The sequence below is a fragment of the Rhizobium sp. NFR03 genome (assembly GCF_900111275.1).
Classification (GTDB): Bacteria; Pseudomonadota; Alphaproteobacteria; order Rhizobiales; family Rhizobiaceae; genus Ferranicluibacter.
In genome coordinates this window covers 57,454-115,124 of record NZ_FOGR01000010.1, presented here as the reverse complement: position 1 = coordinate 115,124, position 57,671 = coordinate 57,454, and the positions used below count along the sequence as shown (strand labels likewise).

Genomic DNA, 57,671 nt, shown 5'->3' with positions numbered 1-57,671 from the left:
GCGTGGCCGTCGTCAATATCGTTGCATCGCCGGAGGTCATCGCCGCGCGGTTGATCGCTCGCGCCCGGGAGAGTGAAGCCGAGATCCGTCGGCGCCTTGACCGTCAAGTGCCGGATATCGATGGCGATCCGCATCTGACCATGATCGACAATAGTGGCCCGCTGGAAGAGGCCGGCGAGCGCTTCGCGGCCTTCGTCCTGTCGCTGGCGAAAGCCGAAGCCAGTTGAGAGGCACCTGTTGAAGGCATGAGGGCGACATTGGCGCCCTCATGCGGATACGCCTATTCGATGTCGAACGAGACGCCCTGAGCGAGCGGCAGCGCCTTCGAATAGTTCACGGTGTTGGTCGCGCGACGCATGTAAGCCTTCCACGCATCAGAACCGGATTCGCGACCACCGCCCGTTTCCTTCTCGCCGCCGAAGGCGCCGCCGATTTCCGCGCCCGACGTGCCGATATTGACGTTGGCGATCCCGCAATCCGAACCATCGGCCGACAGGAACCGCTCGGACTCCTGCAGGTCGCGGGTGAAGATCGACGAGGAGAGACCGGCCGCTACGGCATTGTGCGCAGCAATCGCCGCGTCGAAGTCGCTATACTTCATGACGTAGAGGATGGGCGCGAAGGTTTCCTCAAGCACGGGTCCTGCCTGCTCCGGCATTTCGACCAGCGCCGGCTTTACGTAGTAGGCCTCGGAATGGCCGAGATCGACCCGCTCGCCGCCCGTTACGCTGCCGCCGTGAGCCTTGGCCTCTTCGAGCGCCTTCTGCATGCCCTCATAGGCCGGGCGGTCGACCAGCGGGCCGACGAGAGCCGTGCTTTCGAGCGGATTGCCGACGGACACACTGCCATAGGCCTTCTTCAGCCGCGGCAGCAGCGCGTCATAGACGCTTTCGTGGACGAACAGGCGGCGCAGCGTCGTGCAGCGCTGGCCGGCCGTGCCCATGGCACCGAATGCGATGGCGCGCAACGCCATGTCGAGATCCGCCGACGGGCAGACGATACCGCCATTGTTACCGCCGAGCTCCAGAATGCCGCGCGCGAAGCGCTTGGCAAGCCGGGGGCCGACATCGCGGCCCATGCGTGTGGAGCCCGTTGCCGAGACGAGCGGCACCTTGGGATGATCGACCAGAACCTCGCCGATCCCGCGATCACCGATGAGGACGCAGGACAGACCGGACGGCGCATCCTCGCCGAAGCGCTTGATGGCCTTTTCGAGCACGGCCTGGCAGGCGAGCGCCGTCAGCGGCGTCTTTTCCGAAGGCTTCCAGACCACAGCATTGCCGCAGACGAAGGCAAGCGCGGCATTCCACGCCCAGACGGCGACCGGAAAGTTGAAGGCAGAGATGACACCGATGACGCCGAGCGGATGCCAGGTTTCCATCATCCGGTGGCCGGGACGCTCCGTGGCGATGGTCAGGCCGTAGAGCTGGCGGGAAAGGCCGACCGCGAAATCGCAGATGTCGATCATCTCCTGCACTTCGCCAAGACCTTCGGAGGGGATCTTGCCGGCTTCGAGCGAGACGAGGCGCCCAAGATCGGCCTTGTGCGCGCGCAACTCCTCGCCGAGCAGGCGGACGAGCTCGCCACGGCGCGGCGCTGGGATCAGCCGCCAGGCCTTGAAAGCTTCATGCGCGGCCTCGATGCGAGCGGCAGTCTCATCAGCCGAAACGGTCTTGAGACGTGCGATTTCCTCTCCGGTGACCGGCGAGAAGGACGCCATGTCTCCGCCGGTATAAAGGGACGGATCGACGCCAAGGAGGCCGAGCAGCCGGCCCGTCTCTGCGGCGACGTCGAGCGGCTTGTGGGCGATGTTCATAATTCTAGCTCCTGAAAAAAGGATCCGCCGAAGCGGACGGTGCCGAGCCCGCCGGGGGAGGTGAGGGTGAGAAGACCGCGGGCCATATCCTTGATCTTCTGCGGCGTATACAGATCGTAATAGTGCTGGTTCTTGCGGCCGATGGCGTGTTCGGCGCTGAAGCTGCCCGCGAAATCCTCGACCGTCACGGCATAGACCCAGTCGCGGAGCGCCGTTTCCAGCGAACCGTCGGCAAGCCCGTCGGCGTCGCGCGGGAAGACGATGTTGAGATGCACGCCGCCATCGCCGATATGGCCGAAATCGCAGATCCGCGCTTGTGGAAAGCGCTCCGGCATGTCGCGCTTCATCCGCTCGCAGAACGCCATGATATCGCCGCGACGGAACGCGACATCGAAGGCGATGAGCCGGCCGGACTGCTTCACGCCCTCCGACAGGGCATGCCGCAGAGCCCACATCTCGTGCGCCGGGCCGATGAAGGCATCGGCAAGCGGCGCCTCCTCCGTCTCGAAGATCTCGGCCAGCACGGACTCGAGCATGTCGCCGAGGGGCTCCTCGCTTTCGCGCGCCTGCCACGTCCGGCTCACCTCGGCGAGGATCACATAATCCGGGATCTCGCCGTTCTGGAACGGATTGCGGAGCGACGGCACATGATCGAGGGCCGCAGCAATGGCATTGCGCGACATGCCCTCGAAGGCGGAAAGCGTGGTGCCGAGCCGTTCTTCCATCAGCCGCAGCAGCGGCATGACGGCCTCGGGGCCCGCCGGTACCAGATAGGCGGTGGCGGTCTGCAACGGGAGGCGTTCCAGATTGAGCACGCAGCGCGTGACGACGCCGAACGCACCAGATGTGCCGATGAAAAGATGCTTCCAGTCCACACCGGTATTGTTCTTGCGAAGCGCCTGCCCGAATTTGAGGATCGTCCCCTCGGCATCGGCCAGCACAACCGTCAGCCCGAGCACGTTGCGCCGGACATCGCCATATTTCAAGAACCGGGACCCCCCGGTGTTGGTGGCGATCATGCCGCCAAGACGCGGATCGGCGCCAAGATCAATGGGAAAGAACAGACCGGAAGCCTCCAGCCGCCGATTGACATCCGACAGAAGCAGGCCGGCATCGGCCTCCAGCGAGCGATTATCGGAATCGAGCACGAAATGGCCAGTCATCCTGTCGAGACTGAGCACCACCTGACCGCCTGCCACATCCGGTGTCGAGCCGGACACAAGCCCGGTATTGCCCGACTGCGGAACGATGGGGAGACCGTGGCGAACACAGTAGGAAAGAACGGCGGAGACCTCCTGCGTGGTCTGCGGCCGCACGACGGCAAGCGCCCGGCCCGCATCGTAGCGCGCGCCCGTCTCGTAGGCCGCCATGTCGCCCGCATCGGACACGAACCCGCGATCGCCCACCAGCGCGGTCAACGCGCGTGCATGCTCTTCTCCGATCACAGCGCGGAGGGTCACTCTGCGGCCTCCGCGCGCGATGTCGCCTGCTTCGACGTGCCGGACATGCAGGCCGCGATCGAGGCCGCCTCGATCTGGGCATAATGGTCGAATTCGTTCAGCACAGCCTGTCCGAGATCGGCTTCGAACTGCTGCTGGCTGGAGCTTGCAGCAAAATCCTGCGCGGCGGCATCGCCAAGGTTCGACTGGAAGATTCCGGCTGCGCTGACGGGCAGGAAATCCTCGTAGACGACGGGGTCGAAGCGCACGAGACCATCGCGCACCAGCGTCTCGATATCGCCGGAGATCTCGGCGTCTCGACCGGCATCCGTCAGGCTGTAGGTGAAATAACCAAGTCCCTCCGCGCGGATACCGTCCCAGCTGTCCGGGAAGTCCTGGAAGGCATCCGCCAGCGCCTGCTCGTAAGCTGGGGCATTGGAGCCATCGGCGGCGGGGCGGACATGCTTGCGCGACCGGTCGAGCAGGGTATCGTAAAGGGCCCGCCCCTTCGGGGTCAGGGCAATGCCGCGCTGCTCGATCTCACCAAAGCGAGCCGTATGGGAGCCCGCAACCCAGGCACCGGCCGCGTCCTTGAAGGAAACCGGCTCGTCCAGCGCCTTGAACGACGTCTGGCGCAAGAGGATCGGGCAGGTCCGCGTCGGCGGACCTTCGATGACGGCCTTGGGTGCAATACCTTTTTCCGGCATGCGCGCCTGCACCGCATCGATATCGAGCGTGCGCGGCGTCAGGTGGTTGATATGCGGACCCTTGAAGGAAACGACATCGGCGATCAGGCGATGCGCGTCATGCAGCCGCTTGTAGAGACCGGCATCCACGATCGCCTTGTCGTGCCATCGGAATGTCTCCAGCACCGCCTCGACGAAGGCAGCGGCGTCCTCCGCATCAAGACCGCCCTCGGCCTCCGCCTTTTCGGTGAGCGCGACGGCGCGAGGCGTGAAAATCGCGCGTGTCGCCAGCACACGCTCGGCCTCCGCCCGCAGGTCCGCGTCGTCGATCAGGTCGAGGCGCAGCAGCGAGGTGAAAACGCGGAACGGGTTACGGCTGAGCGCCGTCGCACCGACCGGGCGAAACGCCGTTGAATGGACCGGAACGCCTGCCGTGCTGAGATCGTAATAGCCGACCGGAAACATGCCCATGACTGCGAAGACGCGGCGCATCATCGACAATTCCGCAGGCGTGCCGAGCCGGATCGCACCGTGACGCTCTTCCGAAATCCGCTCCAGCGCATCGGTATCGGCCAGCCGCTCGGCAAGAGCAGGCTGCGAGGCGAGCACATGCGCATTCACCTCGGCCACGAGATCCATCAACGTGCCATAGGCCGGCACTTCCGCCCGGTACATGGCCGACATGGCGGCGGAAAAGGCGGAACGGATATCATCGTTCTGAACGAAGGTCTTCTCGGTCATGGCGGCTTGCCTCGCGATATGGCGTCACGATAGGATGTGTCGCGCTGATCATTCTGGTTTCGTATGATACTACCCCGAAATGCGCTTTGATTGCGACTGTTTTGACTATGGTCATGCGGGGGTGGAATGAAGTTGAGCCGAAGACTGGTGCCCGACATTGCCACGCTGCAGGCGTTCGAATGCGCCGCGCGTCATGGCAGCTTCACCCAGGCCGCAGCGGAACTGAGCCTGACCCAGAGCGCCGTCAGCCGCCAGATCAAGGACCTCGAAGGCCAGCTCGGCGTGCTCCTGTTCGAGCGGATCCGCCAGCGTGTCATCCTGTCGGATGCAGGTCAAAAATTCCTGCCGGAAGTGCGTCGCCTGCTGCGCCAGTCGGAAGAGCTGATGGTGCGCGCCATGGGCGCCGCCCGCTCTGACAATGCCCTGTCGATCGCGACGCTGCCGACCTTTGGCAGCCGGTGGCTGACGCCTCGCCTTTCCGACTTCCTTCGCCTGCACCCCGATACCATCCTCAACATCGCCGCCCGCTCGCAGCCTTTCGATTTCGGCGAGGAAAATTTCGACGTCGCGATCCACTACGGCCAGCCGGTCTGGGCGCATGCGATCTGCGACTATCTTTGCAGCGAGGTCATCGTGCCCGTTGCCAGTGCCGCCCTTCTGGCACGCCACCCTGCCCTCGAACCGGCTGACCTCGACAGCGCGCCGCTGCTGCACCTTGCGACCCGCCCGAAAATGTGGGCCGAATGGTTCGAAGCAAACGGCGCGACAGCCGCAAGCGCCTATCGCGGCAGCCGCTTCGACCAGTTCGCCATGGTCATCGAGGCGGCCATCGCCGGCCTCGGCTTTGCTCTCCTGCCGCGCTATCTCATCGAGCACGAGCTGGCCATCGGACGTCTCGTCGTGGTGTTCGACAGGCCGATGAAGACCGAGAACAGCTACTATCTCGTCGTGCCGGAGGGGAAGATGGAGAACCGTGCGAGCCTTGCCTTCCGACACTGGATCATGGGGCAGGTGACGTGACCACGGCATGTGAGACCTTCAAATTCAAGATACACCTTACGGAACAAAAGGACGCAGGCTGCGTTTTCGCGAGGAGAGAACTGCCATACTTTCGCTTAAGAGCCCGGGAGGTGGCGGCCATCGAATATTATCCGAAGACACCTGCGACGACATCCCGCCTTCCCCTGCATCACAACCAGCGTCCGGCTCGGCCGATGCTGCGCTTTGCCTTGCAAGCGCCCCGGCATCCCGCTAGAAAACAAAGCCTTAAATTCAGATACCTGACGCCCGATCGGCAATCTCCCTTGTCGGCCACCGGGACGGCGCTATCCCTGCCCGTCTTGCGGACCCGCTGTGGCGATACCGTTGGCTTTCCCGAAGCCGGGGTTTCCGGCAGCGGTTCATTGTAAACGATGCCGGCGCCGTGAAAGCGCCCGATTGAGAGGCCACGCCTCACGCCGACCGACTGCGCCCCGTGCAGTCGCCTTATCTTAACTCAACGGTTGGATCCAGAACCCGCTCCATGGCCCTGCAAGAAACAAACACGACCTCGCCGCGCGAAGCCCAGCCCGCCCTTCTCGACACCAACGACTCGATCCGTTCGACCTATTTCACGAACGAGGAACTTCGGGCCGCAGGTGCCGCACTGGCACGAGATGGTGCGACGACCCTGCCGAGCTTCTTCCCGTTCGAGTTTCAACAGCGTCACCGCGAAAACGAAGGCGAGATCTTCCGGGTCTACAAGATAACGGCCGCCGACGTGGAAGCCGGCGCCACCATCACGCCGGCGGCGGAATGGCTGCTCGACAACCACTATGTCGTGGAAGAAGCGATCCAGGAGGTCCGGCGCGACTTTCCGCGCAAGTTCTACCGGCAGCTGCCAACGATCCCCGTCCCTGATACGGGTGCCGGCACCTCCATTCCGCGCACCATGGCGCTGGCCTGGCTGTACACCGCCCACACCCATTCCACCGTATCGCGCGAAAGCCTGACGGCCATGGTCGAGGGCTTCCATGAGCATGCCACGTTCAAGATCGGCGAGCTCTGGGCGCTTCCCTCCATCCTGCGCTTCATTCTGATCGAGAACCTGCGCCGCATCGCCATCCGCGTCGAGCGCTCACGCGCCATGCGCCACAAGGCCAACGACGTGGCCGACCAGATCGTCCGTCTCAGCGATCCGGAAAAAGCGGCCACGCTGCTCAAGGACTACGAAGGACTGGCGGCCGATAATTCCTTCGTCGCCCAGCTTCTCTACCGCCTGCGCGACGGCTCGCAGAGCGGCCGCGTTGTCATCGGCTGGCTTGAGGAGCAGCTGGAAAAGCGCGGCAGCGACGTCGAGGAGGCACTGGTCGCCGAGCAGAACCGCCTGTCATCCGGCAATGCGACGATGAGCAACATCATCCGCTCGCTGCGCGAGATCGACGACAATGACTGGGCCGTCTGGTTCGAAAGCGTCAGCAAGCTCGATGCCGAACTGCGCGACCACTCCGATTACATGGCGCTCGATTTCGGCTCCCGCAACAAGTACCGCACGACGATCGAGCGCCTTGCAAAGCGATCCGGCCTGACCGAGCTGGAAGTCACCCAGCGCGCCATCGCGCTGGCGGCCGAGGGAGCCCGGGGGGCAGCCGATGAGACGGCGGCGGAGGCCGACGCGGGAGCCCCTACCGATCTTACGGTCGACGAAGCCGTTCTCCACATGCCGGCCACCAATGTCGGCGATTTCCTGGTCGGCAATCGCACCGATGCCTTCGAGGAGGCGATCGGCTATCGGCCGACGCCCGTTCAGTCGGTGGTGCGCATGGCGCGCCGCATGGGTTGGCTCGCCATCGCTCTGCCCAATCTCCTCCTCACGATCCTCGCCATCGTCCTCGTCTATGATTTCATCAGCCCCATGGACATGCCGACGGGCGCCAAGCTGATCATCCTGCTTCTCTTCGCCCTGCCCGCCTCGGAAGGTGCTGCCGGCCTGTTCAACACGGTCGTGACCTTCTTTCTCACGCCGTCGCGGCTCGTCGGGTACGAATTCCTCTCCGGCGTGCCGGAAGATGCGCGCACGCTCGTCGTCGTCCCCTGCCTGATCTCCAAGCGCGACCACGTAGACGAACTCGTTCGCAACATCGAGGTCCACTATCTCGCAAACCCCAAGGGCGAGATCTACTTCGCGCTGGTCAGCGACTGGGCCGACAGCCAGACCGAGGAAACGGCCGCAGACCTCGATGTCCTGGAATATGCCAAGGGCGAGATCGCGACGCTTTCCAAGCGCTATGCCCATGATGGCCGCACACGCTTCTACCTCCTCCACCGCCGCCGCCTCTACAACGAGGGCGAAGGGGCATGGATGGGCTGGGAGCGTAAGCGTGGCAAGCTGCACGAACTGAACCTGCTGCTGCGCGGCGACCGCGATACCACCTTCATATCAGGCGCCGACAAGGTTCCCGAAAACGTCCAGTACGTCATGACGCTCGACAGTGACACGCGCCTGATGCGCGATGCCGTTACCAAGCTCGTCGGCAAGATGTATCACCCGATCAACCGTCCGGTCATCGACGTCAAGAACCAGAAGATCCTGTCAGGCTATTCGATCCTGCAGCCCCGCGTCACGCCGTCGCTGACGACGGGCAGCGAAGCATCGTCCTTCCAGCGCATCTTCTCGGCCAATCGCGGCATCGACCCCTACGTCTTCACGGTGTCCGACGTCTATCAGGACATCGTTTCGGAAGGCACGTTCACCGGCAAGGGCCTCTATCATGTCGATGCCTTCGAAGCGGCGATCAAGGGCCGCATCGAAGAGAACGCGGTTCTCAGCCACGACCTTCTCGAAGGATCCTTTGCACGCTGCGCACTGGTCACCGACGTCGAACTCGTCGAGGATTTCCCGATCCGCTACGAGGTCGAGACCTCGCGCCAGCATCGCTGGGCGCGTGGCGACTGGCAGCTCCTTCCCTACATCTTCAATCCGTCGAACGGGCTTTCCATGCTCGGCCGCTGGAAGATGTACGACAATCTGCGCCGTTCGCTGATCCCTGTCGCCTGGCTCATCGCCTCCGTGCTCGGCTGGTACTATATGGAGCCGACGCAGGCGCTGATCTGGCAGGTCGTCCTGATCTTCTCGCTCTTCGTGGCGCCCACTCTCTCGCTCATCTCCGGCCTGATGCCGCGCCGCAACGACATCGTCGCCCGCGCCCATTTCCACGCCGTCCTCTCGGAGATCAGCGCCGCCAATGCTCAGGTGGCGCTGCGCATCGTCTTCATCGCCCATTCCGCAGGCATGATGCTGGATGCGATCGTGCGGGCCGTCTACCGCACCTTCGTCAGCGGCAAGCTGATGCTCGAATGGCGCACGGCCGCCCAGGTCCAGAGCGGCGCCACCGGCACCGTGCTCGACTACTACCGCACCATGTGGATTGCCCCAGTTATCGCGGTGGTATCGCTCGGACTGGCCGCCGTCTCCGCCACCGGCCTTCCCTTCATCGGCATTCCCTTCGCCGTCCTCTGGGCACTGTCCCCGGCCATCGCCTGGCTCGTCAGCCAGTCCGCCGAGACCGAAGACCAGCTCGATGTTTCCGACGAGGTGAAAGCCGAGTTCCGCAAGATCGCGCGCCGGACATGGCGCTTCTACGAGGAATTCGTCACTGCCGAGCAGCACTTCCTGCCGCCGGACAATTTTCAGGAAATCCCGCATCCGATCCTCGCGGAGCGGACGTCGCCGACGAATATCGGTGTCTACCTGCTCTCGGTCATGTCGGCCCGCGACTTCGGCTGGATCGGTTTCGAGGAAACCATCCGCCGTCTCGAGGAAACCATCGCGACCGTCGACGCCATGCCGAAATATCGCGGCCACCTGTTCAACTGGTACACGACCAACCGCCTGGAGACGATGGAGCCGAAATATATCTCGGCCGTCGACAGCGGGAACTTGGCCGGCCACCTCATTGCCGTCTCCTCCATGTGCCGCGAATGGGCGGAAGCCCCCTCGGCGCATGTTCAGGGCAGCCTTGACGGCATCGGCGACGTCGTATCGATCCTCGCCGAAATGCTGGCCGCCCTTCCCGACGACCGCAAGACGGTCCGACCCCTGCGCCGCCGTATCGAGGAACGCCTGATCGGCTTCCAGAGCGCCTTGCAGTCGGTCAAGCGCGAGCACGAGTTCGCCTCGATCCGCGTCATCAACCTTTCGGTGCTCGCCCGCGACATCCAGAAGCTGTCGCTGAACCTCGATCACGAGGTAAAGAGCGGCGCCAGCGGCGAAGTCGTCAAATGGTCGGGCCTTCTGGTCCAGACCTGCGAGGCACACATCGCCGACAGCGTCTTCGACCTTGGCGCCATCGATGCCCTGCGCCAGCGTCTCATCGTGCTGCGTGACCGCAGCCGCGACATCGCCTTCTCGATGGACTTCACGTTCCTCTTCCGCAAGGAACGCCGCCTGCTCTCGATCGGCTACCGCGTCAACAGCGGCGAACTCGACGAGGCCTGCTACGACCTTCTCGCCTCGGAATGCCGCCTGACCAGCCTGTTTGCGATCGCCAAGGGCGACCTGCCGACGGAGCACTGGTACAAGCTCGGCCGCCCGGTCGTGCCGATCGGTGCGCGCGGCGCGCTGGTCTCGTGGTCCGGCTCGATGTTCGAATATCTGATGCCCCCGCTCGTCATGCAGGAGCGTCAGGGCGGCATTCTCAACCAGACGAACAACCTGATCGTGCGCGAGCAGATGAACCACGGCCGTCGCCTCGGCACGCCATGGGGTATCTCCGAAGCCGCGTTCAACGCGCGCGACCATGAACTGACCTACCAATACACCAACTTCGGCGTCCCCTCTCTCGGCCTCAAGCGCGGTCTCGGCCAGAATGCCGTCATCGCGCCCTACGCCTCGATCCTTGCCAGCATGTACGACCCGAAGGCGGCGCTTGCGAACTTGGAACGCCTGCGCGGCTTCGGAGCGCTCGGCATCTACGGCTTCTATGACTCCGTCGACTTCACACCGACCCGCGTCCCCGAAGGCAAGACCTGCGCGGTCGTGCGAAACTACTATGCGCACCACCATGGCATGTCGATCGCGGCGGTCGCCAACGTGGTCTTCAATGGCCGCCTGCGCGAGTGGTTCCATGCCGATCCGGTCATCGAGGCCGCTGAACTCCTGCTGCAGGAAAAGGCGCCGCGCGACATTCCGATCATCAACGCCAAGCGCGAACCCGAAGCGCTGGGCAAGGGCCAGGAAGACCTGCTCCGCCCCGAGGTCCGCGTCGTCAAGAACCCGCTCGCCAAGGACCGCGAGACCGTGTTCCTGTCGAACGGCCATTACGCGATCATGCTGACCGCCGTCGGCTCCGGTTACTCGCGCTGGAACGGTCAGACCGTCGTGCGCTGGAAGCCGGACCCGGTCGAAGACCGCACCGGCACCTTCATCTTCCTGCGCGACACCGCGAGCGGTGACTGGTGGTCGGCCACCGCAGAACCGCGCCGTGCGGAAGGCGAGAAGGCGACGACCCGCTTCGGTGACGACAAGGCCGAGTTCATCAAGATCGTCGGCGACCTCACCAGTGAGGTCGAAGTCATCGTCGCGACCGAACACGATGCCGAAGGCCGGCGCGTGACGCTCGTCAACACCGGCTCCGAGGACCGCTTCATCGAAGTGACCTCCTATGCCGAACCGGTCCTGACGACGGACGATACCGATAACGCGCATCCGCTTTTTGCCAAGATGTTCCTGAAGACGGAAATCGACGCCAAGGGCGACCTCATCCGCGTGATGCGCAACAAGCGCACGCCGGGCGAGCCCGACATGCAGGTCGCGCACCTGATCGTCGACAATGCCGGCACCGACCGCCCGACGGAGGTCGAGACCGACCGCCGCCGCTTCATCGGCGAAGGTAGAACGCTGGCGGAAGCCCGTGCCTTCGACGGCGATGTCAGCCTCTCCGGCACATCGGGCTTCACGCTCGATCCGGTCATGGCGCTCCGCCGCACCGTGCGCGTGCCGGCCGGCAAGAAGGTCAGCGTCATCTTCTGGACGATTGCGGCCCCCAACCGCGTGGATATTGATCGCGCCGTCGAGCGCTATCGCCACCCGGACAGCTTCAGCCATGAGATGATCCATGCCTGGACCCGCAGCCAGGTGCAGATGCGCCATGTCGGCGTGACCTCGCAGGAAGCTGCAAGCTTCCAGATCCTCGGCCGCTACCTCATCTATCCCGACATGCAGCTTCGGGCGGATACGGCGACGGTGCGTGCGGGCCTCGGACCGCAGTCGGCTCTCTGGCCGCTCGCGATCTCCGGCGATTTCCCGATCTTCACCGTTCGCATCAACGACGATGTCGATATGGGCATTGCCCGCGAAGCGCTCCGCGCGCAGGAATATATGCGTGCCCGTGGCGTCACCGCCGATCTGGTGATCATCAACGAGCGCGCCGCATCCTATGCGCAGGACATGCAGCACGCGATCGACAGCATGTGCGAGAACCTGCGCCTGCGCGGTCAATCCGACGGTGCGCGCCAGCACGTCTTCGCCGTCCGCCGCGATATCATGGAAGCCGAGACATGGGCGGCTCTGCTGTCTGCCTCCCGCGCCGTCTTCCATGCCCGCAACGGCAAGATCTCGGACCAGATGGCGCGCGCCGAAGCGCTCTATTCGACGCCGAGCATCAAGAAGGACAAGCCGGCCACCGGCTCCGTGCCGCTGCTGGCAGCTCCCACCGTGATCGAGGCCGAACCGGCCATGATCTCCGGTGACGGTCTCGATTTCTGGAACGGCTATGGCGGCTTCTCGGCCGACGGCCGCGAATACGTCACGCGTCTGCGCGGTGGCGAGGCGACGCCGCATCCGTGGATCAACGTCATCTCGAACGACATCTTCGGTTTCCACGTTTCGGCCGAAGGCTCGGCGTTCACCTGGAGCCGCAACTCGCGCGACTACCAGCTGACATCATGGACCAACGATCCGGTCGGCAACCGCCCCGGAGAGGCGATCTTCATCAAGGACATGACCAGCGGTTCGGTCGTCACACCCTATGGCGCGCTCTCGCGTCGCAAGGATGTGACCTTCGAAACCCGGCACGGCCTTGGCGTGTCCACCTTCTCGAGCGTCCAGGACGGCCTGACGGTGGAAGCCACGCAGACCGTGCATCGTGCGCTGCCCGTAAAATACACCCGCCTGCGCCTGACGAACGGCGCCGGTGAGGTCCGTCGCCTGCGTCTCTACGGCTACGTCGAATGGGTCCTCGGCAACAACCGCGCGAGAACCGCGCCCTTTGTCGTCAGCCATTATGACGAGGTTGCGGGAATGATGTCGGCGACCAACCCCTACAGCATCGACTACGCAGGGCGGACCGCTTACCTCGCCGTTAGCGAAACCCCGACGAGCTTTACCGCAAGTCGCCGGGAGTTCCTTGGCCGCACGGGTGGCATTCTCGCACCGCAGGCTGTGGTCGACGGCGATGTGCTCTCCGGCAGCTCCGATATCGATGGCGATGCCTGCGCGGCAGTCTCGTTCGACGTCACTCTGAAGCCGGGCGAAACCCGCGACATTGTCTTCTACATGGGTGACAGCGACAATCGCGCACAGGCGCTCGAACATCTGGAAGCCGCCAGGGCCGACATGTTCGATACGGTGCTCGAGGCATCGACCGCCTTCTGGGAAGCCTTCACCGGGGTTCTCGAAATCGAGACACCGGACAAGGCGTTCAACAACCTCGTCAACCGCTGGCTCCCCTACCAGAGCCTCGGCTGCCGCATCCTCGCCCGCTCGGCCTTCTACCAGGCAAGCGGTGCCTTCGGCTTCCGCGACCAGCTGCAGGATACGTTGGCCTTCATCGTGCACCGGCCGGACCTGGCGCGGACACAGATCCTCAATGCTGCCGCGCGGCAGTTTGCGGAAGGCGACGTACTGCATTGGTGGCTGCCGGGGTCCGGGGCCGGCGTGCGTACGCTGATCTCCGACGACGTCGTCTGGCTCGGCCATGCCACGCAGCATTATTGCGAAGTGACCGGCACGACGGACATTCTGGACGAGATCATCCCCTTTATCGAGGGGGCGGCACTCGAGCCCGGCCAGCACGATAGCTTCTTCCAGCCGAAGGTTTCGGAAACCACCGCAAGCCTCTATGAGCATTGCGCCCGGGCCCTCGACCTTGCCATCAAGCGGACCGGCGAAAACGGCCTGCCGCTGATCCTCGGCGGGGACTGGAACGACGGCATGAACCGCGTCGGTATCGAGGGCCGCGGCACCAGCGTCTGGCTGGGATGGTTCCTCGCATCCACCTTGCGCGACTTCACGGGCATCGCGGAATCACGTGGCGATCACGCCCGCGCCACCGCCTGGACCGCACATCTCGAACGCCTCAAGCAGGCGCTGGAAACGGCAGGCTGGGACGGCACGCACTACCGCCGCGGCTATTATGACGACGGCACGCCGCTCGGCTCGGCAACGTCGGACGAATGCCGCATCGACTCGATTGCACAGTCCTGGAGCGTGCTTTCGGGCGAGGGCGATCCGGCCCGCGCCACGCAGGCCATGGATGCGGTGCTTGCGGAGCTTGCCGATGACGAGCACCGCCTGATCCGCCTGTTCACCCCGCCGCTTTCCGGCACCGAGCAGGACCCGGGCTACATCAAGGCCTACCCGCCCGGCGTGCGGGAAAACGGCGGGCAATACACCCACGCGGCCACCTGGGTCGTGCTGGCGCTGACGCGCCTGAAGCGCGGCGACGATGCCTGGAAAGCCTTCCAGATGTTGAACCCTGTAACGCATGCACTGAACCGCGAAGACGCCAATGTCTATCGGGTCGAGCCCTATGTCGTCGCAGCCGACGTCTACGGGCATGGCGACCTGACCGGCCGCGGCGGCTGGACATGGTACACCGGCTCGGCCGCATGGCTCTACCGCGTGGCCGTGGAAGGCATCCTCGGCCTGCGAAAGGAAGGCGATCGTCTGATCGTCGATCCTGCACTTCCTTCGGAGTGGCAGGGCTTCAAAGCCCGGCTGACCATCGACGGCAAGGTGCACGAGATCGCCGTGGCCAGAAACGGCCATGACGACAGCGGTGCCAACGGCGACGAGAATAATGCGTTTGAAGTTACGGTTGATACGACTGTCACAAAAAACGCGCATGATGGCGTTTTGCTCTAGCCACCAATGGCAGACCGGCCCGATTCGACCGGGCCGGTCTGCAAGGAGCCTGAACGATATCGGCGAGGTTGAGGGGCTGGGGCGCCAAGATCCGCATGAGACCTCGAATGCTTCAAGAAACACCTCCGGTGCTGCGCACCGCGTCTCCGGCCCTGCTGCCGCCCTTGCTGCAGCCGGTGTCCGCGCCAGCGCCGACACCGGCTTTAACGCGTGTCGCCGTTCCGGGCGAACGCGATACGCGTCTGGATACCTACCGGGCCATCTGCCTGTTGATGATCTTCATCAACCACGTGCCGGGCCAGTATCTCGAATATCTGACGACGAAGAACTTCGGCTTCTCCGATTCGGCGGAAGCCTTCGTGCTGATCTCCGGCCTCTCGGCGGGCCTTGCCTATGGGCGCAAGTTCCTGCCCGGCAATCGGCTGGCGCTCAGCCTGCGCATCTGGCGCCGTGCCTTCACGCTCTACATCGCCCACATCATGTCGAGCATCATCACGCTCGCGATCTTCGCCGGTGGCGCCCTCTACTTCAACCGTCAGGACCTGATCGGCGAGATCAACATCCGCCCCATGGTCGACAACACGGAGCAGGGCGTGGTCGCCATGGTCCTGCTCGGTCACCAGTTCGGCTATAACAATATCCTGTCCATGTATGCGGTTGTGTTCCTGATGCTCCCCGGAATGCTGCTCCTGCAAAAGATCAGCCCCACCCTCCTCATCGGCATCTCGGCACTGGTCTGGCTCCTCGCTGGCATTTTCCACATCGTGCCGATCAACTTCCTCGATCATAACTACTGGTTCCTGAACCCCTTTTCCTGGCAGTTCCTGTTTGCCATCGGCCTCGTCGCCATGATGCGCAGCCGCACCGGCCTTTCTCTGCCGCGCCACCCGGCTCTCGTTTCGGTCGCGGCCCTTTACGTCGGCGTCTCCTTCGCCTGGGTGCTGTTCTCCTGGTGGTCCATCGATTTCTCTCATGGCCTGCCAGCGGTCCTGACCGGCTTCGACAAGACCTTCCTGTCGTTGACCCGCCTTCTTCATGTTCTCGCGCTCGGTTACCTCCTTGCCATCACCCCGGTGTTCAATCGTCTGTCGCGTCTGCGTCTCGACAATCCGCTGGTCATGATCGGCCGCCACTCCCTGCCCGTCTTCATCTTCGGAACGATCCTGGCTATGATCGGCCAGGTCCTGCTGTTCGTCACCGGCAAGGATCCGGTGGTCGGGACCCTGTTCGTGCTCGTCGGCATCGCTCTCCATTTAGCCTATGCCCGCTATCTCGACTGGCTGGGCGGTCTCTCTGCCGTCGCTCTCGCCAAATCCTGACACGACAGGTCTTATTCTTGGCGAGGCGGCATTTTCCTGCCGCACGACATGCGCTAAAGAACCGGCACATCGCGGGATATCCGCAATCCGTTCGGTCAAAGCTATTGGGAGGCCTCCTTGTCCACGCGCACACTTTTTCTTCTGCCGGGTGACGGCATCGGTCCGGAGGCCATGGCCGAGGTCGTCAAGATCATCGAGCACATGAACACCGAGGCCGGTGCAGGCTTCGTCACCGAGACGGGTCTCGTCGGCGGTTCGGCCTATGATGCCCATGGTGCCGCCATCTCGGACGCCGACATGGCCAAGGCCATGGCAGCCGATGCCGTGCTCTTCGGCGCCGTCGGTGGCCCCAAGTGGGACGACGTGCCCTACGAAGCGCGCCCGGAAGCCGGCCTCCTGCGCCTGCGCAAGGACATGCAGCTGTTTGCCAACCTGCGACCCGCCATCTGCTATCCCGCGCTTTCGGCGGCGTCGTCGCTGAAGCCCGAGCTGGTTGAAGGCCTCGACATCCTCATCGTGCGCGAGCTGACGGGCGGCGTCTATTTCGGCGAACCGAAGGAGATCATCGACCTCGGCAACGGCCAGAAGCGCGGCATCGACACGCAGGTCTACGACACCTATGAGATCGAGCGCATCGCCGGCGTCGCCTTCGAGCTCGCCCGCACCCGCTCGAACCGCGTTTGCTCGATGGAAAAGCGCAACGTCATGAAGTCCGGCGTGCTCTGGAACCAGGTCGTCACCGCGACGCACAAGGAGAAATATTCCGACGTGCAGCTGGATCATATGCTGGCCGATGCCGGTGGCATGCAGCTCGTGCGCCAGCCCAAGCAGTTCGACGTCATCGTCACCGACAATCTGTTCGGCGACATGCTTTCGGACGTCGCCTCCATGCTCACCGGCTCGCTGGGCATGCTGCCTTCCGCCTCGCTCGGTGCGCCTGACGAGACCACGGGCAAGCGTAAGGCGATGTATGAGCCCGTTCATGGGTCGGCCCCCGACATCGCCGGCCGCGGCATTGCCAACCCGATCGCGATGATCGCGTCCTTTGCCATGTGCCTGCGCTACTCGTTCAACATGATCCCCGAAGCAGATCGTCTGGAAAAGGCGATCGCCAACGTGCTCGATCAGGGCATCCGCACCGGCGACATCATGGCGCCCGGCGCGCGGCAGGTCGGCACCACCGAAATGGGCGACGCGATCCTGGCCGAATTCAAGGCACTTTCAGCCTGAAATTCCTGAATAACACGCCAAATGCCCCGGCTCCCCTCGGAGACCGGGGCATTTTCATGTCTGACGGTTGACTTCAGCAAACGCGAAAACACTTTCCGCAAGATCGTTCAGACGGAGACAGACAAGGAACATCATGAAAAGGCCGATCTCCTCTTCCGTCTGGCTGCTGCTCAGCGCCGTCGCCCTCGTCGTCGCACTGGTTCCGTTCGATCCGCGCCTGTCGCAATCGGCGCAGGCGCTACCGGAACCCTTCGTCGCCTTCAACGCGCGCATCACGGATTTCGGCACCTTCGCCTGGATGATCTACGGCTCCGCGACGCTGGTCATCATTGCCTATATCCTTGCACGCGTCGTCAGCAGCCACGGCTTTGCCGAGAAGGCGAGGGCGGCGCGACGTCTGTCGCTTTATTTCCTCGTAACGATCGGCACCGCGAGCGCCGTGGTGCACATTCTCAAATTCTTCATCGGCCGCGCCCGGCCGGAGGCCTTCTCCGACCTTGGCGCCTATAGCCTGACGCCCTTCGCCTCGGAATGGCTGTTCCAGAGCTTCCCCTCCGGCCACTCCGCAGCCGTCGGCTCCTTCTTCGGGGCTTTTGCCATGCTGGCCCCGCGTTTGCGGATCCTCTTTGCGCTGGGCGCGCTCACCATCGGCGTCACCCGTGTGGTCGTCGGGGCGCATTATCCGAGCGACGTGGCCGCCGGCCTGCTCGTCGGTCTCTGGAGCGCCCTGATGATCGCCTTCCTCTTCGCCCGTCAGAACTGTGTCTTCCGGCTCGACGACAAGGGCTGGCCAAGGCCGAAGACGCAGTTCGCGAACCAGGAAAACGTCTGACGAAGAAACCCGGCGAGTGGGCTCGCCGGGTTCATGTCTTGCCGATGAGGGTCTCGCTCAATCCATGGCGTGGATGTCGCGGTCCTTCGTTTCCGGCAGAAACAGAAGGCCGATGACCAGCGTGATGCCTGCAAAGATGATCGGGTACCAGAGGCCGTAATAGATGTCGCCCTTGGCTGCGCTCATTGCAAAGGCCATGGCCGGAAGCAGGCCGCCGAACCAGCCATTGCCGATGTGGTAGGGCAGGGACATGCCGGAGTACCGGATGCGGGTCGGGAACAGTTCGACCAGCAGGGCGGCGATCGGACCGTAGACCATGGTCACGTAGATGACGAGAACGGTCAGGATGGCGATGGTGCCGATCCAGTTAACCTGCTGCGGATCGGCGACCATCGAATAGGTCCCGCCATTCGCCACCGTGTAGACCGGCATGGAGGTAACGCCGGCGGCTTCATCGGCCGTCAGCAGCTTGGCGGCCACCAGTTCGTCGGCCGTCATCGTGGCAGGCGCCGAGGCGCGCACCGTTGCCGGATCGAGCGACAGTTCCGGGTTGGCTGCGACGAAGCCGTCGAGCTTGCTGTCCGGCACCTTTGCCGCCCCCCGCTGAAGCGGGTAGCCCGCATCGTGCAGCGCCATATTGATGCCCTTCTCGAACGCTGAAGCCTTCGCCTTGGCATCCGCACCGGCAGCCACCGTATCGTAGCTCGGCACTGTCGCGTCACCGATCTTGACGGCGGCAGGCTGGCCCGCCGGGCCGGAAACGATATCGTAAGGCACGGAGTTGCGCGTCAGAAAGGCAGTGGCCACGTCGCAGGACGTCGTGAATTTCGCCGTGCCCGTCGGATTGAACTGGAAGGTGCAATCTGCCGGATCGGCCGTTACCGTCGCGCGGACAGTCGCCTGCGCTTCTGCCAGCGCCGGGTTTGCGGTCCAGGTCATGGCTTTGAACAGCGGGAAATATGTCAGCATGGCAAGCAGCAGCCCCGCCATGATGATCGGCTTGCGGCCGATCCTGTCGGAGAGCAGGCCGAAGATGACGAAGAAGCTCGTGCCGACGAGAAGCGATATGGCCACCATGATGTTGGCGGACTGTCCGTCCACCTTCAGGATATTCTGCAGGAAGAACAGCGCGTAGAATTGTCCGCAATACCACACGACGGCCTGACCCATGGTGGCGCCGAACAGCGCGAGAATGCCGATCTTGGCGTTCTTCCACGTGCCGAACGCTTCCTTCAGCGGCGCCTTCGACGTCTTGCCCTCCGCCTTCATCTTCTTGAAAGCCGGCGATTCGTTCATCTTCACGCGAATCCACACGGAGACACCGAGAAGAACGACAGAGACGAGGAACGGGATGCGCCAGCCCCAGGCCGCAAAGGCTTCCTTGCCCACCGCAAACTGGACGCCGAGGATGACCAGAAGCGACAGGAACAGGCCAAGGGTCGCGGTGGTCTGGATCCAGGACGTGAAATAGCCGCGCCGACCATGTGGCGCATGTTCGGCCACATAGGTCGCAGCACCCCCGTATTCGCCACCGAGCGCCAGACCCTGCAGCATGCGCAGGATGATCAGGATGATCGGCGCAGCAATGCCGATGGAGGCAGCCCCCGGCAGGATGCCGACGAGGAATGTCGAAAGGCCCATGATGAGAATGGTGACGAGGAAGGTATATTTGCGCCCGACGAGATCGCCCAACCGCCCGAAGACGAGAGCGCCGAAGGGCCGCACGAGAAAGCCGGCGGCGAAGGCGAGCAGCGCGAAGATGTTGCGCGTCGTCTCCGGGTACTGGCTGAAGAAGGTCGCGCCGATATAGACGGCGAGCGAGCCGTAGAGATAGAAGTCATACCACTCGAACACGGTGCCGAGCGAGGATGCGAAGATGACCTTACGCTCCTCCCCGGTCATCGGTGCGGCCTTCGTCCGGCCCACGGATGTCACATTTGCCATTCTCTTCGTCCTCCCAAAATCAACGCATGCATCCCACCGATCCTCCTCGATCGGCTTGCGGGATACACCGATGGGCAAGAATGCCAGATTGCTTGCGGAACGGGCAGGGATGCTTTGGGATTATGACTTTCGTCTAAGGACAGACTTACGGGAGCCGACTTTTCGGGCCCGTTGCCAACACCCGTGAAAAACCTTGACTTTACCGCTGGAATGAATATGAGCAGCAGCGGAAAGGGAAGGGTTCATGCTTCGTCGAATGTCCATCATCGGCTGCGCAAACGGTCTTGCTTCGGCGAGAGCGCCAGAACCCATGTCCGCACTTTTCACAAACACGGCCAAAACGACGACGAAAACCGTCTGACGTCTCTGGCCCACCGCTCTCTCCCCGGCACGGCCGGGGACGCGAAGCCCGCGCCGCAGGCGATCCGGGTTTCTCCCCCAGCTTCCGCGGAGAGAAGAGAAAGAGAGCAAGACAATGGGTTTCAAGATCGCCGTAGCAGGCGCCACCGGCAATGTCGGGCGCGAAATGCTCAACATTCTTTCCGAACGAGGCTTCCCCGTCGATGAGGTCGTGGCGCTCGCCTCTGCCCGTTCGCACGGCACCGAAGTGTCCTTTGGCGACAAGACGCTGAAGGTGAAGAACCTCGAAAACTACGACTTCTCCGACACCGACATTTGCCTGATGTCGGCCGGCGGCGCGGTCTCGCTCAAGTATTCTCCGAAGATCGCCGCGCAAGGCTGCGTGGTCATCGATAATTCCTCGGCATGGCGCTATGATGCCGACGTGCCGCTGATCGTGCCGGAAGTGAACCCCGATGCAATCACCCAGTTCACCAAGCGCAACATCATTGCCAACCCGAATTGCTCCACGGCGCAGCTCGTCGTCGCACTGAAGCCGCTGCACGACTTCGCAAAGATCAAGCGCGTCGTCGTTTCGACCTACCAGTCGGTTTCCGGTGCGGGCAAGGACGGCATGGACGAGCTCTTCAACCAGACACGCGCCGTCTTCGTCGCCGATCCGGTCGAGAGCAAGAAGTTCACCAAGCGCATCGCCTTCAACGTCATTCCGCACATCGATAGCTTCATGGAAGACGGCTACACGAAGGAAGAGTGGAAGGTTCTGGCCGAGACCAAGAAGATGCTCGACCCGAAGATCAAGGTCACCTGCACGGCCGTGCGCGTTCCTGTCTTCATCGGCCACTCGGAGTCGGTCAACATTGAATTCGAGAACGAGATCACCGCCGATCAGGCCCGCGACATTCTGCGCGAAGCTCCCGGTTGCCTTGTCATCGACAAGCACGAAAATGGAGGGTACATCACGCCTTACGAAAGCGCTGGTGAAGACGCGACCTATATTTCACGCATTCGTGAAGATGCGACGGTCGAAAACGGCCTGAACATCTGGGTTGTGTCCGATAACTTACGCAAGGGCGCGGCTCTCAATGCGATCCAGATCGCGGAACTGCTGGTCGCCCGCGGGCTGATCACGGCCAAGAAGCAGGCTGCCTGATAGACGGCAGAGAGACGAGGTAATCCGCCGCCGGGACAGGAATGGCGGGTTACCGAAAATTTGAAGACGGACGCTCACGGACGGATTCACGTGAAACATCAAGGCGCTGCCTCTGCCAGACGGCAAGGTTGTCGACCATCAGAAGCAGGGCTACGGGGTTTTTTATGCTGAAGAAGACGTTCGCACTGGCAGGCCTTGCGCTAGCCGCCCTCGCACCGCAGGCGGCATTTGCTGCCAGCTGTGGCAACACGTCTGCCGGCTTCGACGCCTGGGTTCAGGACTTCAAGCAGGAGGCCTCCGGCCGCATCAGCCCCGCCGTCCTCGACCGCGCCTTCGCCAACGTAAAGTACAACGCGGCCACCATTCGCGCCGATCGCGGTCAGAAAAGCTTCAAGCTCTCGCTGAACGAGTTCATGAAAAAACGCGGTGGCGCTGCCATCATATCGCGTGGCAAGAAAATGAAGGCCCAGAACGCGGCTCTCTTTTCCTCTATCGAACAGCGCTACGGCGTGCCGGCCGGCCCGCTGATCGCGATCTGGGGCATGGAAACCGGATTCGGCGGCTTCTTGGGCAAGGAGCACACGCTCTCGGCCGTATCGACACTCGCTTATGACTGCCGTCGTTCGGACTATTTCACCGATCAGCTTTATGCGGCCCTGACGCTCGTCCAGCGCGGCGATCTGTCCACGGATGCCCGTGGCGCCGCCCATGGCGAAATCGGGCAGACGCAGTTTCTTCCTGCAAACGTCGTGAAGTACGGCGTCGATGGCGATGGCAACGGCCATGTCGACATGGTTCGCTCCAAGGCCGATGCGCTGGCCTCCACGGCAAACTTCCTGCGCGGCCACGGCTGGCGGGCAGGTGGCGGCTATCAGCCAGGCCAGGCCAATTTCGGCGCCATTCAGGGTTGGAACGCAGCCAGCGTCTACCAGCAGGCCATCGCCCAGATCGCTGCCGACATCGACGGCTGACATTATCGGATTTTTCTGACGGACGAGCCCCGGCGCCGATGCGTTCCGGGGCTTTTTCGTATGCGGCTCACGCAGAAGCATGAAAAAGGCTGCGATGGTCAACCATGCAGCCTTTTATCGTGTCGATCCAGAATGCGTGATCAGGTTCCAGGCCTAGCGAAATCACCCGACTTCGGATCCATCACCCACAGTTCACCGGTCGAAATATCGAACCAGGCACCGTGCAGCTGCAGCTTGCCGCGCTGCTCGAGGATCTGGACGCAGGGGAACGTGCGCAGGTTGACGATGGAATTGCGGATCGACACATGCTCCATCGCGCGCTGACGCTCTGCCGCCGTCATGATGTCATTGCCTGCGATCTGCTCGGCCGCGGGCTTCAGCAAGTTCATCCATTTGCCGATGAAGTCGCCAGGCGACAAAGGCTCGGCGCTGCTGTCGAGCACCGCCTTGATACCGCCGCAGCGGCCGTGACCCATAACCACGATGTCCTTGACGCGCAGCGACTGGACCGCGAATTCCAGCGCCGCCGAGGTCGAATGATACTGGCCATCGGGCTCGTAAGGCGGAACCATGTTGGCGACGTTGCGCACCACGAAAAGTTCGCCCGGCCCGCTGTCGAAGATGGTTTCCGGCGCGGCGCGGGAGTCGCAACAGGCGACAATCAGCGTTTTCGGCTGCTGTCCGGCTTCAGCCAGCGTCTTGTAACGCGCCTGCTGCTCGGAAAACCGGCCGCTCATGAACTTCTGATAACCGCCGAGAAGGTGCTCTGGAAATTGATACATGTGCCTGTGCCCTTTTTGCTGTCCCGTGTTTAAGCGCCGTTTGCCCGAAGAGGCAAGAGTAACGCGGCGAGCTGGGTTAATTCGCGCCGCCACGGGCACGAAGACCACGTGCGCAGGTTGAGCATCAGCGCTTTCGTGTCTGCGCGGGATGCATCAGTCGCCGCATCTGCACCAGGGACATCGGTCCGGTCAGGCAATGCGCGTCCTGCTGCAGCGTCAGCTCGTCCGCGCCGCGTCGCGCCGAGCGGGCGACCATCTCGAACACGCTGGCAGTCGCCAGTTGCAACGCCTTCTCCTCGCTCTGGCCTTCCAGCAGCCTCCCCAGAAAGAGCGCGGCCATCAGGTCGCCCGTCCCGTTTGGCGGATTATCGACCAGGCGATGCTCGGCAAGCAGGGCATGATGACCGGAGAGGTAAAGATTGCCGGTGCTGCCGTTCATCATCGCGACCGCCGACGTGACCAGCATGCGCGATGGCCCGAGCGCGAGCGCCGCATCCAGAATGGCCGCATTGCTGTCGAGCGCAGCATTGGAGAGCCACGACAGCTCGAACCGGTTGGGTGTGGCGAGCCCCGCCAGCGGCAGCAGCCTGTCCCGGATACCCGTGGCCACCGCTTCCGGCACGTAGAGATCGCCGCGATCGCCAATGACGGGGTCGCAGGCATAGATAAGGTGCGGGTTGCGCTCCTTGAGCGCCTCGACCAGCCGGGCCACCGCCTCGACCTGCTGCGCATTGCCGAGATAGCCGGACAATACGGCGCGGACCTCTCCCACCCAGGGAGATGCAGCGAGATCGCGAAGCATCGCATCGAACGTATCCGGATCGATCGCCATCCGTGTCGAGCGTCCATGACCGGGATGCCAGGGCATAATGACGGTCGGTACGGCCCATACCGTAAATCCCAGCGTCTCCAGCGCGAAAACGGCTGCCCGATTGCCAACGGATCCCCGCATGACATGGCTGGAGATGACAATGACGGCACCGGCGGCGGTCTCGGACATGCAGCAGGTCTTTCTCTCGAAGGCTCTGTCGCCAGATCGCCCGACGGTCATGCTGCTGTCAACTGCACATGGAAGGAGAGCATGTACGTTTGATCCCGGCGACCCCGGTATCCGATCCGTACGACAGGACGCCATCGGCGCTTTGACAGAAACAGGCAGGCTTAGCGGTCGCAAAAGCGATTTGTTCTGCTAGGTTCAGGCCAAACAACGGCTGGAGGACGAAGCATCATGGGCACACGACATCATCCGAAGAAAACGCGGCTGATCGGTGAGATCGAGCAGGCGGCGGAACGCCTTGGCCAACCCTTCCTGTCGCCGGCCATCCTCTTTGGACGCGCGAGTCCCGACGATATCGCCGCCTATGACGCCAGCATGCTTGCCGCCGCCGCCGCCCATGCCTACAGGGAAGTGACCGCTCGCAAGAGGGACACATCCCGCGTGACCGTGACGGATCTGGAGAGCGTGAAGCCCGGCGGCGCGCCGGTTTCCGTCCTTTGCGTGACCGACCGCAACATGCCCTTCCTCTATGACTCCATCATGGGCGAGGTCACGAGCCGCCACCGCGACCTTTCGCTCGCCGTCCACCCGATCCTCGTGGTTTCGAAGGGTGCCGAGCCCGTGCTCTTCGATCCCGAGGAGGAGAGCGATCCGGCCGATCGTGTCAGCCATATCCAGATCCACCTCAGTCATCTCGTACCCGAAGAAGCAAAAGCGCTGGTTGCCGGGATCGAGACCGTCCTTGCTCAGGTTCACCAGGCCGTCGGCGACTGGGAGCCGATGAAGGCGCTCCTTGGCGAAGCCATGAGCGAACTGGAAGAACAGACGGCAAGCGACCGCGACGCCGACCGGAAGGAGGCGCTCGCCTTCCTGAAATGGCTGCGCGACGACAACTTCACCTTCCTCGGCATGCGCGAATACAGCTATTCCGGCGATGGCGAGAAAGCGACGCTCGATCGCGGCACCGGTCATGGCCTCGGCATCCTCTCCGATCCGAATGTCCGCGTCCTGCGGCAGGGTCATGACGCCGTGGTCACCACGCCTGAAATTCTCGCCTTCCTGCAGGGTCCCGATTTCCTGATCGTCACCAAGGCGAACACGAAAGCCGTCGTCCACCGCCGCGCCTATATGGATTACATCGGCATCAAGCGCTTCGATGCAGAGGGCAAGGTGATCGGCGAGCTGCGGGTGGTCGGTCTTTTCACCTCCACGGCCTATACACGCTCGGCCTCCGACATCCCGTTGCTGCGACTGAAAGTGCGGCGTGTCATCGAGCACTTCGGCTTCGATCCGCACGGCCACTCGGGCAAGATGCTGATCAACACGCTCGAATCCTACCCCCGCGACGACCTGTTTCAGATCGACGTCGAGGAGTTACAGACATTCTGCGAGCAAATCAACGAGCTCGCCGATCGTCCGCGCGTCCGCGTTCTGCCGCGCATCGACCGCTTCGATCGCTTCGTCTCGATCATCGTCTATGTGCCGCGCGAACAGTATGACTCCCGCGTGCGCGAGCGCATCGGCAATGTCTTCAAAGATGTGTATGAAGGACGGGTTTCTGCCTATTATCCGGCCTTTCCGGCCGGCGGGCTCGCCCGCGTTCACTTCATCATAGGCCGTTCCGGCGGCACGACGCCTCAGGTCGCCCAGAGCACGCTGGAAGATGCCGTGCGCGAGATCGTCACGCGCTGGTCCGATCGTTTCCATCTGCTGGCCCGCCGCGACGGCGTATCGCTAAGCGTGAACGAAGGCTATCAGGCAGCCTTCACCCCTGCGGAGGCCTATGCCGACCTGCCCGATATCGCTGCCGTGCGAACGGACGACCCGATCCGCATCGCCTTCTACGAGCGCCATAGGCCGCATTTGGCACCGGATGCGCCATCCGAAACGGCCGGGGAGGACACGTCGAACGCGGATCGTCTCGAGCTGAAGATCTTCCATGCCGATCACGCGGTCTCGCTGTCCCAGCGCGTGCCTCTGCTCGAAAATCTCGGCTTCCGGGTCATCAGCGAGCAGACCCACGACCTCGACGTTTCCGATGCGAGAGGCGAGCGGCTTGTGGTTCTCCACGACATGGAGCTGATCCACCGCGATGGAAAGACGCTCGACATCTCGTCCATGGGCCCGCTGCTTGAAGAAGCCTTCCTCTCCGCCTGGACCGGCAAGATCGAGGACGACGCCTTCAACCGGCTGATCCTGCTTGCCGGCCTCAATGCGCGTGACGTCACGGTCCTGCGCGCCTATGCGCGCTATCTCCGTCAGGCCGGAATTCCCTATTCTCAGGGGCTGATTGCGGAAACGCTGAACAAATATCCCGCGATCTCTGCCGACATCTTCCGGCTCTTCGTGGCGCGCATGGATCCGACGACAGAGGAAAAGGCGCGAACAGGCGCGGTGTCCAGCCTTCAGACGAGCCTCGAAGAGGCGCTGAACGCCGTTCCCAGCCTCGACGAGGACCGTATTCTCCGACGCATGATGAACGCCGTTCTCTCGACGTTGCGCACCAATTATTTCCAGCGCGACGAAGCGGGCGAACCGCGTATCATGCTCGCGTTCAAGTTCGATCCGAAGCTCCTCGACGGCCTGCCGGAACCGCGGCCCTTCCGCGAGATCTTCGTCTATGGCGTCGAGGTCGAGGGTGTCCATCTGCGCTTCGGCAAGGTGGCCCGTGGCGGCCTGCGCTGGTCGGACCGGGCACAGGACTATCGCACCGAAGTGCTCGGGCTGGTGAAGGCGCAGCAGGTCAAGAATGCCGTGATCGTGCCCGTCGGCGCCAAGGGCGGCTTCTTTCCGAAGCTTCTGCCGACCGGCGGCACGCGCGACGAGATCTTCCGCGTCGGCACCGAGGCCTACAAGACCTATATCCGCACGATGCTGTCGATTACCGACAACATCGTCGATCAGGAGATCGTACCCCCGGCGAATACATTGCGGCTGGATGGTGACGATCCGTATTTCGTCGTCGCCGCCGACAAGGGCACGGCCACCTTCTCCGACACCGCCAACGGGCTTGCGCAGGACGCCGGCTTCTGGCTCGACGATGCCTTCGCCTCCGGCGGCTCCGCCGGCTACGACCACAAGAAAATGGGCATCACGGCGCGCGGCGCCTGGGAAACGGTCAAGCGCCACTTCCGCGAGATGAACATCGATATCCAGACGACGCCGTTCAGCGTCGTGGGCGTCGGCGACATGTCCGGCGACGTGTTCGGCAACGGCATGCTGCTGTCGCGCCAGATCCGCCTCATCGGCGCCTTCGACCACCGCGACATCATCATCGATCCCGACCCCGACATTGCGGCATCCTTTGCCGAGCGCGAGCGGCTGTTCGCGCTGCCACGCTCGAGCTGGCAGGATTATGACCGCTCCGTCCTGTCGAAGGGTGGCATGATCATTCCGCGGACCGAGAAATCGGTGAAGCTGACCCCGGAAGCGGCAGCCGCCATCGGGCTTGAGAAAACACAGGCGACGCCGTTCGAGATCCTGACGGCCATCCTGAAGGCGCGTGTCGACCTGCTCTGGTTCGGCGGCATCGGCACCTATGTGCGTGGCCCGACCGAGAACGACGCCGATGTCGGCGACCGCGCGAACGACCCGATCCGCATCACGGCGGACGAGGTCGGCGCGCGCGTCATCGGGGAGGGCGCCAATCTCGGCGTCACGCAACGCGGCCGCATCGCCTTCGGTCTTGCCGGCGGCCGCTGCAATTCCGACGCCATCGACAATTCGGCCGGCGTCAACTCGTCCGACGTCGAGGTCAATATCAAGATCGCGCTGGCGTCCGCCATGCGCGACGGCCGCCTGACACGCGACAAGCGCAACACGCTGCTGGCCTCGATGACGGACGAGGTCGCGTCTCTGGTTCTCAATAACAACTACCAGCAATCGCTCGCCATCTCGCTGACCGAGATGCAGGGTGCTGCCAACCGCACGTCGCTCGCTCGCCTCATGACGCGGCTTGAGGCGGAAGGACTGCTGAACCGCAAGGTAGAGGTTCTGCCCAACGACAGCGCGCTCAGCGAGCGCTACCAGTCCGGCAAGGCGCTGACCCGGGCCGAGATCGGCGTGCTGCTCTCCTATGCCAAGATCGTGCTCTTTGACGAGATCGTCGATAGCGATCTCCCGGACGATCCCTATTTCCATGAAACGCTGATCGGCTACTTCCCGGGCAAGATGCAGAAGGCGCATCAGGGAGATATCGAGACCCACCGCCTCCGGCGCGAGATCATCGCCACACTGCTCTGCAACGACGTGATCAACCGCGGCGGTCCGGCTTTCGTTTCGACCATGATCGACCAGACGGGCTTTCTGCCGGCCGATGTGGTCAAGGCCGCCGTGCTGACGCGCGACGGCTATGACCTGCCGCGCCTTTACCGTGCGATCGATGCTCTCGACAATGTGGTGCCCGGCTCTGTCCAGAACGAGCTCTATCAGGATGTCGGCCGCATCTTCGCGATCGTCACCGAGCGCACGCTTCGGACCCGAGCCAGCACCGGCCCTCTCGGGCAGGCGATCGACAAGCTGCGCAAGGCGCTGGAGAAGTTGACCACGGCCGCACACGGCGCCGTGCCGGACGAGGCGGTCGCAGAGATCGAGGCCCGCGCCGCAGCCCTTGTCGAAAAGGGTGTTCCGGAAGCGCTCGCGCAGGACATCGCGCGGCTGTTTCTCATCACGCTCGTGCCGGAGATCATGCAGATCTCGTCGGTTGCGGGAACATCGCTTGCCCGTACGGCACAGAGCTATTTCGCGGTGACGCAGAGCCTCAAGGTCGGCCGGCTTCTGGCCTCGGCCGAGCGTATCATCACCACCGACCCCTATGAGGCGATGGCGCTCGCCCGCAGCGTCAGCGATATCGCCGACGCCCGCCGCGCCATCACCATCGCCGCCCTGACCCAGCGCAAGGGCGAGAAGGAACCGGTCATCGCCTGGCAGGAAGGAGACGCCGACCGCTTCAACCGCGTCGTGACGCAGCTGGCCCAGATGACCGAGAAGGGAGAGACGACGCTTGCGAAGATCACCGTGGCGGCGGGCCTGCTGAGCGATCTCGCCGAAGACCGGGCCGGCTGATGGCCGGAACGGTGGAGGGAGAACGCGCAAGCCGGGACCTGGCAGGCGGGGGCAAGGTTGCCCGCGCCGGCCTCTGGGGCTGGATGCTGTTCGATCTGGCGGCGCAGCCCTTCTTCACCGTCGTCATCACCTTCATCTTCGGCCCCTACTTCGTCTCCCGCCTGACGGACAATCCGGCAGCGGGACAGGCAATGTGGGGCTATACGCTCACCGTTTCCGGCATCGTCATCGCCGTGATGTCGCCGATCCTCGGCTCCCTGGCAGACGCAACGGGCGCACGAAAGCCCTGGATTGCCGGCTTCGCGATCATCAAGATTTCGGCCCTGTCGGCCCTCTGGTTCGCGGTGCCGGGCTCGCCGCTGGTCCTGCCCTTCATCTGCATCGTGCTCGCATCGATCGCAGCCGAGTTTTCCATCGTCTTCAACGACAGCATGATGCCGCGGCTGGTGCCGCCGGAAGACACTGGCCGTATCTCCAACATCGCCTGGGGCATCGGCTATCTCGGGGGCATGATCGTGCTGATCGCGGTCGTTGCTCTCTTAGCCGGCAGTCCGGAGACGGGACTGACGGCGCTCGGCATTGCCCCGCTCTTCGGCCTCGATCCAGCAACCGGCGCTGATGCCCGCATCACCGGACCATTGGCGGCCCTTTGGTATGCGCTGTTCATCCTCCCGATGTTCCTGTTCACACCGGACGCACCGAAAACGACGACACCGGCAAGGCGTGCGATTGCAGAGGGACTTGCCGACCTGAAAAGCACGGTCCTCGGCCTGCGGCAACGGCGCGGCATCCTGACGTTTCTGATCGCCCGGATGATCTTTCAGGACGGCGTCAACGGCCTTCTGGCTTTGGGTGGGACGTTTGCGGCGGGCATGTTCGCATGGCGGACGCTTGAGCTTGGGCTCTACGGCATCATTCTCAACGTCGTGGCGATTGGCGGGTGCCTGTTTGCCAGCAAGCTCGATACGGCGCTTGGCTCAAAGACCATCGTCGTTCTCAGCCTGCTGAGCCTGATCGTCGCCACCATCGGCATCGTCTCGACAGGGCCCGGCTTTACGCTGTTCGGGCTCGTGCAACTCTCAACCGCCGATAGCAACTGTCTGTTCGGCACGGCGGCGGAGAAAGCCTATATCCTTTTCGGCCTGCTTGTCGGCATCGCATTCGGCCCGGTGCAAGCCTCCGCCCGCTCGTACCTTGCCCGCAGTGTGGAACCGGAAGAGGCCGGCCGCTATTTCGGCCTCTACGCTCTGTCGGGTCGGGCAACCTCGTTTCTGGCGCCGGCCAGCGTTGCGACCCTGACGCTCGCCACGGGTTCCGCGCGCATCGGGATGATGGCGCTGATCGCGTTCCTCGTCATCGGGCTCCTGATCCTCCTGACGACCCCCTATCCGGCCGACAAGGGCGACCGGACAGGGTAGCTTTTTCGTATCTACTGCTAGTGGCGGAAGTGGCGCATGCCCGTGAAGACCATTGCCACACCCGCCTCGTCAGCCGCGGCGATCACTTCCTCATCCCGCATGGAGCCACCCGGCTGGATGACGGCGGTTGCGCCGGCTGCAACGGCGGACAAAAGACCATCGGCAAATGGCAGAAAGGCCTCCGAAGCGACGGCCGACCCGATCGTCAGCGGCTTTTCCAGCCCGAGCGCACGCGCGGCCTCTTCAGCCTTGATTGCGGCGATACGGACGGAATCGACGCGGCTCATCTGCCCGGCACCGATACCGACCGTCTGGCCATCCTTGGCATAAACGACGGCGTTCGACTTCACGTGCTTTGCGACCTTGAAGGCGAACTTCATGTCGATGAGTTCCTGCGCCGTCGGAGCGCGACGGGTGACGACCTTGAGGTCGAGATCCTCGACCATGCCGTTGTCACGCGTCTGCACCAGAAGTCCCCCGGCGACGGTCTTCGCGGACAGGCCGGGAAGACGCGGGTCGGGCAGGGCGCCGGTAACGAGCAGGCGCAGATTAGCCTTGCGCGCGATGATCGCTCTCGCCTCGTCGCTGACCGCAGGCGCGATGATGACCTCGGTGAAGAGCTTCACGATCTCTTCCGCCGTTGCGCCATCCAGTTCCTGGTTCAGCGCGATGATGCCGCCGAAGGCCGACGTGCTGTCGCAGGCGAGCGCACGCCGATAGGCATCCACGAGCGTCGTTGCCGTCGCCACACCGCAGGGGTTGGCATGCTTGATGATGGCACAGGCAGGCGCCGTTTCGGGCGGAAACTCGGCCACCAGTTCGAAGGCTGCATCGGTGTCGTTGATGTTGTTGTAGGAGAGCTGCTTGCCCTGCAACAGGGTCGCTGTGGCAACGCCGGGGCGGTTCTCGCCGGTAACGTAGAAAGCCGCCTTCTGGTGCGGATTCTCGCCGTAACGCATCTCTTCCTTCAGCACGCCGCCGATCGCACGATGCCGCGGCATCGGCGTGTCCAGCACTTCGGCAAACCATCCCGAAATTGCCGTGTCGTAAGCGGCCGTCCGCGCATAGGCCTTGGCGGCCGTCTGGCGCCGGAAGGCGAATGTCGTTGCTGCATCGTCGCCAAGCTGGGCGATCAGCGTCTCGTAGTCGGCGGGATCGGTGATGACGGTGACATAAGCGTGGTTCTTCGCGGCCGCGCGGATCATGGCCGGACCGCCGATATCGATGTTCTCGACTGTCGTTGCGTAGTCCCCGCCTTTGGCACGGACGTCCTCGAACGGATAGAGATTGATAACAGCGAGATCGATCGCAGCGATCCCATGGGTCTCCATGGCCCCAACGTGTTCGGCATCGTCACGAATTGCCAGCAGACCGCCATGCACGCCGGGATGCAATGTCTTTACGCGGCCGTCCATGACTTCGGGAAACCCGGTCAGCTCGGACACGTCGCGCACCGGCAGGCCGGCCTCCGACAGCGTCTTGTGCGTGCCGCCGGTCGAAACGAGCGCCACACCCTTTTCGTGCAGCGCACGGGCAAACTCGACGATGCCGCTCTTGTCGGACACCGAGAGAAGGGCTGTGCGCAGGGCAACGCGATCGGGGGCGGGAATGTTCTTGGAGGCAACGGCCATGGGAGGCTCCTGGCAGGGAAGGGGCAAGGAAGAGGGCGAGCAGGAAGCCGGTGGGGCATTCGAAAGCCCGGCCGGCCGGATGCCGCTGCCGTTAGCACAGCTGACGCCGGGAAGGAACAGTACGAGCCAGTCGCCAACGGTCATTTCGCCCGAATATGGGAGCGTCGCTTGCTTTCTCGGAAAGGCATCACGTCCGGCGGGAAAAAATCCACTGGATTTCGGGCTGCTGTCCGGCAGAGAAACCGATCGTCAGCATCTGCGTTTTCCGCAGCCCGGACGGGTCGGCGAAGAAAATATCCTCTTCCACCGCGATCTCGCCATCGCGGCAGGTCAGCACCCAGCTGTCACCGTCCGGCGCGACCAGCCTGACCTCGTGCGGATCCCCCTGGCGCAGACTGATGGCGGGATGGATGTGAAAACGTGCAACCGCCATCGCGGTATGGGACGGGTCGGGATCGACACCGTCCTCCGTCACCAGCCGGTCACGGCCGCGCAAGGTCGTGCCCGCGGCATTGAGGCTCAGATCCCTCTCATGCATCAGGTTGAAGGCGCCGGCATAACCGTTATGGCGCGCGACCACGCTGTCGCCGCCTTCCCCGGGCGAATGCGTCACGGAAACCTCCGTCACGCCGCCGGTGATGATCGGCCCGAGAAAGCGCGACGTCGAAAGCCGGGCCGATGAGCGATCCTCGATGGTGACAGTGGAGTGCGCTGCCGTGACCCGGGCCATCTGGCGAAACCGGTCGCCTGCAAAACGCGGTGCGCCGGAGTTGATGATAAACCGATGACGACCGGAAGAAAGCTCGAAGGAGAGGCAGCCGGCATGCGCCTCTCGCGAAAGGGGAGCCGATAGAGGACAGCCGGTATCCATGATCACAACGACGTCCTTCGCCGCCAGCCGCTCGTATTGGCTGTCCGGCAGCCCCTTGAACGGCTGACCGGCCGTTTCGTCGTAGCGCAGAACAGACATCAGCTCGTTCGCTTGCGCCGACGTCGCTCCATTGAAAAGCGCGAGCTCTCCGCCCTGGTGACGAAAGAAGCGCAGGGCCGGAAACATGCGGTCGATGGACGGGATCAGCTTGACCGGAACGTCGTGACCGAGATTGACATAGGTCTGGCGCAGCGGAAGCAGGTCGAGAAGAAGATCGAGCGCGACGCGCGGATTGCGCGAGGCATGACCGCCATCGGGAAGGATCTGGCGATCGAGTTCGTCGTCGAGATGGCCGGCCGCCCGACGAATGGCCGAACCCGAAGCAGGCATGGACACCGTGGCGAAAGCGATCGCAACCCGAACCCGCAGCCGTCCCTCTCCATCCGGCACCGCATTGGCAACATGCCTGAGGTAGCGCACATGCATGGCGAGGCTCTTCAGGAAGCGGCGATAGAAGACGTGATCCGCCTGTTTCAGGATCACAGGCGAATGCGACAGCCAGGCAATCAATCGCTGCGCTGCGACATCCGGCTCCCAGGCGATGCCCTTGATGCCGCGCCCGTGGGTGGCCAACCAACGGCTGACGAGCTGGCGCACGCGGGAAAGATCATCTTCCTCCGTCAGCGCCCGGATATGCCGCGCCCAGCTGAACGTGTGCAGCCGGACGGCGAACTCACGAGAGGGAAGATCGACCTCGAATGGTGATTCGCCGTCCGTTTCAAGGATACGACCGGCAAGCGGAAACCGGCCTGCAACGATTTCGCTGGCGACATGCGGGTCGATAACCCGGAGGTCCGTTGGCGCGACGATCAGCCTGTCGGGCGTCGTGCCGGAGAAGCGGATGAACGACATGCGACCGAGCACGAGGCGGCGCGACAGGCGCCACCACGCTTCCCGTGTGTAGAGAGTGATCAGCCGTCGACTGTCCGACATCCGCATGAATGAAATGAAGCCCTACCCCATTCCGGCGGCACGCCGGAATGTTCATGATCGAAGACACGATGTTGTGTTTCGCGGTCAGCATCAGGGGATGACCGAGGGAACACAAGCGGTCAAGGTATGGAAACTCTTTCCTTACAACGATCTACGCAGGACTGTGGCATAAAAGCCGTCCAGCCCTCCGGCAAATCCCGGCCGGGCGGCGAGCATGGCGGGCGTGGTTCGCAATTCTCCGAGAGGCGTTATTGCGTCTTCGAGACCGGGAAAAGCCGCGGGATCGACCGGAACACGCTCGCATGCCGCATTCGCAACGACGCGCGCCACCATGGCTTCGCCTTCTGCCGGATCCAGCGAGCAGTTGGAGAAGACCACGAGGCCACCGGGCTTGACCACAGTGAGAGCATGCCGCAGCAGCCGTTCCTGCAATCCCGCCAGCTTGGTGATGTCCTCCGGACCCTTGGTATAGGGAACATCCGGGTGGCGGCGGATCGTGCCCGTCGAGGAGCAAGGCGCATCGAGCAGGGCTGCATCGAAGAGCGTCTCCGGCCGGAAGTCCGCCATGTTGCACTCGACCGTCTCGGCCTCAAGGCCAAGACGTTCGAGATTGGCGTTCAGCCGCTTCAGCCGGCTGGCAGACTGGTCGAGCGCTGTGACTTGGGCACCTGCGCGGATCAGCTGCGCCGTCTTGCCGCCAGGGGCCGCACAGAGATCCACGACGCGCTTGCCGCTGATATCGCCGAAGAGTCGCGCCGGCAGCGAGGCTGCAGCATCCTGCACCCACCATTCGCCATCGTCGAACCCTTCAAGTGCCGAGACGGCGCCCTGAAACGATGCGAGCCGAACACTACCGGTCGGAAGCACAATTCCGCCAAGCCGTTGCGCCCACGCGTCCGGATCGGACTTTACCGTGATGTCGATGGCAGCCGGCTCAAGAAGCGCGTCTGCAATGCGCTTGGCATGCTCCTGTCCATAGGTCGAGACGAGCCGCGCCATGTACCAGTCCGGAAGGGACGGGGTCGTTTCGGCAGCGATTCGAAGAAGATCCTCCTTCTCTCGCGACAAACGACGCAGCACGGCATTTGTCAGGCTGGCAAAACGGCGATTGCGCGGATCGGCATTCGCCTGCTCCACGGCAAGGTCTACGGCGGAATGATCGGGAATATCGAGATAGACGATCTGTGTCGCTGCAACGACGAGTTGATGATGCAGAGCGCGTGCACCATCCGGCAGAGGCGTCTTCAGGAGCCGGTCAAGCATGGCTTCGATACGCGGAAGATGTCGCAATGCTGTGTGCAGGATGGCTTTGACAAGTGTGCGATCAATATCGGAGAGCTGGCGGTAAGCCGGATTCCCGCCAACGGGATCCAGCATGCCGTCCAGCGAGATCTTCTTCTCGATGACAGCACCCAGCAGTTTTGCCGCGGCTTGCCGTGCAAGAAGGCCCGGCTTCTGAGGCCCGGCATCCGGTTTTGAAGATCGTTGCGTCGGCGAATCGTTCTTTGTCTTCGTCATCAAGACCACGGGCCCTTTGGAGGTTCGGAGCGATCACGCCCCCAACCTGTGCTCGGCACGGAACGCGTCTTTCGTGTCGCCGTAGCAGGGGAAGCCGCGCGCGTCGAGGGTCGGGAAAAGCTGGCAGCCATGTCTTCAAGAGCGGCGATGCGGTTTTCTGTTGCTGGATGCGTCGAGAACAGGTTGTCCATACGCTCGCCCGAAAGAGGATTGATGATGAACATATGGGCTGTTGCCGGATTGCGCTCCGCCGCAATGTTGGGAACAGCGTGAGCGGCACCCGCGATCTTGCGCAGGGCGGAGGCAAGGGCGAGCGGCTGTCCGCAAATCTCAGCCCCGCGACGGTCGGCCGAGTATTCTCTTGTCCGGCTCACCGCCATCTGGACCATCATCGCAGCAAAAGGCGCAATGATCATTGCGGCCAGCGTTCCGATGAAACCCAGGGGGTTGTTGTTCTCGCGATTGCCACCGAAGAAGAAGGCGAAATTCCCGAGCATGGAGATGGCACCGGCGAGGGTTGCCGTCAGTGTCATCGTCAGCGTGTCCCTGTTCTGCACATGCGCCAGCTCATGTGCCATGACACCCGCAACTTCATCATAGGTCAGCGCCTGCAATAGACCGGTCGAGGCCGCCACGGCTGCATTTTGTGGATTGCGCCCCGTCGCAAAAGCGTTCGGCTGAGGATTGTTGATGACATAGACGCGCGGCATCGGGAGCCCGGCATTCGCCGCGAGGTCCCTTACGATACCGTAATATTCCGGAGCACTGCGTTCATCGACTTCCTGCGCGTCGTACATGCGCAGCACGAGCCTGTCCGAGTTCCAGTAGGAAAAGAAATTCATCGCGATCGCGATAAGGAGAGCGATCATCATGCCGCCGCGGCCGCCGATCAGAAGACCGATACCCATGAAGAGCGCCGTCATGAAGGCCAGTAGCATGGCTGTACGAATGAGGTTCATGCGCGTCTCCGAAAGCGAAAGGTGCATTTTCGGCGGCGTTTCACGTGAATCATCGTGGGATTGCCGCGTTTCCCCCTATATGATGGGGCGCATGTGCCACGGATTCAACGGCGTAGTGAGGTCACACAATGCTGAACGACAATGACAACAATCTGGAAACACCGGGCAAGGTTCTCTCGCCAGCAGCCCGTCGTGCCCTTGAGGAAGCAGCGGCTCGACGTGAAGCGAACGCTGCACTGGAACTGCCGGCCGAAATCGGCGGTCGCGGTGGCGCGGAGCCGGTGCGCTTCGGTGACTGGGAAATCAACGGTCGCGCGATCGACTTCTGATCCCGATACCCTTTGCGAAAACCGGCAGGCATGGTTGCCTGCCGGTTTTCCGAATTACTTCTTGTTCTGGCGGTTGGAGACGAGATCGTCCACGACACCCGGGTCTGCCAGCGTGGAGATATCGCCGAGTGCGCCGTAATCATCCTCGGCGATCTTGCGGAGAATGCGCCGCATGATCTTGCCGGAGCGGGTCTTCGGCAAGCCCGGCGCGAACTGGATCTTGTCGGGAGAGGCGATCGGTCCGATCTCGTTGCGCACATGAGCAATCAGCGCTTTGCGCAGATCATCCGACCCCTCCCGGCCGGACATAAGTGTGACGTAGCAGTAGATGCCCTGGCCCTTGATGTCATGCGGGTAGCCGACGACGGCTGCTTCCGATACCGCATCATGACTGACAAGTGCCGACTCGACCTCGGCCGTGCCCATGCGATGTCCGGAAACATTGAGGACGTCATCGACGCGGCCCGTGATCCAGTAATAGCCATCCGCATCACGCTTGCAGCCGTCACCGGTGAAGTATTTTCCCTTATAGGTTGAGAAATACGTCTGTATGAAGCGTTCATGGTCGCCGTAGACCGTCCGCATCTGGCCGGGCCAACTATCGGCGATGCAAAGATTGCCATCTGCGGCACCCTCCAGCACGTTGCCTTCGGCATCGACGAGCTCCGGCCGGATGCCGAAAAAGGGCAGGGTGGCCGATCCCGGCTTCAGCGGCGTTGCCCCCGGAAGCGGCGTGATCATGTGGCCGCCCGTTTCCGTCTGCCACCATGTATCGACAACGGGGCAACGGCCGTCGCCGACGACGTCGTGATACCATTGCCAGGCTTCCGGGTTGATCGGCTCACCTACGGTGCCGAGGATTCGCAGGCTCTTGCGGGAGGATCGCGTCACGAAGGCATCGCCCGCTCCCATCAGCGAGCGGATCGCCGTCGGCGCCGTGTAGAAGATATTCACCTGGTGCTTGTCGATGATTTCCCAGAACCGTCCCTGATCGGGATGGTTGGGCACGCCTTCGAACATGAGCGTCGTCGCCCCGTTCGCAAGGGGTCCGTAAACGATGTAGGAATGGCCCGTCACCCAGCCGACATCGGCCGTACACCAGTAGATATCGCCCGGGTGATAGTCGAACACATATTCATGGCTCATCGCGACATAGACGAGATAACCGCCCGTCGTGTGCAGCACGCCCTTCGGCTTGCCGGTAGAACCGGAGGTGTAGAGGATGAACAGCGGATCTTCCGCATTCATCGCCACGGGTTCACACAGCGTCTCCGCCGCCTGTGTTGCCGTGTGATACCAGATATCGCGACCGTCGGCCCAGGTGATCTTGCCGCCCGTCCGGCGCACGACGAGCACCGTCTTCACGTCGATACCGTTTTTCGCCGCGATCTCCACCGCCTTGTCGGTATTGTCCTTGAGCGGGATCGGCTTGCCGCCGCGCATGCCCTCGTCACAGGTGATAACGAAGGTGGAGGCGCAATCGACCAGCCGCCCCGCAAGCGCATCCGGCGAGAAGCCTCCGAACACGACAGAATGGACGGCGCCGATGCGGGCGCAGGCCAGCATCGCATAGGCGGCTTCAGGGATCATCGGCATGTAGATCGTCACGCGATCGCCCTTGCCGACGCCTTGCGCCTTCATGACGTTCGCCAGCCGGCAGACATGCTCGTGAAGCTCGCGATAAGTGATCTTCTTGTCGATATAGGGGTTGTCGCCTTCGAAGATGATCGCGACCTGATCGCCACGGGTCTCCAGATGCCGGTCGATACAGTTGTAGGACGCATTGGTCTGGCCATCCTCGAACCATTTGATCGAGACATCACCGGTGAAAGAGGTGTTCTTGACCTTGGTATAGGGCTTCGACCACGCGATCCGCTTGCCATGCTCGCCCCAGAAGGCATCCGGGTTATCAACGCTTTCGCGATACCACGTGTCGTAGGTCGCTTTATCGACGAGGGCGCGTGCCTGGGTTTCCTTCGAGACGGGGTAGGTCTTCTCGGACATGGTCTTCTCTCTCCCTGCTGTCGTGCCCGCGCATCCTCACGGCGCGTTTCAGGGGATACATATCAGGTGCGGAGCCGGCGGCAATGAGACGAAAGTCAGGACGTCGAGAAGAATTGCAATTCTGCGACAAGAGGGGTATAGAAGCGCCCTATTCCCGGAAATCAGTGGTATTCCACGGCCCGCGACACCGGCGCGGCGGACAGAAGGACTATATCTATGGCTCAACAATTGCTGATGCCGAAAGCCACGGCGGTCTGGCTTGTCGATAATACCGCCCTGTCGTTCGAGCAGATCGCCACGTTCTGCAAGCTGCACCCGCTGGAAGTCAAGGCGATCGCCGACGGCGAATCAGCCCAGGGCATCAAGGGTCTTGATCCCATCGCAACCGGGCAGCTGTCGCGCGACGAAATCGTCCGCGCCGAAGGCAATCCGAACCACAAGCTGAAGATTTCCGATCCGAAGGTTCGCGTTCCCGAATCCAAGCGCAAGGGCCCGCGCTATACGCCGGTCTCCAAGCGCCAGGACCGCCCGAATGCCATTCTCTGGCTGGTTCGCAACCATCCCGAACTCAAGGACGCCCAGATCTCGCGTCTCGTCGGCACCACCAAGTCGACGATCGAGCAGATCCGCGAGCGGACGCACTGGAACTCGGCCAACCTGACGGCGAGCGATCCCGTCACCCTCGGCCTTTGCAGCCAGATCGATCTCGACCTTGAAGTCGAACGCGCTTCCAAGGGCCGCCCGCTGCCGACAGCCGCCGATCTCGGCGCCACGCTGGAGCCGGCGCAGGAAACCGAACGCTATGGCTACGAGCGCGAGGAAGAGAAGGAAATGGACGCAGACGCCGTCTTCGCAAAGCTGAAGTCGCTGAAGTCCTCGACCCCGGACGAAGAAGAAGAGAAGTACTGATACGCCGAAGCTTCATTGCGGCATTCATTAAAACCCGGCTTCAGGCCGGGTTTTTTTATGAGATCATCAAACCGGCTGGGCAGCGACATCCCGCAGACCGAAAATGGCCGATCCCACGCGGACACTGGTAGCGCCAAAGGCGATGGCCGTCTCGAAATCGCCCGACATGCCCATCGACAGCTTTTCAACGCCGTTTTCTGCGGCCAACTTTGCCAGCAGCGCGAAATGCGGCCCCGGATTTTCCTCAGCCGGCGGAATGCACATCAGCCCTTCCACGGAAAGCCCAAGCGCATCGCGGCACATGGCCACGAAAGCTGCCGTTTCCTCAGGCGCAATGCCGGCCTTCTGTGGCTCGAGCCCGGTATTGACCTGCACATAGATCCGAACCGGCTTCTCCTGCCGCTTGATCTCCGCCGCCACAGCCCGCGCGATCTTCTCACGATCGATGGTCTCGATCACATCGAACAGCGCAACGGCATCGGCCGCCTTGTTGGACTGGAGCGGGCCGATGAGATGCAGTTCGATACCGGGCGTCTCGGCCTTCAGCTCGGGCCACTTGCCTTGCGATTCCTGCACCCGGTTTTCACCGAACACGCGCTGCCCGGCCGCGATCACGGGCCGAATGGCCTCTGCATCGAAGGTCTTTGACACGGCCACCAGCGCCACGGAGCCGTGAGCGCGCCTGCCATCATCTTCGGCCGCATGGATGCGCGACAGCACCTCGTTCCACTGGTCCACTCGGGTCATCGGCAAGGTCTCCCTGGCAGTCATGTGGCTTGAAGCGCCACGGGTAAGCGCAATTGCTGGCCGCATATAGACAATCCGTCACGAGCCGCCAAGCGAGCATGCGGACAATGATGCGGAGGCCTGTCCAGGGCCTGCAAAACTTGACGCTACCGTTGTTTCATGATGAAGGTCACGCCACATAAGACCGAGCGGCAGCGCCCCGCCACAATTTCCGGAACGACGAAACACATGGCCACAGAACGCTATAACCCGCGCGATGCAGAACCTCGCTGGCAGCGCGAATGGGACGAGAAATCCGTCTACAAGACGGACAATAACGACCCACGGGAAAAATACTACGTCCTGGAGATGTTTCCCTACCCCTCCGGCCGCATCCACATGGGCCACGTGCGCAACTACGCGATGGGTGATGTCGTCGCCCGCTTCAAGCGTGCGCGCGGCTATAACGTGCTGCATCCCATGGGCTGGGACGCCTTCGGCATGCCGGCCGAAAACGCCGCCATGGAGCGCGGCGTTCATCCCGCCGAGTGGACCTACCAGAACATCGCCTCCATGCGTGCGCAGCTGAAGGTCATGGGCCTCTCGCTCGACTGGAGCCGCGAATTCGCCACCTGCGACGTTGCCTATTACCAACAGCAGCAGCATCTTTTTCTCGATTTCATGGAAAAGGGCCTGGTCTACCGCAAGCAGTCGAAGGTGAACTGGGACCCGGTCGATCACACCGTGCTGGCCAACGAGCAGGTGATCGACGGCCGTGGCTGGCGCTCCAACGCACTGGTCGAACAGCGCGAGTTGACGCAGTGGTTCTTCCGCATCACGGACTTCAGCCAGGACCTGCTGGACTCGCTCGATACGCTGGAGCACTGGCCGGAAAAGGTCCGGCTGATGCAGAAGAACTGGATTGGCCGTTCCGAAGGTCTCTCCATTCGCTGGGAACTCGTGCCCGACGGGCGCGCATCCGGTGAAACGGAGGTCGAAGTCTACACGACCCGCCCCGACACGCTGTTCGGCGCCTCCTTCCTCGCGATTGCGGCGGATCATCCGCTGGCGCGCAAGGTCGCTGCCGGCAATGCCGAGCTCGAAGCCTTCTGCGACGAATGCCGTCGCGCGGGGACGTCGCTCGCTGCGCTGGAAACGGCGGAGAAACGTGGCATTAACACCGGGCTGCGCGTTCGCCATCCGCTCGATCCCTCTTGGGAACTGCCCGTCTACGTGGCCAATTTCGTGCTGATGGATTACGGCACGGGCGCTATCTTCGGCTGCCCGTCGGGAGATCAGCGCGACCTTGACTTTGCGCGCCGCTATGGCTTGCCGGTCACGCCCGTGGTCATGCCGGCCGATGGCGATGCTGCAACCTTCAGCGTTGGCACGGAAGCCTATACGGGCGACGGCGTGATGATCAATTCGCGCTTCCTTGATGGCCTTGCCACAGATGCGGCGTTCGAACACGTGTCGGGCTTGCTCGAAAACCAGGAACTCGGCGGTCGCCCTCAGGCCGAACGAAAGGTCAACTTCAGATTGCGCGACTGGGGAATTTCCCGTCAGCGCTACTGGGGATGCCCCATCCCGGTCATCCATTGCGAAATCTGCGGCGTCGTTCCGGTGCCGAAGAAGGACCTGCCGGTTCGCCTGCCCGACGACGTCACTTTCGACAAGCCGGGCAACCCGCTCGATCGCCACCCGACCTGGCGCCATGTCGGCTGCCCGCAATGCGGCGCCGCGGCACGTCGTGAAACCGACACGATGGACACGTTCGTCGACTCTTCCTGGTACTTCATGCGCTTCACCGCGCCGTGGGAGGAACAGCCGACCAACCGTGCGGTCGTTGATCGGTGGATGCCGGTCGACCAGTATATCGGGGGTATCGAGCATGCGATCCTGCATCTCCTCTATTCCCGCTTCTTCACCCGCGCCATGAAGGCGGCGGGCCATGCAGGGCTGTCTGAGCCCTTCAAGGGCCTCTTCACCCAGGGCATGGTTGTGCACGAGACCTACAGCCGCGGGGAAGGCGCTCAACGTGAGTGGATCAACCCATCGGCCATCACCATCGAGGATCTCGGCAATGGTCGCAGGGCCACGCTGAACGAGACGGGCGAAGAGATCGCCATCGGCTCCATCGAGAAGATGTCGAAGTCGAAGAAGAACGTGGTCGATCCCGATGACATTATCGCGTCCTATGGTGCCGATACCGCCCGTTTCTTCGTGCTGTCGGATTCGCCGCCGGATCGCGACGTCATCTGGTCCGAAGCAGGTGTGGAGGGTGCGCACCGCTTCGTCCAGCGCGTCTGGCGTCTGATTTCGGAGGCAGCACCGGCTCTCGCCGCCGTTGATCCCACGCCCGCGACGGAAGGGCCTGCGCTCGCCATATCCCAGGTCGCCCACAGAACGCTAAAGGCGGTCGAAGCCGACTATGACAAGCTCGCCTTCAACAAGGCCGTGGCGCGTCTCTACGAGATGGTCAACGCTCTTGCAGCACCGCTGGCGGATGTCGCGACCGGCATGGACGCTGCAACCACGAGCGCGATGCGCGACGCGGTGGAAATCCTGATCCATCTGATGGCGCCGATCACACCGCATCTCGCGGAGGAATGCTGGAGCGTCATCGGCGGCCAAGGCCTAATCGCGCAGGCCGACTGGCCGCGCTTCAACGAGGCGCTCGTCACAGTGTCCGAGATCGTTTTGCCGGTCCAGATCAACGGTAAGAAGCGCGCGGATTTGACAATCGCACGCGATGCGGATCAGACTGCCGTCGAGGCCGCAGTTATGGGTCTCGATGCCGTGCGGATCGCGCTGGAAGGCCGGACGCCGAAGAAGATTATTGTCGTGCCGCAGAGGATCGTGAATGTCGTCGTCTAAGTTCGATCCCCGCCGTCGCATCGCCGTCGGCTTCGCCGGCTTCTCCCTGTTGCTGTTGGCAGGCTGCCAGGTGCGCCCGCTCTATTCGGACGGCCCAAATGGTGCCCCGGCAACAGCCTTGGCTTCCATCGGAATATCGGAAGCCAAGGACCGCGTGGAGCAGCGCGTGCGCAACGCCCTGATCTTCCTGACGTCGGGTGGCAAAGGCGAGCCTGTGGCACCGCAATACCAGCTGGCATTGAGCGTCAGCCATCAGACCACGGGCGTGCTCTTTAATGAACGCAACGACAACGACACCGCTTCGGCCGGTCGTCTTGTCGTGGAAGCGGACTATAACCTGACACGCGTCGACACCGGCAAAACCGTGAAATCCGGACATCGTAAGGCTATCGCTCTGGTCGACTTTCCCATTCAGGAGTTTGCAAAGCTTCGGGCGATCCGCGATGCAGAGAATCGTGCGGCTCAAGAATTGGCCGAGGTCATCCGTGCGGATCTTGCAGCAGCGCTTGGCAACTGATCCGGCGCCGGCATGAGCGAAATCAAATCCCACGAGTTCGACGGTTTCGTGGAAAGGCCGCTGCCCAGCCAGCGGCTTTACCTTTTCTATGGACCTGACCGTGGTTTGGTCGCCGAACGTGCGGCTGCGATAGCAGCGAAGACCGGCATAGCACTCGATGATCCCTTTGCCCTCATCAAGCTGGATGGGAGCGATCTTTCCCCGGGACGGCTCGCAGACGAAGCCAATGCCCTCGGCCTCTTCGGTGGCGGCAAGCTGGTGTGGGTCCGCGCGTCGGGAACCGAGAAGACGCTGAGCGAAGGTCTCTCCTATCTTGCAGAGGAGCCACCCCGCGACGCCTTCGTCATTGTGGAAGCCGGCGACCTGAAAAAGGGTGCCGCCCTGCGCAAGATCGGCGAAACCGCGCGAAGTGTTATTGCCGTTGCGTGTTACGCAGATGACGTCAAGGCTATCAACGGACTGATCGACAAGGAGTTGGGAGCAGCCGGCTTGCGTATAACTCCGGCTGCGCGGGAGGCTCTCCGGGATCTTCTTGGCGCCGACAGGCTGGCCTCGCGCAACGAGATCGCCAAGCTCGCGCTATACTGCCGAGACGAGCCGGTGATCGAGGAAAGCCACGTCCTGGACATCATCGGAGATGCCAGTTCCACCTCGGTCGACGACGCTGTCGATTCCGTACTGACGGGCGACATGGACCGCCTCATGACGTCGCTGCGCAAGGTCGAGGCGTCAAAGACGTCGATGTTCCTCGTGCTTCAGAGCTGCCTGCGCCAGTTTCAGCAACTCGATATCCTGCGTGCAGAAATGGATACTAAAAAGCTCGGCCCCTCGCAGGTGACGGCGACGCTCGGCCGCGGAATCCACTTCCGGCGCAAATCCCTCATCGAAGCAGCCCTGAAGACATGGAGCTTGCCAGCCATCCGTCGTGATCTACAGCGCATCCAGAACGCGATCCTCCAGAGCCGAAGCCGCCAGACACTTGAGGCTGATATTGCGAGCCAGGCTCTGATCGCGATCGCCTTTCAAGCTGCAAGGCAGCGCTTGGCATAGGGCGTGGCTGTTCCTCCCTCAAGCAGACCACAGCCTTACCCGATTTGTGTGAGCGCGTTTGGCTTCGGGATAAACCAAGCCGCCGAGCACGCGCAGACGTGGGTCAGGTAATGCCTATCGTTGCGCTTCGTGAACCCAAGGCATGAACGGCCCTAAGCTGATAGGGTTCAGCGACGCTCCAGCAGGCGGCAGATATCTTCCAACTGTTCCAGCGTCTTGTAGCTGATCTTCAGATGACCACCACTGGCGCGGTGATTGACGGACACGTCGAGCCCCAGACTGTCGGACAAGGAACGTTCAAGCGCGACCGTATCCGCATCTTTTTCAGGACGAGGCTTGGCACCGAAGGTCGGATCGTTCTGGGCGCGTATGTCGTTCTGTGCCAACTTCTCCGTGTCGCGAACGGACAAACCCTTGGCAATGATCGCACGGGCTAGGGTAGTGGGGTCGGACGTGGGAATCAGTGCGCGCGCATGGCCGGCGGAAAGCGTGCCGGACGACAGCATATCGCGGACCGGCTCAGGAAGTTTCAGCAGTCGCAGGCTGTTTGCCACGTGGCTGCGGCTCTTGCCGATGATCTCGCCAAGGTCGTTTTGGGTATAGCCATGATCAGCGATCAGAAGTTCGTATCCCATCGCTTCTTCCAGCGGATTGAGATCGGACCGCTGCACGTTCTCGACGATGGCAATTTCAAGCGCTGTGCGATCATCGACATCGCGCACGATGACTGGGATATCCGAAAAGCCAGCAAGCTGCGCGGCACGCCAGCGGCGTTCGCCAGCGATGATTTCGAACCGGTCGCCATTGATGGTGCGCACGACGACAGGCTGAACGATGCCATGCTGTCGAACGGAATTCGCGAGATCCTGCAATTCCGCTTCGTCAAATGTCCGTCGCGGATTGCGCGGATTGCGCGTGACATGCTCGATCGGGACCCGCCGATCCGCAGGCACGGCTGAGACAGGTGCGGACTCAGCGATAATCGGCTGGTCCATCTCGCCGATCAGGGCGGCGAGACCTCGTCCGAGACGGCGCCGCGCGGGATCTTCGTTCATGGCGTTCTCCTCATCATTCTGGAGCCGAATCGATTATGCAGCTGCCTTGCGTTGCCGTTCACGCTGGATAACTTCGGAAGCGAGTTGCAGGTAGGCCTGGCTGCCTGCGCACTTCAGATCATAGAGAATAGCAGGCTTTCCATAGGAAGGCGCTTCGGACACCCGCACATTCCGCGGAATCAGAGTGTGGTAAACCTTTTCACCGAGATGCGTTCGCACATCGGTGACAACTTGCTGCGCAAGATTGTTCCGGGAGTCGAACATCGTCAAGACGATGCCCTGTATATCGAGTTGTGGATTAACGCTTCTGCGAATCTGATCGACCGTTTCCAACAGCTGACTAAGACCTTCAAGTGCAAAGAACTCGCACTGCAAGGGGACAAGCACTGAATGGGCCGCAGCCATGGCATTCATGGTCAGCAAGTTGAAGGAAGGGGGGCAATCGACCAGGACATAGGAGTAAGCGAGGGCTTCGGGGGCGGCGAGCGCTTTCCGAAGCCGAAATACACGGTCACTTTGTCCGGATATCTCCATTTCGAGGCCGAGGAGATCCATGGTCGAGGGGATGATGGAAAGGTTGGGAACGACTGTTGGATGAACGATCGTATCGATCGTATGTGTCCCCATCATGAGATCGTAGGAAGAGTACCGGCGATCGCGACGCTGAATACCAAGCCCAGTGCTGGCATTGCCTTGGGGATCGAGATCGATAATCAGGACAGATTCTCCGATCGCAGCCAGGGCGGTGGCCAGATTGATGGCGGTCGTCGTCTTGCCGACCCCACCCTTTTGGTTCGCAATCGTAATGATCCGATTTTTATCGCGCGACATTAATCGCTCCTGCGCCCTGGCTCAGCTGCTGCATCCGCGTGATCTCGAGAATGACGGAGTCAGGCTCGACAATGCTTTGATGTTTTACCAGATCGAAATCATACCGACCACGGGCATTCGTCACCTCCGTCTCGTAATCCCGCCCTTTGTGGAAGTAAGCTCGCGTTGCAGCGTCTTTCATCCAGGGCGCAATGAACTGTAGCAAGAGAGAAAGATCGGCGACTGCCCGTGCAGAGATCGCATCACACGCAGGAATTTTTGCCGGAGCATCTTCTATCCGCAGCACATGCACAGAGCCGCGGGCTCCTGTCTCCTGAAGGGCGACACGCAGGAACGCAGCCTTTTTTTGGTTGCTTTCGATGAGGTGAACCCATCCCTCGGGGCTCTCCGCCATGAGAATAGCGGTAATAACGCCAGGAAAGCCACCACCGCTACCGAGGTCTACCCACGTTCTCGGCCCAGGCGCCAATGCGTAGATCTGCGCGCTGTCGCGAATATGCCTGTTATCGAGATCGCCGAGAGTGGAGGGTGCGACAAGGTTGATCGTCTTCGCCCATTTCAGGAAAAGTTGGCTGAAGTGCTGCAGGCGATCTGCCGTTTCACGTGAAACACGCAGGCCGATCAATTCATCAAGCTGACTCGCCATCATTGTACACCGTGTGCTGCATCGCGCCGCTCATAGCGCTGCAGATATGTCAGAATCAGCGTAGCGGCCGAGGGTGTCATACCATCGATGATCTGAAGCTGCGCAAAGTTTCGCGGCTTCAGTCGCTCAAGCTTCTGCTTCAACTCATTCGAAAGACCAGCAAGTTCGGTGTAGGCGAAGTCGTCAGGGATCGTCCGTTCTTCTTCCCTTCGTGCTCTCGCTATATCAGCCGCTTGCCGATCCATATAGACGGCGTAATGCGCATCTATCTCCATCGCCTCGACAAGCCGTGATGGTACCTGCTCCAGTTCAGGCCACACTGTAGACAAGCGTGAAAACGTGATGTCCGAATGCGATAGCAGATCGTAGGCAGAGCGACGCTGGCCGTCCTTGTTTAAATTCAGACCATAGACCGCTGCTTCGTTTGGCGTCAGCGTCTTTTCGTGAAGTTGTTCCTTCAATCCATCAAAGGAACGCTTCCAGTTCCCGAAGCGCTCCTGCCGTTCGCGAGAGACGCATCCCAGATCTATCGCTGTCGGTGTCAGACGCATGTCAGCATTGTCTGCCCGGAGGGATAAGCGATACTCGGCGCGGGATGTAAACATCCGGTAGGGTTCTGCCACGCCGCGGGTCGTCAGGTCATCGATCATGACGCCGATATAGGAGTCGGTTCGAGAGAAAATATGACCCGCTTGTCCCGCAGCCTTGCGTGTCGCGTTCAAGCCAGCGACCAGACCTTGAGCACCTGCTTCCTCGTAGCCCGTCGTACCGTTTATCTGGCCTGCCAGAAACAGGCCTGATATCTTGCGGAGCTCCAGACTGGGCAGGAGTTCCCGAGGATCGACATGATCATACTCGATGGCATAGCCGGGCTGGAGAATAGCCGCTTGCTCGAGTCCGGGAATCGTCCGGATGAAGGCCGCTTGAACGTCCTCCGGGAGCGAGGTTGATATACCATTCGGATATACAGTGTGATCATCGAGACCTTCCGGCTCCAGGAAGATCTGATGACCGTCACGCTCGCCGAACTTCACGATCTTGTCTTCGATAGACGGACAGTAACGGGGACCAACCCCAGCAATTTGACCGGAGTACATGGCCGAACGCTGCAAATTATCTTCGATGATCCGGTGCGTGGCCTCTGTGGTGCGGGTAACGCCGCACGCGATTTGTCGCGTCGTGATACGATCCGTCATGAAGGAGAATGGAACAGGATCTTCATCGGCAGCCTGGCTACCAATCCGGTCCCAGCCAATCGTTCGGCCATCCAGCCTTGCTGGGGTCCCCGTCTTCAAGCGACCCAATGCCACCTGATGGTCCTCTAACACTTTCGAAAGGCCGACGGATGGCGCTTCGCCGGCCCGACCGGCAGGTATCTTTCGATCACCTATGTGGATGAGACCACGAAGGAATGTCCCCGTCGTCAAAACGACCGCACCGCAGCAGACGATCTCTCCGGTTGCGAGGACAACCCCACCAATGCCAGCTTGGACAAGAACGAGATCAACGACATCTCCTTCTAGAATCGTCAAATTGGATAGCTCTGCGAGTTCAGACTGCATTGCTTCCCGATACAGGCCGCGGTCCGCCTGTGTTCGTGGTCCCCGGACGGCGGGGCCTTTCTTCCGGTTCAGGAGACGGAACTGAATTCCGGCGCGATCGGCAATGCGGCCCATTAGGCCATCAAAGGCATCGATTTCCCGAACGAGGTGCCCCTTGCCCAAGCCACCAATCGCGGGGTTGCAGGACATGATACCGATCGTTTCACGTTTGTGTGTGACAAGAGCGACTTTCGCGCCAAGCCGTGCAGCAACAGCCGCAGCTTCACAGCCCGCGTGTCCGCCTCCTACAATGACGACATCATACTTCCCGGTCATTTCGATTCCGATTCAATGTTTCACGTGAAACGTGCGGGTTGACTCGCATGCGTTGTAAAGACCTATTTTCCGATGCAAAATTCCGAAAATATAACGTCTAATAGATCTTCGACATCAACGCGTCCTGTAATTCGGCCGAGTGCATCGCCAGCTTGGCGAAGCGTCTCTGACTGTATGTCGAGGTCCGGACGAGTCGAGGCCCTATCAAGTGCGTCAAGGCATTGCGCAAGATGATCAGCGTGGCGACGTCTTGATGGAACCGCAAAATTTTCCGCTGTAGCGTGAGCCGGAAGGCGATCCACCAGTGCCGAGATCAAAGTCTCAAGACCGCCCTGCGCCTCGACAGATATAAAGATGTCGGCAGCGGCTCTATCCCATAATTCATCGGATTTATCAATCTTCGTCGCGATTCGGAGCGTCTCGACTGAGGTCCCACGCGGGATCATGAAGCCGCCGGGTATATCGGAAAGGCTCAGGATAAGGTCGGCATCGTCCAGCAATGCTTTTGCACGGCGAATACCTTCACGCTCGACGGGATCGACCGTATCCCTGAGGCCGGCGGTATCGAAGAGTTTCACGACGAATCCGGCTAAGGAAATATCGACACTGAGAACATCGCGGGTCGTTCCCGCGATGTCCGTGACGATCGCGATATCCTGTCTCGCCAGTGCATTGAGAAGACTGGATTTTCCCGCATTAGGAGGGCCGGAGATGACAACCCGGAAGCCGTTCCGGATGATCGCGCCCGTCCGCGCGCCTTCCAGATGTTCAGCTATTTCCGACCGAAGCCGTGCCATGTCCTGCCAGATCGCGCTGCTCACCGAGCCGGGGACATCGTCCTCATCGGCGAAATCGAGTTCGGCCTCGATCATAGCTCGCGCATGCGTCAAGCGCTTTGCCCAACCCTGATAAAGGTATGAGACGCCGCCGCGAGCATGCTCACTGGCGAGACGACGCTGCATCTCTGTCTCAGCGGATATAAGATCAGCGAGACCTTCGATTTCCAAAAGATCGAGCTTTCCATTCGCAAATGCTCGCCTAGAAAACTCGCCCGCTTCCGCATGGCGAAAGGAGGGCATGGTGCTCAATTCATCCAGCAGGCGGCTGACCACCGCCCGGCCGCCGTGCACCTGAAGCTCGACACAGTCCTCTCCGGTAAAGGAGGCCGGACCGGGAAACCACAAGACCAAGCCTTGATCGAGAATTTCACCATTACGGGAACGAATCGTTCGCAGGTTCGCCAACCTGGCGGGAACGTGCCCACCGCAGAGTTCAACACTGACGGCAGATGCGTTTGGTCCACTGATGCGAACAACAGCAACACCCGAGGGAAGACCGCCAGAGGAGAGAGAATAGATCGTATCGCTGGCCGATGACATCCGAACCATCCGTTAAAATGTGATTTGAGATAAACGAAAAAATCCCTGGGCGAGCCAGGGATTTCTTTAAGAGCAATGAACCGAGCAGGAGAGCGCTAGTCTCCCGATATCAGATCAGGTGTTCATGGAGTCGAAGAAGTCGCCATTGGTCTTCGTCTGCTTCAGCTTGTCGATCAGGAACTCGATTGCGTCCGTCGTGCCCATTGGCGCGAGAATGCGGCGGAGAACGAAGATCTTCTGGAGATCCTGACGCGGAACGAGCAGATCTTCCTTGCGGGTGCCGGACTTCAGAATGTCCATCGCCGGGAAGATGCGCTTGTCGGCCACCTTGCGGTCGAGCACGATTTCCGAGTTGCCGGTTCCCTTGAATTCTTCGAAAATAACTTCGTCCATACGGCTGCCGGTATCGATCAGCGCGGTCGCGACAATCGTCAGCGATCCGCCTTCCTCGATGTTGCGCGCGGCGCCGAAGAAGCGCTTCGGCCGCTGCAGAGCGTTGGCGTCGACACCGCCTGTGAGGACTTTCCCGGAAGACGGCACGACCGTGTTGTAGGCGCGGCCGAGGCGGGTGATCGAATCGAGCAGAATGACGACGTCACGGCCATGTTCGACAAGACGCTTCGCCTTCTCGATGACCATTTCGGCAACCTGCACGTGGCGGGTTGCAGGTTCGTCGAAGGTGGAGGAGACGACCTCGCCCTTCACGGAGCGCTGCATGTCGGTGACTTCTTCAGGCCGTTCGTCGATGAGGAGAACGATCAGGTAGCATTCCGGATGGTTGGCTGTGATCGAATGCGCGATGTTCTGCAGCAGCACGGTCTTACCGGTGCGCGGTGGCGCGACGATCAGGCCACGCTGTCCTTTGCCGAGCGGTGCAACGAGATCCATGACGCGCGGGGAGAGATCCTTCGAGGTGGGAACCTCGAGTTCCATCTTGAAACGCTCGTTCGGATAAAGCGGCGTCAGGTTGTCGAAGTGAACCTTGTGCCGGATTTTTTCCGGATCTTCGAAATTGATCGTGTTGACCTTAAGAAGCGCGAAATACCGTTCGCCCTCCTTCGGCCCGCGGATCGGCCCCTCGACCGTATCGCCGGTCTTCAGGGAAAAGCGACGGATCTGGGATGGGGAAATGTAGATATCGTCAGGGCCGGGCAGATAGTTGGCATTGGCGGAGCGCAGAAAGCCGAAACCGTCCTGAAGAAGCTCGACAACACCTTCGCCGATGATCTCGACGTCCTGCGCCGCCAGCATCTTCAGAATGGCAAACATCAGCTCCTGCTTGCGCATCACGCTGGCGTTTTCGACCTCGACCGACTCGGCGAAGGCCAGAAGATCGGTTGCAGATTTGTTCTTGAGGTCTTGTAGCTTCATTTCAGCCATGAAGGAAAATCACACTTGCAGAGGGAATGGAAGGGCTGGCGCTGTGTGGGTCAAGGGAGCGGCAGGGGGGTAGCCACTCGAACTTTAACGCGCGCCAGAAAGATGGGATGTCATAAGGTAGCGACTTCCGGCATGCGCCGCAAGGGGGCTCACGGTCCAGGACGCTAAAATGTCCGTGATGGCGAGGAGGATGCCGGATAACGCGGCGCCGCTTCCCCGTCGCCGTATGTCCGAAGAGCCTCTAAAATGGTTTTACGATAACGAGAATGACGATGACGATCATCAGAACGGTCGGCACCTCGTTCATCAGCCGCCAGTAGCGCGCGGTGCGGCGAGCGCCATCGCGTGAGAAGCGACCGACCGCATCGGCATAGTGCACATGAACGCCCGTCAGCAGGATCACGGCAAGAATCTTGGCGTGAAGCCAGCCACCCTGAAACCCGTAGACGCTCCAGGCGAGATAGAGTCCGAGCGCCCAGGTGATCATCATGGCCGGACGCATGATCACCTTCATGAGCCGCTGTTCCATCACCTTGAAGGTTTCGGACGTCTGCGATCCCGGCTCGGCGTCCGTGTGGTAAATGAACAGGCGCGGCATGTAGAGGAGGCCGGCCATCCACGAGATGACGGCCACGACGTGCAGCGCCTTGATCCAGAGAATGAGATCGGCCGGCTGCCAGACCATCAGACCGACGATAACAGCGACAAGCACCGAAAGCGCCACAAAGGCCCGTACACGCGTTTTACGGCCTGCCGGGGCATCGGTCTGCCGAGCACCCCCGTCATCGCGCTCCGGGGTACTCACACGGGTTTCCTGACGCGCGCCACGAGATCGGCGACATGGGCAGGATCGGCCTGCGGTGTAATGCCATGGCCCAGATTGAAGATCAGAGGGCCCTGTCCGAGACGATCGAGGATCTGGTCGATGCCGTCTTCGAGAGCCCTTCCACCCGCAACGACCCGCATCGGATCGAGATTTCCCTGAACCGGGCCGTCCTTTTGCAGATCGACCGCGAATGATAGCGGAACCGACCAGTCGAGACCGATGGCATCAGCCTGCGTCTTCTGGCGATACTCCTTCAGGAGAAGACCTGCTCCCTTGGCGAAAGCGATGATCTTTGCATCCGGTCGGCGAGCCCGGACGCTGTCGATGATCCGGCGCACGGGCGCAACCGCAAACCGTTCGAACGTATCCTCCCCGAGAACGCCTGCCCAGGAGTCGAAGATCTGCACCGCGTCCGCACCCGCATCGAGCTGTGCGACGAGATAGTCTGCCGAGAGTTCGGCGAGAATGGCCAGCAACGCGTCGAAGGCCTCCGGATTGCGATAGGCGAACAGACGTGCCGGCGCCTGGTCCGGTGTTCCGTGCCCGGCGATCATGTAGGTCGCGACCGTCCATGGCGCGCCGCAGAAACCGAGCAGGGCCGTTTCCGTCGGAAGTTCCCGCCGCAGTCGTGCGACCGTTTCGATGACGGGACGCAGATGATCGGCCACAGGCCTTCCATCGAGAGCCTTGATGCCATCGACATCGATCGGGTCGAGCTTCGGTCCGCTGCCTTCCTCGAAGCGAACATTCCGCTTCAGGGCATCAGGGATGACGAGGATATCGGAAAACAGGATTGCCGCGTCGAATGCATAGCGCCGGATCGGCTGCAGCGTCACTTCCGTAGCGAAGTCGGGGGAGTAGCACAGATCGAGAAAGCTACCGGCCCTTGCCCGTGTCTCACGGTATTCCGGCAGATATCTCCCGGCCTGACGCATCAGCCAGATCGGCGGGGGCGTCAGCGTCTCCCCATTCAGAACCCGGACGAGCTTGCGGTTTTCAGACGTCACACACAGCTTCCCTCTTAAAATAGAATCTTGAATCTAAGGGTTTCTATTTCTTAGAGTCGGTGACTATCAAGGATTAAAGGTTGTCGGCCCTTTGTCCCCAGAACAACATTTCGCCCGAAGTGACAGGGTGATGATGACGCGCTTCAGGGACAACATAGGGAGCAACTGGAAAAAATCCCGCTATTCGAGCAACTTGGCTGTCGCATGATATGTCTCATGCCTGTGGATGACCTGTTGAGGATCGGCGGCGATCCGTCGCATCGCGAGTCTTTTTCACAAGTTCTCCGGAAAGATCGCGAGCACGGGCCTCTTTGTGAATAAGTCGGAGGTTTTCCCCTTGCCTGCCGGGCCGGCTCGCCCCTAGGCTCACCTTATCCACCATCATCAACAGGCGGCCGAGAATAGCGTGGACAATCACAAAAACTATTTCCACCTGCATCTGATCTCCGACTCGACAGGGGAAACACTGATCGCGGCGGGCCGGGCCGCGGCTGCCCAGTTCCAGACTTATCATGCGCTGGAGCACGTCTATCCGCTGATCCGGAATCGCAAGCAACTGATGCAGGTGCTGGAATCCATCGACACCGCACCGGGCATCGTTCTCTACACGATCGTCGATCGCGAACTGTCCGACATCATCAACGCCCAGTGTCAGCAGATCGGCGTCCCCTGCGTATCCGTTCTGGAGCCGATCATCGACCTCTTCCAGACCTATCTCGGCACATCCTCACGTCGGCGGTCCGGCGCCCAGCATGTGATGGATGCAGATTATTTTGCGCGCATCGACGCGCTGAACTTCACGATGGATCATGACGACGGCCAGCTTCCGGCTGATTTCAACGATGCCGATGTCGTGCTGATCGGCATCAGTCGCACATCGAAAACGCCGACCAGTATCTATCTTGCCAATCGCGGCATCCGCACCGCCAACATCCCCATCGTGCCCGGCGTGCCCCTGCCGGAGCGATTGCTGGAGGCAACGAAGCCGTTGGTGGTCTGTCTTATCGCGACGGCCGATCGTGTGTCCCAGGTGCGCGAACACAGGGTGCTCGGCACGACCCACGGGTTTCACGGGCAGGAGTATACAGATCGGGCAGCGATTGCCGAGGAACTGAAATATGCGCGCGCGCTCTGCGCCCGGAACAACTGGCCGATCATCGACGTCACGCGGCGCTCTATCGAGGAAACGGCTGCGGCCATCGTTGCCCTGAGGCCGCGCCTGCGCTAGTCCGCATCGCGATAGGGAGATCATCCATGACGCATCAGCTTGTCCTCGCCTCCGCGAGCCCGTTCCGGCGCATGCTGCTTCAGAATGCCGGCATCGCCTTCACGTGGCAGGTGGCCGAGATCGACGAGCGCGCGCTGGAAGCGCCACTTGCGGCTGAAGGCGCTTCCCCGGAACGGGTGGCGACGGTTCTCGCCCAGGCGAAGGCCGAAGCGGTCGCCGCTGCCTTGCGAGAGGCGCAAGGGGAGGCGGGAGGAACCGGCCCGGTCGTTATCGGCTCGGATCAGACCATGTCGCTCGGGGACCGCGTGTTTCACAAGCCCGCCTCGATGGAAGAAGCGCATGAGCACCTGCGAGCCCTGTCCGGCCGGACCCATCGGCTCAACAGCGCCATCGCACTTCATCAGGATAGCAGGACCCTTTGGTCGCATGTCTCCACCGCGCGCCTGAAAATGCGCTCGCTCGGTGATGCCTTCATCGCACGGCATCTCGAACGGGTCGGAGAGAAGGCTCTGACGAGCGTTGGTGCCTACCAGCTCGAAGGAGAGGGGATCCAGCTGTTCGAGGCGATCGAAGGCGATTACTTCACGATCCTTGGACTGCCGCTCCTGCCGCTGCTGAGCGAACTGAGAAGATTGAGTGTCATCGATGCATGATTCACGTGAAACATTTGTTAACCATGCCTTCGTTGCCGGCTATCCGGTTCGCCATTCGCGATCGCCGCTGATCCATGCGCACTGGCTGAAAATACTGGGTCTGGACGGCAGCTATACAACGCGAGAGGTCACGCCCGCCATTTTTCCGGACTTCATCGCGCTTCTCAAATCCGGCCAGTCCGGTTTCATTGGCGGCAACGTCACCATTCCGCACAAGGAGACGGTGATTGCGCATGTCGATGAGGCCGATGCGCTGAGCCGGGAAATCGGCGCCGCCAACACGGTCTGGCTGGAGGAGGGCAGGCTGAAGGCGACCAATACCGACGGAATCGGTTTTGCTGCTAATCTCGACGAGCGGGCGCCTGGCTGGAACACGGCCGAGACTGCCATTGTGCTGGGTGCGGGGGGTGCCAGCCGCGCAGTCATTCAGGCCGTCCGCGATCGCGGCGTCCGCACCATCCATGTGGTCAACCGCACGCTACCCCGGGCACAGGAACTCTCCGACCGCTTCGGGCGGACACGCGTTCTCGCGCACGGCATGGAGGCATTGCCGGAGCTTCTCGCCGAAGCGACCCTCTTCATCAACACGACATCGCTCGGTATGGACGGCACGCCGGTTCCCGACTTCGATTTCACCCGCATGCCCGGCAAAGCCGTCGTGACCGATATCGTCTATATCCCCCTCGTCACGCCGATCCTGGCGCAGGCGAAAATGCAGGACCGCACCATCGTCGATGGGCTCGGCATGTTGCTGCACCAGGCCGCGCCGGGTTTCGAGAAATGGTTCGGAGAGAAACCTTGCGTGGACGAGACGCTGCGCGCGCTCGTCATCGCCGACATGGCGGCCCACGCATGATCGTCCTGGGGCTCACAGGATCGATCGGCATGGGAAAGTCCACGACGGCGGACATGTTCAAGGCATTGGGCGTCCCGGTCAACGATGCCGACGCCGTCGTTCACGATCTCTATCGCGGAGACGCCGTCCGACCCATCGAGGCGGCTTTTCCCGGTTCCACGAAAGACGGTGTGGTCGACCGCGCAGCCCTCAGCGCAGCCTTGGCGAAACATCCGGATGGCTTCAAGACACTGGAAGCCATCGTCCATCCTCTTGTCCGGGAAAGGGAGCGGGTCTTTCTGGAGAGAGAGAAGCAAGCGCACACGTCCCTCGTGCTTCTCGATATACCCTTGCTTTACGAGACCGGTGGCGAGGGCAGGGTAGACGCGGTCGTGGTCGTCACCTGCGATGCCGACATCCAGAGAGAGCGTGTTCTCGCTCGACCCGGCATGACGCCGGAGAAATTCGCCATGATCCTGTCGCGGCAGATGCCGGACAGCGAGAAGCGCGCGCGTGCAAACTATGTGATCGACACCGGTCATGGGCTGGACGCCGCGCGTCAAAGGGTCGAAGAGATTGTAAGTGCTCTGAGCGCCCAGGCGGGATAACGGCTCACCGGTAGAGATCGCATCGACGGAAGGATAAGGGACATGCGGGAAATCATCTTCGATACGGAAACCACCGGTCTCGACAATCGC

The 57,671-nt window shown here is 61.9% G+C and carries 40 protein-coding genes (2 of these 40 only partly in view); 20 read left to right on the top strand and 20 right to left on the bottom strand.

All coding sequences use genetic code 11. The annotated features are described in order from the left end of the window. A protein-coding gene (gene phnN / locus BSG19_RS22275; RefSeq protein ID WP_244529381.1) for a phosphonate metabolism protein/1,5-bisphosphokinase (PRPP-forming) PhnN crosses the window boundary here: on the top strand, positions 1-227 show its final stretch. 364 nt of this gene lie to the left of the window's left edge; the window shows 227 of its 591 coding nt (coding positions 365-591); its start codon lies beyond the left edge, outside the window; its stop codon occupies positions 225-227. 53 nt (positions 228-280) lie between these two features. Here phnN and BSG19_RS22270 read toward each other — a convergent pair whose 3' ends face one another. The 3 genes from BSG19_RS22270 to BSG19_RS22260 are packed head-to-tail and all read right to left on the bottom strand — an operon-like array spanning position 281 to position 4,682. Next, complete coding sequence (locus tag BSG19_RS22270) at positions 281-1,816, bottom strand: L-piperidine-6-carboxylate dehydrogenase (protein WP_092990201.1); 1,536 nt, start codon at positions 1,814-1,816, stop codon at positions 281-283. Next, positions 1,813-3,261 (bottom strand): FAD-binding oxidoreductase, encoded by a 1,449-nt coding sequence (locus BSG19_RS22265; RefSeq protein WP_092990255.1) that lies wholly within the window; start codon positions 3,259-3,261, stop codon positions 1,813-1,815. Before BSG19_RS22265 ends, BSG19_RS22270 begins: the two co-directional genes overlap by 4 nt. An 11-nt stretch (positions 3,262-3,272) precedes the next feature. Beyond that, a complete protein-coding gene (locus tag BSG19_RS22260; protein ID WP_092990200.1) occupies positions 3,273-4,682 on the bottom strand; it encodes a 2-oxoadipate dioxygenase/decarboxylase HglS in 1,410 nt (469 codons plus the stop codon). A gap of 126 nt (positions 4,683-4,808) precedes the next feature. Here BSG19_RS22260 and BSG19_RS22255 point away from each other — a divergent pair, with 126 nt between their 5' ends. The 5 genes from BSG19_RS22255 (at position 4,809) to BSG19_RS22235 (ending at position 18,186) form a co-directional block, all read left to right on the top strand. Further along, positions 4,809-5,702, top strand: coding sequence for a LysR substrate-binding domain-containing protein (locus BSG19_RS22255; protein WP_092990199.1), 894 nt, complete (start codon positions 4,809-4,811; stop codon positions 5,700-5,702). 502 nt (positions 5,703-6,204) lie between these two features. Further along, entirely contained in the window at positions 6,205-14,805 is an 8,601-nt protein-coding gene (locus tag BSG19_RS22250) for a glycoside hydrolase family 94 protein (protein WP_092990198.1), read from the top strand. A gap of 107 nt (positions 14,806-14,912) precedes the next feature. Further along, complete coding sequence (gene opgC / locus BSG19_RS22245) at positions 14,913-16,124, top strand: OpgC family protein (protein ID WP_092990197.1); 1,212 nt, start codon at positions 14,913-14,915, stop codon at positions 16,122-16,124. A 117-nt stretch (positions 16,125-16,241) separates the two neighbouring features. Then, complete coding sequence (gene leuB / locus BSG19_RS22240; RefSeq protein ID WP_092990196.1) at positions 16,242-17,354, top strand: 3-isopropylmalate dehydrogenase; 1,113 nt, start codon at positions 16,242-16,244, stop codon at positions 17,352-17,354. A gap of 133 nt (positions 17,355-17,487) precedes the next feature. Next, positions 17,488-18,186 (top strand): phosphatase PAP2 family protein, encoded by a 699-nt coding sequence (locus tag BSG19_RS22235; protein WP_092990195.1) that lies wholly within the window; start codon positions 17,488-17,490, stop codon positions 18,184-18,186. 57 nt (positions 18,187-18,243) lie between these two features. Here BSG19_RS22235 and BSG19_RS22230 read toward each other — a convergent pair whose 3' ends face one another. After that, entirely contained in the window at positions 18,244-20,130 is a 1,887-nt protein-coding gene (locus tag BSG19_RS22230) for an MFS transporter (protein ID WP_092990194.1), read from the bottom strand. A 475-nt stretch (positions 20,131-20,605) separates the two neighbouring features. Between BSG19_RS22230 and BSG19_RS22220 the strand changes: the two genes are divergently transcribed. Continuing rightward, positions 20,606-21,640, top strand: a complete 1,035-nt coding sequence (locus BSG19_RS22220; protein ID WP_092990192.1) for an aspartate-semialdehyde dehydrogenase — start codon at positions 20,606-20,608, stop codon at positions 21,638-21,640. A 164-nt stretch (positions 21,641-21,804) separates the two neighbouring features. Then, complete coding sequence (locus BSG19_RS22215) at positions 21,805-22,611, top strand: lytic murein transglycosylase (RefSeq protein WP_092990191.1); 807 nt, start codon at positions 21,805-21,807, stop codon at positions 22,609-22,611. A 140-nt stretch (positions 22,612-22,751) separates the two neighbouring features. Here the strand turns inward: BSG19_RS22215 and BSG19_RS22210 are convergent, their stop codons facing one another. Then, positions 22,752-23,393, bottom strand: coding sequence for a carbonic anhydrase (locus BSG19_RS22210; protein ID WP_092990190.1), 642 nt, complete (start codon positions 23,391-23,393; stop codon positions 22,752-22,754). A gap of 124 nt (positions 23,394-23,517) precedes the next feature. Continuing rightward, positions 23,518-24,393: a pyridoxal kinase PdxY gene (gene pdxY / locus BSG19_RS22205; protein WP_092990189.1), complete on the bottom strand. Its 876-nt coding sequence runs from the start codon at positions 24,391-24,393 to the stop codon at positions 23,518-23,520. A gap of 228 nt (positions 24,394-24,621) precedes the next feature. On the opposite strand from pdxY, the gene BSG19_RS22200 reads away from it, so the two are divergent. Both BSG19_RS22200 and BSG19_RS22195 read left to right on the top strand, forming a co-directional pair. Continuing rightward, positions 24,622-29,454 carry an NAD-glutamate dehydrogenase gene (locus BSG19_RS22200; protein ID WP_092990188.1) on the top strand — a complete coding sequence of 1,611 codons (4,833 nt, stop codon included), beginning with the start codon at positions 24,622-24,624 and terminating at the stop codon, positions 29,452-29,454. 83 nt (positions 29,455-29,537) lie between these two features. Then, positions 29,538-30,872: an MFS transporter gene (locus BSG19_RS22195; RefSeq protein ID WP_244529385.1), complete on the top strand. Its 1,335-nt coding sequence runs from the start codon at positions 29,538-29,540 to the stop codon at positions 30,870-30,872. A gap of 17 nt (positions 30,873-30,889) precedes the next feature. Here BSG19_RS22195 and purH read toward each other — a convergent pair whose 3' ends face one another. From purH to htpX, 4 genes are all read right to left on the bottom strand, one after another. Then, the gene (purH, locus tag BSG19_RS22190; protein ID WP_092990186.1) at positions 30,890-32,503 is read right to left on the bottom strand and encodes a bifunctional phosphoribosylaminoimidazolecarboxamide formyltransferase/IMP cyclohydrolase; all 1,614 of its coding nucleotides are present in this window, start codon (positions 32,501-32,503) and stop codon (positions 30,890-30,892) included. Positions 32,504-32,690: 187 nt separating this feature from the next. Beyond that, positions 32,691-34,373: a heparinase II/III family protein gene (locus BSG19_RS22185; protein WP_092990185.1), complete on the bottom strand. Its 1,683-nt coding sequence runs from the start codon at positions 34,371-34,373 to the stop codon at positions 32,691-32,693. Positions 34,374-34,508: 135 nt separating this feature from the next. Next, entirely contained in the window at positions 34,509-35,885 is a 1,377-nt protein-coding gene (locus BSG19_RS22180; protein WP_092990184.1) for an RsmB/NOP family class I SAM-dependent RNA methyltransferase, read from the bottom strand. Next, positions 35,885-36,844, bottom strand: a complete 960-nt coding sequence (gene htpX, locus BSG19_RS22175; RefSeq protein ID WP_092990254.1) for a zinc metalloprotease HtpX — start codon at positions 36,842-36,844, stop codon at positions 35,885-35,887. Before htpX ends, BSG19_RS22180 begins: the two co-directional genes overlap by 1 nt. Before the next feature lie 128 nt (positions 36,845-36,972). Between htpX and BSG19_RS22170 the strand changes: the two genes are divergently transcribed. Next, on the top strand, positions 36,973-37,173 hold the full coding sequence (locus BSG19_RS22170; protein ID WP_092990183.1) for a DUF1674 domain-containing protein: 201 nt from the start codon (positions 36,973-36,975) through the stop codon (positions 37,171-37,173). A gap of 54 nt (positions 37,174-37,227) precedes the next feature. On the opposite strand, the gene acs is transcribed toward BSG19_RS22170, so the two are convergent. Beyond that, complete coding sequence (gene acs / locus BSG19_RS22165) at positions 37,228-39,177, bottom strand: acetate--CoA ligase (RefSeq protein ID WP_092990182.1); 1,950 nt, start codon at positions 39,175-39,177, stop codon at positions 37,228-37,230. A 216-nt stretch (positions 39,178-39,393) separates the two neighbouring features. On the opposite strand from acs, the gene BSG19_RS22160 reads away from it, so the two are divergent. Further along, on the top strand, positions 39,394-40,086 hold the full coding sequence (locus tag BSG19_RS22160; RefSeq protein WP_092990181.1) for a DUF1013 domain-containing protein: 693 nt from the start codon (positions 39,394-39,396) through the stop codon (positions 40,084-40,086). Between the two features lie 66 nt (positions 40,087-40,152). Here BSG19_RS22160 and BSG19_RS22155 read toward each other — a convergent pair whose 3' ends face one another. Continuing rightward, the gene (locus BSG19_RS22155; protein ID WP_092990180.1) at positions 40,153-40,833 is read right to left on the bottom strand and encodes a YggS family pyridoxal phosphate-dependent enzyme; all 681 of its coding nucleotides are present in this window, start codon (positions 40,831-40,833) and stop codon (positions 40,153-40,155) included. Between the two features lie 228 nt (positions 40,834-41,061). Between BSG19_RS22155 and leuS the strand changes: the two genes are divergently transcribed. Genes leuS through holA form a run of 3 tightly spaced genes read left to right on the top strand, consistent with a single transcriptional unit; the run spans position 41,062 to position 45,256 of the window. Continuing rightward, positions 41,062-43,689 (top strand): leucine--tRNA ligase, encoded by a 2,628-nt coding sequence (gene leuS / locus BSG19_RS22150; protein WP_092990179.1) that lies wholly within the window; start codon positions 41,062-41,064, stop codon positions 43,687-43,689. Then, on the top strand, positions 43,676-44,206 hold the full coding sequence (gene lptE / locus BSG19_RS22145; protein WP_092990178.1) for an LPS assembly lipoprotein LptE: 531 nt from the start codon (positions 43,676-43,678) through the stop codon (positions 44,204-44,206). Before leuS ends, lptE begins: the two co-directional genes overlap by 14 nt. A gap of 12 nt (positions 44,207-44,218) precedes the next feature. Further along, positions 44,219-45,256 carry a DNA polymerase III subunit delta gene (holA, locus tag BSG19_RS22140; protein ID WP_092990177.1) on the top strand — a complete coding sequence of 346 codons (1,038 nt, stop codon included), beginning with the start codon at positions 44,219-44,221 and terminating at the stop codon, positions 45,254-45,256. Between the two features lie 167 nt (positions 45,257-45,423). On the opposite strand, the gene BSG19_RS22135 is transcribed toward holA, so the two are convergent. The 8 genes from BSG19_RS22135 to hemE form a co-directional block, all read right to left on the bottom strand. Then, positions 45,424-46,311 carry a ParB/RepB/Spo0J family partition protein gene (locus BSG19_RS22135; protein WP_092990176.1) on the bottom strand — a complete coding sequence of 296 codons (888 nt, stop codon included), beginning with the start codon at positions 46,309-46,311 and terminating at the stop codon, positions 45,424-45,426. Between the two features lie 33 nt (positions 46,312-46,344). Next, the gene (locus tag BSG19_RS22130; protein ID WP_092990175.1) at positions 46,345-47,142 is read right to left on the bottom strand and encodes a ParA family protein; all 798 of its coding nucleotides are present in this window, start codon (positions 47,140-47,142) and stop codon (positions 46,345-46,347) included. Continuing rightward, entirely contained in the window at positions 47,129-47,791 is a 663-nt protein-coding gene (locus BSG19_RS22125; protein WP_092990174.1) for a 16S rRNA (guanine(527)-N(7))-methyltransferase RsmG, read from the bottom strand. The genes BSG19_RS22130 and BSG19_RS22125 overlap by 14 nt, the downstream gene beginning before the upstream one ends. After that, the gene (gene mnmG, locus BSG19_RS22120) at positions 47,788-49,665 is read right to left on the bottom strand and encodes a tRNA uridine-5-carboxymethylaminomethyl(34) synthesis enzyme MnmG (protein ID WP_092990173.1); all 1,878 of its coding nucleotides are present in this window, start codon (positions 49,663-49,665) and stop codon (positions 47,788-47,790) included. Before mnmG ends, BSG19_RS22125 begins: the two co-directional genes overlap by 4 nt. Before the next feature lie 62 nt (positions 49,666-49,727). Beyond that, positions 49,728-51,044 (bottom strand): tRNA uridine-5-carboxymethylaminomethyl(34) synthesis GTPase MnmE, encoded by a 1,317-nt coding sequence (gene mnmE / locus BSG19_RS22115; RefSeq protein WP_092990172.1) that lies wholly within the window; start codon positions 51,042-51,044, stop codon positions 49,728-49,730. A gap of 114 nt (positions 51,045-51,158) precedes the next feature. After that, entirely contained in the window at positions 51,159-52,424 is a 1,266-nt protein-coding gene (gene rho / locus BSG19_RS22110; protein ID WP_092990171.1) for a transcription termination factor Rho, read from the bottom strand. Positions 52,425-52,665: 241 nt separating this feature from the next. Then, positions 52,666-53,148, bottom strand: a complete 483-nt coding sequence (gene hemJ, locus BSG19_RS22105) for a protoporphyrinogen oxidase HemJ (RefSeq protein WP_244529384.1) — start codon at positions 53,146-53,148, stop codon at positions 52,666-52,668. A 77-nt stretch (positions 53,149-53,225) separates the two neighbouring features. Next, positions 53,226-54,257 (bottom strand): uroporphyrinogen decarboxylase, encoded by a 1,032-nt coding sequence (hemE, locus tag BSG19_RS22100; RefSeq protein WP_092990170.1) that lies wholly within the window; start codon positions 54,255-54,257, stop codon positions 53,226-53,228. 406 nt (positions 54,258-54,663) lie between these two features. Here hemE and BSG19_RS22095 point away from each other — a divergent pair, with 406 nt between their 5' ends. The 5 genes in view from BSG19_RS22095 to dnaQ are tightly spaced (at most 42 nt apart) and all read left to right on the top strand, a layout consistent with a single transcriptional unit that may run on beyond the window. Continuing rightward, positions 54,664-55,485 (top strand): pyruvate, water dikinase regulatory protein, encoded by an 822-nt coding sequence (locus BSG19_RS22095; RefSeq protein WP_092990169.1) that lies wholly within the window; start codon positions 54,664-54,666, stop codon positions 55,483-55,485. Positions 55,486-55,511: 26 nt separating this feature from the next. Beyond that, positions 55,512-56,138 carry a Maf-like protein gene (locus BSG19_RS22090; RefSeq protein ID WP_092990168.1) on the top strand — a complete coding sequence of 209 codons (627 nt, stop codon included), beginning with the start codon at positions 55,512-55,514 and terminating at the stop codon, positions 56,136-56,138. Next, positions 56,131-56,994 carry a shikimate dehydrogenase gene (locus BSG19_RS22085; RefSeq protein WP_092990167.1) on the top strand — a complete coding sequence of 288 codons (864 nt, stop codon included), beginning with the start codon at positions 56,131-56,133 and terminating at the stop codon, positions 56,992-56,994. Before BSG19_RS22090 ends, BSG19_RS22085 begins: the two co-directional genes overlap by 8 nt. After that, on the top strand, positions 56,991-57,581 hold the full coding sequence (gene coaE, locus BSG19_RS22080; RefSeq protein ID WP_092990166.1) for a dephospho-CoA kinase: 591 nt from the start codon (positions 56,991-56,993) through the stop codon (positions 57,579-57,581). Before BSG19_RS22085 ends, coaE begins: the two co-directional genes overlap by 4 nt. A gap of 42 nt (positions 57,582-57,623) precedes the next feature. Beyond that, positions 57,624-57,671 carry the 5' portion of a DNA polymerase III subunit epsilon gene (dnaQ, locus tag BSG19_RS22075; protein WP_092990165.1) on the top strand. It continues 651 nt past the right edge of the window, so 48 of the gene's 699 nt are visible here — the first part of the coding sequence; it begins with the start codon at positions 57,624-57,626; its stop codon lies off the right edge, out of view.

Coding starts and splice junctions, on each gene's coding strand:
- BSG19_RS22260 (WP_092990200.1), bottom strand. CDS start 4,682: ATGACCGAGAAGACCTTCGTTCAGAACGATGATATCCGTTCCGCCTTT.
- htpX (WP_092990254.1), bottom strand. CDS start 36,844: ATGAACCTCATTCGTACAGCCATGCTACTGGCCTTCATGACGGCGCTC.
- BSG19_RS22185 (WP_092990185.1), bottom strand. CDS start 34,373: ATGCGGATGTCGGACAGTCGACGGCTGATCACTCTCTACACACGGGAA.
- BSG19_RS22250 (WP_092990198.1), top strand. CDS start 6,205: ATGGCCCTGCAAGAAACAAACACGACCTCGCCGCGCGAAGCCCAGCCC.
- mnmG (WP_092990173.1), bottom strand. CDS start 49,665: ATGACCGGGAAGTATGATGTCGTCATTGTAGGAGGCGGACACGCGGGC.
- BSG19_RS22195 (WP_244529385.1), top strand. CDS start 29,538: ATGCTGTTCGATCTGGCGGCGCAGCCCTTCTTCACCGTCGTCATCACC.
- BSG19_RS22130 (WP_092990175.1), bottom strand. CDS start 47,142: ATGTCGCGCGATAAAAATCGGATCATTACGATTGCGAACCAAAAGGGT.
- BSG19_RS22090 (WP_092990168.1), top strand. CDS start 55,512: ATGACGCATCAGCTTGTCCTCGCCTCCGCGAGCCCGTTCCGGCGCATG.
- BSG19_RS22235 (WP_092990195.1), top strand. CDS start 17,488: ATGAAAAGGCCGATCTCCTCTTCCGTCTGGCTGCTGCTCAGCGCCGTC.
- BSG19_RS22155 (WP_092990180.1), bottom strand. CDS start 40,833: ATGACCCGAGTGGACCAGTGGAACGAGGTGCTGTCGCGCATCCATGCG.
- BSG19_RS22215 (WP_092990191.1), top strand. CDS start 21,805: ATGCTGAAGAAGACGTTCGCACTGGCAGGCCTTGCGCTAGCCGCCCTC.
- BSG19_RS22180 (WP_092990184.1), bottom strand. CDS start 35,885: ATGACGAAGACAAAGAACGATTCGCCGACGCAACGATCTTCAAAACCG.
- pdxY (WP_092990189.1), bottom strand. CDS start 24,393: ATGTCCGAGACCGCCGCCGGTGCCGTCATTGTCATCTCCAGCCATGTC.
- BSG19_RS22135 (WP_092990176.1), bottom strand. CDS start 46,311: ATGAACGAAGATCCCGCGCGGCGCCGTCTCGGACGAGGTCTCGCCGCC.
- BSG19_RS22160 (WP_092990181.1), top strand. CDS start 39,394: ATGGCTCAACAATTGCTGATGCCGAAAGCCACGGCGGTCTGGCTTGTC.
- holA (WP_092990177.1), top strand. CDS start 44,219: ATGAGCGAAATCAAATCCCACGAGTTCGACGGTTTCGTGGAAAGGCCG.
- BSG19_RS22170 (WP_092990183.1), top strand. CDS start 36,973: ATGCTGAACGACAATGACAACAATCTGGAAACACCGGGCAAGGTTCTC.
- BSG19_RS22255 (WP_092990199.1), top strand. CDS start 4,809: ATGAAGTTGAGCCGAAGACTGGTGCCCGACATTGCCACGCTGCAGGCG.
- acs (WP_092990182.1), bottom strand. CDS start 39,177: ATGTCCGAGAAGACCTACCCCGTCTCGAAGGAAACCCAGGCACGCGCC.
- mnmE (WP_092990172.1), bottom strand. CDS start 51,044: ATGTCATCGGCCAGCGATACGATCTATTCTCTCTCCTCTGGCGGTCTT.
- BSG19_RS22125 (WP_092990174.1), bottom strand. CDS start 47,791: ATGATGGCGAGTCAGCTTGATGAATTGATCGGCCTGCGTGTTTCACGT.
- BSG19_RS22210 (WP_092990190.1), bottom strand. CDS start 23,393: ATGTATCAATTTCCAGAGCACCTTCTCGGCGGTTATCAGAAGTTCATG.
- BSG19_RS22085 (WP_092990167.1), top strand. CDS start 56,131: ATGCATGATTCACGTGAAACATTTGTTAACCATGCCTTCGTTGCCGGC.
- lptE (WP_092990178.1), top strand. CDS start 43,676: ATGTCGTCGTCTAAGTTCGATCCCCGCCGTCGCATCGCCGTCGGCTTC.
- BSG19_RS22270 (WP_092990201.1), bottom strand. CDS start 1,816: ATGAACATCGCCCACAAGCCGCTCGACGTCGCCGCAGAGACGGGCCGG.
- BSG19_RS22200 (WP_092990188.1), top strand. CDS start 24,622: ATGGGCACACGACATCATCCGAAGAAAACGCGGCTGATCGGTGAGATC.
- BSG19_RS22220 (WP_092990192.1), top strand. CDS start 20,606: ATGGGTTTCAAGATCGCCGTAGCAGGCGCCACCGGCAATGTCGGGCGC.
- purH (WP_092990186.1), bottom strand. CDS start 32,503: ATGGCCGTTGCCTCCAAGAACATTCCCGCCCCCGATCGCGTTGCCCTG.
- coaE (WP_092990166.1), top strand. CDS start 56,991: ATGATCGTCCTGGGGCTCACAGGATCGATCGGCATGGGAAAGTCCACG.
- opgC (WP_092990197.1), top strand. CDS start 14,913: ATGCTTCAAGAAACACCTCCGGTGCTGCGCACCGCGTCTCCGGCCCTG.
- BSG19_RS22230 (WP_092990194.1), bottom strand. CDS start 20,130: ATGGCAAATGTGACATCCGTGGGCCGGACGAAGGCCGCACCGATGACC.
- leuS (WP_092990179.1), top strand. CDS start 41,062: ATGGCCACAGAACGCTATAACCCGCGCGATGCAGAACCTCGCTGGCAG.
- rho (WP_092990171.1), bottom strand. CDS start 52,424: ATGGCTGAAATGAAGCTACAAGACCTCAAGAACAAATCTGCAACCGAT.